This window comes from Flavobacterium sp. GL_143 (assembly GCF_057834355.1).
In genome coordinates this window covers 2,941,250-2,998,920 of record NZ_CM174401.1, presented here as the reverse complement: position 1 = coordinate 2,998,920, position 57,671 = coordinate 2,941,250, and the positions used below count along the sequence as shown (strand labels likewise).

Annotated in this window: 56 protein-coding genes (2 of these 56 running past the window's edge); 23 read left to right on the top strand and 33 right to left on the bottom strand. The window is 32.4% G+C overall.

What is annotated here, in order from left to right; translation table 11 throughout:
• Nucleotide 1 carries a 1-nt sliver of an LETM1-related biofilm-associated protein gene (locus tag AC3IPI_RS13015; RefSeq protein ID WP_489153163.1) on the top strand. The gene continues 1,202 nt to the left of window position 1, outside the view, so just 1 of its 1,203 coding nucleotides falls inside the window; its start codon lies off the left edge, out of view; its stop codon straddles the left edge of the window (only 1 of its three bases is visible, at nucleotide 1).
• A 33-nt stretch (nucleotides 2–34) separates the two neighbouring features.
• On the opposite strand, the gene can is transcribed toward AC3IPI_RS13015, so the two are convergent.
• From can to AC3IPI_RS12995, 4 genes are all read right to left on the bottom strand, one after another.
• Complete coding sequence (can, locus tag AC3IPI_RS13010; protein ID WP_039113994.1) at nucleotides 35–673, bottom strand: carbonate dehydratase; 639 nt, start codon at nucleotides 671–673, stop codon at nucleotides 35–37.
• A 121-nt stretch (nucleotides 674–794) separates the two neighbouring features.
• Entirely contained in the window at nucleotides 795–2,441 is a 1,647-nt protein-coding gene (locus tag AC3IPI_RS13005; protein WP_489153161.1) for a SulP family inorganic anion transporter, read from the bottom strand.
• Nucleotides 2,442–2,521: 80 nt separating this feature from the next.
• On the bottom strand, nucleotides 2,522–2,806 hold the full coding sequence (locus tag AC3IPI_RS13000; RefSeq protein WP_039113931.1) for a hypothetical protein: 285 nt from the start codon (nucleotides 2,804–2,806) through the stop codon (nucleotides 2,522–2,524).
• 125 nt (nucleotides 2,807–2,931) lie between these two features.
• Nucleotides 2,932–3,417 carry a Dps family protein gene (locus AC3IPI_RS12995; protein ID WP_489153159.1) on the bottom strand — a complete coding sequence of 162 codons (486 nt, stop codon included), beginning with the start codon at nucleotides 3,415–3,417 and terminating at the stop codon, nucleotides 2,932–2,934.
• Between the two features lie 111 nt (nucleotides 3,418–3,528).
• Here AC3IPI_RS12995 and AC3IPI_RS12990 point away from each other — a divergent pair, with 111 nt between their 5' ends.
• On the top strand, nucleotides 3,529–4,470 hold the full coding sequence (locus AC3IPI_RS12990) for a LysR substrate-binding domain-containing protein (protein WP_039113929.1): 942 nt from the start codon (nucleotides 3,529–3,531) through the stop codon (nucleotides 4,468–4,470).
• Between the two features lie 32 nt (nucleotides 4,471–4,502).
• Here AC3IPI_RS12990 and AC3IPI_RS12985 read toward each other — a convergent pair whose 3' ends face one another.
• Nucleotides 4,503–4,700, bottom strand: coding sequence for a hypothetical protein (locus AC3IPI_RS12985; RefSeq protein ID WP_039113928.1), 198 nt, complete (start codon nucleotides 4,698–4,700; stop codon nucleotides 4,503–4,505).
• Between the two features lie 167 nt (nucleotides 4,701–4,867).
• Nucleotides 4,868–5,533, bottom strand: a complete 666-nt coding sequence (gene mnmC2 / locus AC3IPI_RS12980) for a tRNA (5-methylaminomethyl-2-thiouridine)(34)-methyltransferase MnmC2 (protein WP_489153156.1) — start codon at nucleotides 5,531–5,533, stop codon at nucleotides 4,868–4,870.
• Nucleotides 5,534–5,838: 305 nt separating this feature from the next.
• Between mnmC2 and AC3IPI_RS12975 the strand changes: the two genes are divergently transcribed.
• The gene (locus AC3IPI_RS12975; RefSeq protein WP_039113926.1) at nucleotides 5,839–6,909 is read left to right on the top strand and encodes a branched-chain amino acid aminotransferase; all 1,071 of its coding nucleotides are present in this window, start codon (nucleotides 5,839–5,841) and stop codon (nucleotides 6,907–6,909) included.
• 77 nt (nucleotides 6,910–6,986) lie between these two features.
• Nucleotides 6,987–8,126, top strand: coding sequence for a lactonase family protein (locus tag AC3IPI_RS12970; protein ID WP_489153154.1), 1,140 nt, complete (start codon nucleotides 6,987–6,989; stop codon nucleotides 8,124–8,126).
• 134 nt (nucleotides 8,127–8,260) lie between these two features.
• On the opposite strand, the gene AC3IPI_RS12965 is transcribed toward AC3IPI_RS12970, so the two are convergent.
• Nucleotides 8,261–8,644, bottom strand: coding sequence for a pyrophosphohydrolase domain-containing protein (locus tag AC3IPI_RS12965; RefSeq protein WP_039113924.1), 384 nt, complete (start codon nucleotides 8,642–8,644; stop codon nucleotides 8,261–8,263).
• A gap of 82 nt (nucleotides 8,645–8,726) precedes the next feature.
• On the opposite strand from AC3IPI_RS12965, the gene AC3IPI_RS12960 reads away from it, so the two are divergent.
• Entirely contained in the window at nucleotides 8,727–8,915 is a 189-nt protein-coding gene (locus AC3IPI_RS12960; RefSeq protein ID WP_035624553.1) for a hypothetical protein, read from the top strand.
• A 63-nt stretch (nucleotides 8,916–8,978) separates the two neighbouring features.
• On the opposite strand, the gene AC3IPI_RS12955 is transcribed toward AC3IPI_RS12960, so the two are convergent.
• The gene (locus AC3IPI_RS12955; RefSeq protein ID WP_489153151.1) at nucleotides 8,979–11,015 is read right to left on the bottom strand and encodes a dipeptidyl-peptidase 3 family protein; all 2,037 of its coding nucleotides are present in this window, start codon (nucleotides 11,013–11,015) and stop codon (nucleotides 8,979–8,981) included.
• Between the two features lie 276 nt (nucleotides 11,016–11,291).
• Here AC3IPI_RS12955 and AC3IPI_RS12950 point away from each other — a divergent pair, with 276 nt between their 5' ends.
• The 4 genes from AC3IPI_RS12950 (at nucleotide 11,292) to AC3IPI_RS12935 (ending at nucleotide 13,959) form a co-directional block, all read left to right on the top strand.
• A complete protein-coding gene (locus AC3IPI_RS12950; protein WP_489153149.1) occupies nucleotides 11,292–12,419 on the top strand; it encodes an SRPBCC family protein in 1,128 nt (375 codons plus the stop codon).
• A gap of 64 nt (nucleotides 12,420–12,483) precedes the next feature.
• Nucleotides 12,484–13,026: an RNA polymerase sigma factor gene (locus tag AC3IPI_RS12945; RefSeq protein ID WP_039118962.1), complete on the top strand. Its 543-nt coding sequence runs from the start codon at nucleotides 12,484–12,486 to the stop codon at nucleotides 13,024–13,026.
• A 33-nt stretch (nucleotides 13,027–13,059) separates the two neighbouring features.
• The gene (locus AC3IPI_RS12940; protein ID WP_489153146.1) at nucleotides 13,060–13,473 is read left to right on the top strand and encodes a hypothetical protein; all 414 of its coding nucleotides are present in this window, start codon (nucleotides 13,060–13,062) and stop codon (nucleotides 13,471–13,473) included.
• Nucleotides 13,474–13,500: 27 nt separating this feature from the next.
• Entirely contained in the window at nucleotides 13,501–13,959 is a 459-nt protein-coding gene (locus AC3IPI_RS12935; protein WP_039113993.1) for a hypothetical protein, read from the top strand.
• A gap of 65 nt (nucleotides 13,960–14,024) precedes the next feature.
• Here AC3IPI_RS12935 and AC3IPI_RS12930 read toward each other — a convergent pair whose 3' ends face one another.
• Nucleotides 14,025–15,080: a WD40/YVTN/BNR-like repeat-containing protein gene (locus AC3IPI_RS12930; RefSeq protein ID WP_489153144.1), complete on the bottom strand. Its 1,056-nt coding sequence runs from the start codon at nucleotides 15,078–15,080 to the stop codon at nucleotides 14,025–14,027.
• A 117-nt stretch (nucleotides 15,081–15,197) separates the two neighbouring features.
• Here AC3IPI_RS12930 and AC3IPI_RS12925 point away from each other — a divergent pair, with 117 nt between their 5' ends.
• From AC3IPI_RS12925 to AC3IPI_RS12915, 3 genes are all read left to right on the top strand, one after another.
• On the top strand, nucleotides 15,198–16,538 hold the full coding sequence (locus tag AC3IPI_RS12925) for a hypothetical protein (protein ID WP_489153142.1): 1,341 nt from the start codon (nucleotides 15,198–15,200) through the stop codon (nucleotides 16,536–16,538).
• Between the two features lie 137 nt (nucleotides 16,539–16,675).
• Complete coding sequence (locus AC3IPI_RS12920) at nucleotides 16,676–18,634, top strand: KUP/HAK/KT family potassium transporter (RefSeq protein WP_323490653.1); 1,959 nt, start codon at nucleotides 16,676–16,678, stop codon at nucleotides 18,632–18,634.
• Between the two features lie 142 nt (nucleotides 18,635–18,776).
• Nucleotides 18,777–20,009, top strand: coding sequence for an RsmB/NOP family class I SAM-dependent RNA methyltransferase (locus tag AC3IPI_RS12915; RefSeq protein ID WP_039113916.1), 1,233 nt, complete (start codon nucleotides 18,777–18,779; stop codon nucleotides 20,007–20,009).
• Between the two features lie 61 nt (nucleotides 20,010–20,070).
• Here the strand turns inward: AC3IPI_RS12915 and AC3IPI_RS12910 are convergent, their stop codons facing one another.
• The 3 genes from AC3IPI_RS12910 to AC3IPI_RS12900 form a co-directional block, all read right to left on the bottom strand.
• Nucleotides 20,071–20,580 carry a hypothetical protein gene (locus AC3IPI_RS12910; protein ID WP_489153139.1) on the bottom strand — a complete coding sequence of 170 codons (510 nt, stop codon included), beginning with the start codon at nucleotides 20,578–20,580 and terminating at the stop codon, nucleotides 20,071–20,073.
• A gap of 48 nt (nucleotides 20,581–20,628) precedes the next feature.
• Nucleotides 20,629–22,164, bottom strand: coding sequence for a YifB family Mg chelatase-like AAA ATPase (locus tag AC3IPI_RS12905; RefSeq protein ID WP_489153137.1), 1,536 nt, complete (start codon nucleotides 22,162–22,164; stop codon nucleotides 20,629–20,631).
• Nucleotides 22,165–22,332: 168 nt separating this feature from the next.
• Nucleotides 22,333–22,551, bottom strand: a complete 219-nt coding sequence (locus tag AC3IPI_RS12900) for a hypothetical protein (protein ID WP_086894831.1) — start codon at nucleotides 22,549–22,551, stop codon at nucleotides 22,333–22,335.
• A gap of 179 nt (nucleotides 22,552–22,730) precedes the next feature.
• Between AC3IPI_RS12900 and AC3IPI_RS12895 the strand changes: the two genes are divergently transcribed.
• The 6 genes from AC3IPI_RS12895 (at nucleotide 22,731) to AC3IPI_RS12870 (ending at nucleotide 28,275) form a co-directional block, all read left to right on the top strand.
• Nucleotides 22,731–24,179 carry a S41 family peptidase gene (locus AC3IPI_RS12895; RefSeq protein WP_489153135.1) on the top strand — a complete coding sequence of 483 codons (1,449 nt, stop codon included), beginning with the start codon at nucleotides 22,731–22,733 and terminating at the stop codon, nucleotides 24,177–24,179.
• A 27-nt stretch (nucleotides 24,180–24,206) separates the two neighbouring features.
• Nucleotides 24,207–24,719, top strand: a complete 513-nt coding sequence (locus AC3IPI_RS12890; protein ID WP_489153133.1) for a nuclear transport factor 2 family protein — start codon at nucleotides 24,207–24,209, stop codon at nucleotides 24,717–24,719.
• Between the two features lie 76 nt (nucleotides 24,720–24,795).
• Complete coding sequence (locus tag AC3IPI_RS12885) at nucleotides 24,796–25,395, top strand: HD domain-containing protein (RefSeq protein ID WP_489153131.1); 600 nt, start codon at nucleotides 24,796–24,798, stop codon at nucleotides 25,393–25,395.
• A gap of 786 nt (nucleotides 25,396–26,181) precedes the next feature.
• The gene (locus AC3IPI_RS12880) at nucleotides 26,182–26,616 is read left to right on the top strand and encodes a GNAT family N-acetyltransferase (protein WP_323490645.1); all 435 of its coding nucleotides are present in this window, start codon (nucleotides 26,182–26,184) and stop codon (nucleotides 26,614–26,616) included.
• A 41-nt stretch (nucleotides 26,617–26,657) separates the two neighbouring features.
• Nucleotides 26,658–27,731: an alanine/ornithine racemase family PLP-dependent enzyme gene (locus AC3IPI_RS12875; RefSeq protein WP_489153129.1), complete on the top strand. Its 1,074-nt coding sequence runs from the start codon at nucleotides 26,658–26,660 to the stop codon at nucleotides 27,729–27,731.
• 169 nt (nucleotides 27,732–27,900) lie between these two features.
• On the top strand, nucleotides 27,901–28,275 hold the full coding sequence (locus tag AC3IPI_RS12870) for a DUF2255 family protein (protein WP_489153127.1): 375 nt from the start codon (nucleotides 27,901–27,903) through the stop codon (nucleotides 28,273–28,275).
• Nucleotides 28,276–28,375: 100 nt separating this feature from the next.
• On the opposite strand, the gene AC3IPI_RS12865 is transcribed toward AC3IPI_RS12870, so the two are convergent.
• The gene (locus tag AC3IPI_RS12865) at nucleotides 28,376–28,783 is read right to left on the bottom strand and encodes a RidA family protein (protein ID WP_489153125.1); all 408 of its coding nucleotides are present in this window, start codon (nucleotides 28,781–28,783) and stop codon (nucleotides 28,376–28,378) included.
• A gap of 326 nt (nucleotides 28,784–29,109) precedes the next feature.
• On the opposite strand from AC3IPI_RS12865, the gene AC3IPI_RS12860 reads away from it, so the two are divergent.
• Complete coding sequence (locus AC3IPI_RS12860) at nucleotides 29,110–30,546, top strand: S41 family peptidase (RefSeq protein ID WP_489153123.1); 1,437 nt, start codon at nucleotides 29,110–29,112, stop codon at nucleotides 30,544–30,546.
• 336 nt (nucleotides 30,547–30,882) lie between these two features.
• Nucleotides 30,883–32,199 carry an ammonium transporter gene (locus tag AC3IPI_RS12855; protein ID WP_039118927.1) on the top strand — a complete coding sequence of 439 codons (1,317 nt, stop codon included), beginning with the start codon at nucleotides 30,883–30,885 and terminating at the stop codon, nucleotides 32,197–32,199.
• Nucleotides 32,200–32,290: 91 nt separating this feature from the next.
• Here the strand turns inward: AC3IPI_RS12855 and AC3IPI_RS12850 are convergent, their stop codons facing one another.
• The 3 genes from AC3IPI_RS12850 to AC3IPI_RS12840 all read right to left on the bottom strand — a co-directional run bounded on the left by AC3IPI_RS12850 (nucleotide 32,291) and on the right by AC3IPI_RS12840 (nucleotide 37,066).
• Nucleotides 32,291–34,396 carry a protein-disulfide reductase DsbD family protein gene (locus AC3IPI_RS12850; RefSeq protein WP_489153120.1) on the bottom strand — a complete coding sequence of 702 codons (2,106 nt, stop codon included), beginning with the start codon at nucleotides 34,394–34,396 and terminating at the stop codon, nucleotides 32,291–32,293.
• Nucleotides 34,396–35,703, bottom strand: a complete 1,308-nt coding sequence (gene tilS, locus AC3IPI_RS12845) for a tRNA lysidine(34) synthetase TilS (RefSeq protein ID WP_489153118.1) — start codon at nucleotides 35,701–35,703, stop codon at nucleotides 34,396–34,398. Before tilS ends, AC3IPI_RS12850 begins: the two co-directional genes overlap by 1 nt.
• Nucleotides 35,704–35,779: 76 nt before the next feature.
• Entirely contained in the window at nucleotides 35,780–37,066 is a 1,287-nt protein-coding gene (locus AC3IPI_RS12840) for an anthranilate synthase component I family protein (protein WP_039119020.1), read from the bottom strand.
• 210 nt (nucleotides 37,067–37,276) lie between these two features.
• Between AC3IPI_RS12840 and AC3IPI_RS12835 the strand changes: the two genes are divergently transcribed.
• Together AC3IPI_RS12835 and AC3IPI_RS12830 are read left to right on the top strand one after the other, a co-directional pair.
• Nucleotides 37,277–38,182, top strand: coding sequence for a DUF4349 domain-containing protein (locus tag AC3IPI_RS12835; protein WP_489153115.1), 906 nt, complete (start codon nucleotides 37,277–37,279; stop codon nucleotides 38,180–38,182).
• Nucleotides 38,183–38,371: 189 nt separating this feature from the next.
• A complete protein-coding gene (locus AC3IPI_RS12830; protein WP_039113901.1) occupies nucleotides 38,372–38,749 on the top strand; it encodes a DoxX family membrane protein in 378 nt (125 codons plus the stop codon).
• A gap of 176 nt (nucleotides 38,750–38,925) precedes the next feature.
• On the opposite strand, the gene lpdA is transcribed toward AC3IPI_RS12830, so the two are convergent.
• The 4 genes from lpdA to AC3IPI_RS12810 all read right to left on the bottom strand — a co-directional run bounded on the left by lpdA (nucleotide 38,926) and on the right by AC3IPI_RS12810 (nucleotide 41,770).
• Nucleotides 38,926–40,329: a dihydrolipoyl dehydrogenase gene (gene lpdA, locus AC3IPI_RS12825; protein WP_489153113.1), complete on the bottom strand. Its 1,404-nt coding sequence runs from the start codon at nucleotides 40,327–40,329 to the stop codon at nucleotides 38,926–38,928.
• Between the two features lie 61 nt (nucleotides 40,330–40,390).
• Entirely contained in the window at nucleotides 40,391–40,687 is a 297-nt protein-coding gene (locus AC3IPI_RS12820; RefSeq protein WP_489153111.1) for a type II toxin-antitoxin system RelE/ParE family toxin, read from the bottom strand.
• Nucleotides 40,677–40,922, bottom strand: coding sequence for a hypothetical protein (locus tag AC3IPI_RS12815; RefSeq protein ID WP_489153109.1), 246 nt, complete (start codon nucleotides 40,920–40,922; stop codon nucleotides 40,677–40,679). The genes AC3IPI_RS12820 and AC3IPI_RS12815 overlap by 11 nt, the downstream gene beginning before the upstream one ends.
• A 389-nt stretch (nucleotides 40,923–41,311) precedes the next feature.
• Nucleotides 41,312–41,770 (bottom strand): Lrp/AsnC family transcriptional regulator, encoded by a 459-nt coding sequence (locus AC3IPI_RS12810; protein WP_039113898.1) that lies wholly within the window; start codon nucleotides 41,768–41,770, stop codon nucleotides 41,312–41,314.
• Nucleotides 41,771–42,253: 483 nt separating this feature from the next.
• On the opposite strand from AC3IPI_RS12810, the gene AC3IPI_RS12805 reads away from it, so the two are divergent.
• A complete protein-coding gene (locus AC3IPI_RS12805) occupies nucleotides 42,254–43,477 on the top strand; it encodes an aminotransferase class I/II-fold pyridoxal phosphate-dependent enzyme (RefSeq protein WP_039118922.1) in 1,224 nt (407 codons plus the stop codon).
• A gap of 271 nt (nucleotides 43,478–43,748) precedes the next feature.
• Here the strand turns inward: AC3IPI_RS12805 and AC3IPI_RS12800 are convergent, their stop codons facing one another.
• The 13 genes from AC3IPI_RS12800 to AC3IPI_RS12740 form a co-directional block, all read right to left on the bottom strand.
• A complete protein-coding gene (locus tag AC3IPI_RS12800) occupies nucleotides 43,749–45,683 on the bottom strand; it encodes an amino acid permease (protein ID WP_409415980.1) in 1,935 nt (644 codons plus the stop codon).
• Between the two features lie 207 nt (nucleotides 45,684–45,890).
• Nucleotides 45,891–46,844, bottom strand: coding sequence for a YARHG domain-containing protein (locus AC3IPI_RS12795; protein ID WP_489153106.1), 954 nt, complete (start codon nucleotides 46,842–46,844; stop codon nucleotides 45,891–45,893).
• Between the two features lie 529 nt (nucleotides 46,845–47,373).
• On the bottom strand, nucleotides 47,374–47,715 hold the full coding sequence (locus AC3IPI_RS12790) for a hypothetical protein (RefSeq protein WP_489153104.1): 342 nt from the start codon (nucleotides 47,713–47,715) through the stop codon (nucleotides 47,374–47,376).
• Nucleotides 47,716–47,730: 15 nt separating this feature from the next.
• Nucleotides 47,731–49,389 carry a hypothetical protein gene (locus AC3IPI_RS12785; RefSeq protein ID WP_489153102.1) on the bottom strand — a complete coding sequence of 553 codons (1,659 nt, stop codon included), beginning with the start codon at nucleotides 49,387–49,389 and terminating at the stop codon, nucleotides 47,731–47,733.
• Between the two features lie 74 nt (nucleotides 49,390–49,463).
• A complete protein-coding gene (locus tag AC3IPI_RS12780; RefSeq protein ID WP_489153100.1) occupies nucleotides 49,464–51,002 on the bottom strand; it encodes a hypothetical protein in 1,539 nt (512 codons plus the stop codon).
• A gap of 216 nt (nucleotides 51,003–51,218) precedes the next feature.
• Nucleotides 51,219–53,105: a hypothetical protein gene (locus tag AC3IPI_RS12775; protein ID WP_489153098.1), complete on the bottom strand. Its 1,887-nt coding sequence runs from the start codon at nucleotides 53,103–53,105 to the stop codon at nucleotides 51,219–51,221.
• 53 nt (nucleotides 53,106–53,158) lie between these two features.
• Nucleotides 53,159–54,445 (bottom strand): hypothetical protein, encoded by a 1,287-nt coding sequence (locus AC3IPI_RS12770; RefSeq protein ID WP_086894360.1) that lies wholly within the window; start codon nucleotides 54,443–54,445, stop codon nucleotides 53,159–53,161.
• An 8-nt stretch (nucleotides 54,446–54,453) separates the two neighbouring features.
• A complete protein-coding gene (locus tag AC3IPI_RS12765) occupies nucleotides 54,454–54,933 on the bottom strand; it encodes a hypothetical protein (protein ID WP_086894361.1) in 480 nt (159 codons plus the stop codon).
• 203 nt (nucleotides 54,934–55,136) lie between these two features.
• The gene (locus AC3IPI_RS12760) at nucleotides 55,137–55,946 is read right to left on the bottom strand and encodes a phage baseplate protein (protein WP_489153095.1); all 810 of its coding nucleotides are present in this window, start codon (nucleotides 55,944–55,946) and stop codon (nucleotides 55,137–55,139) included.
• Entirely contained in the window at nucleotides 55,946–56,428 is a 483-nt protein-coding gene (locus AC3IPI_RS12755) for a hypothetical protein (RefSeq protein WP_086894363.1), read from the bottom strand. Before AC3IPI_RS12755 ends, AC3IPI_RS12760 begins: the two co-directional genes overlap by 1 nt.
• Nucleotides 56,418–57,287 carry a hypothetical protein gene (locus AC3IPI_RS12750; RefSeq protein ID WP_086894364.1) on the bottom strand — a complete coding sequence of 290 codons (870 nt, stop codon included), beginning with the start codon at nucleotides 57,285–57,287 and terminating at the stop codon, nucleotides 56,418–56,420. Before AC3IPI_RS12750 ends, AC3IPI_RS12755 begins: the two co-directional genes overlap by 11 nt.
• Before the next feature lie 4 nt (nucleotides 57,288–57,291).
• On the bottom strand, nucleotides 57,292–57,582 hold the full coding sequence (locus AC3IPI_RS12745) for a hypothetical protein (RefSeq protein ID WP_489153093.1): 291 nt from the start codon (nucleotides 57,580–57,582) through the stop codon (nucleotides 57,292–57,294).
• Nucleotides 57,560–57,671: the final stretch of a hypothetical protein gene (locus tag AC3IPI_RS12740; RefSeq protein ID WP_086894366.1), read on the bottom strand. 275 nt of this gene lie beyond the right edge of the window; only the last 112 of its 387 coding nucleotides appear in the window; its start codon lies beyond the right edge, outside the window; it ends in the stop codon at nucleotides 57,560–57,562. The genes AC3IPI_RS12745 and AC3IPI_RS12740 overlap by 23 nt, the downstream gene beginning before the upstream one ends.

Sequence of the window (57,671 nt, the reverse complement as noted above, 5' to 3'; positions counted from 1 at the left end):
AAAAAAATCGCCCTTTTGAGGCGATTTTTTTATTTTATAGATTACTCAGTTGATAAACTTCATCAAGCTCATCATTTGAACTAATATTAACATTTAGATCTGTTACAAACCCTGAGTTTAAACCGTAAACCCAACCGTGTAACATTAAGTCTTGTCCATTTTTCCAAGCTCCTTGTACAATCGAAGTTTTTGCTAAATTATAAACTTGCTCTTTAGCATTTACCTCAACAAAAGCATTAAAACGCTCGGTTTCATTTTCAATTGAGTTTAAGTATTTGTCATGTAAACGGTACTCATCTTTAATATGACGAATCCAGTTATCAATAATTCCCACAGATTGGTTACCCATCGCAGCTTTTACACCACCACAACCATAATGTCCACAAACAATTACGTGCTTAACTTTTAAAACATTTACTGCATAATCTAAAACACTTAACATGTTCATATCTGAGTGAACAACCATGTTGGCAATGTTTCTGTGTACAAAAACTTCTCCTGGTTTTGCACCAATAATTTCGTTTGCTGGAACACGACTATCAGAACAACCTATCCACAATAATGGTGGAGTTTGTCCTTTCGCTAAATCTGCGAAAAAATTAGGATCTTTAGCTAACGAATCTTCAACCCACTTTTTATTATTATCTAATATTTGTTTATAAAACTCTTTCATTTTTTTTAATTTTTGTTGCTGAGTAATTAAGCGTTTAGAGGACTCCAAAAAGGCTCTCGTAAAGTTACTTATTTTTAATCCTCAATAAACACTTCACTACAGCTTTATTTAACCAACTTATTTAAAACTTTTCTTTTTCTGTTCTTTTAACCATAGCTCTTTTTGCAACATCATAATAATGTTCTATAGATACATGGTTCGGTAAATCTGGAGTATTTTCTAGCTCGTAAGCTTTCTTAAATCCTTTAAGTTTTACCTTAATGTTTTGATCAACTGCTCTGGTTTCTTTAAACTCTTTTATCAGATCTAGAATATCATGAGCAATATACACCGTGTCATGCGCATTGATAATTACTTTTGAATTTTCTGGAACAGAGTTTAAAGTAAGTTTGATAGCCGCTTTATTCAAGAAAGAAACTTCCTGAGCAAGATCGATATGGATTACATCTCCATCTTCATATTCTTCTTTTTTGAAACTGTAAGCTCTTTTTAAGTTTCCTCTTAAAACGAAAATTACACTAATTACAATTCCAATTGCAACACCTTTAAGTAAATCTGTCGCTACAACAAAGACTAAAGTTGCAACAAATGGTACGAATTGATATTTTCCTTTTTCCCAGAAATGAATAAAAGTTGCAGGCTTAGCTAGTTTATAACCTACTAATATTAATATAGTAGCCAAAGTAGCCAATGGAATTTTATTTAATACTACCGGAATTGCCAATACACTTATCAATAATAAAACACCATGGATAATTGCAGACATTTTTGATTTAGCTCCAGCATTATTATTTGCCGAAGATCTTACAACAACAGATGTCATTGGTAAACCTCCTAAAAGAGAACTTACAATGTTTCCAATTCCTTGTGCTTTAAGTTCAACATTGGTATTTGTATATCTTTTTTGTGCATCCATTCTGTCTGCAGCTTCGATACACAATAATGTCTCGATAGAAGCTACAATTGCAATTGTTAAACCTACAACCCAAACCTGAGGATTTGTTATTCCTGCAAAATTAGGAGTTACAATAATTGCTTTAAATTCATCAAATGAAGTTGGGATTGGCAATGACACTAAGTGTTCGCTACCAATAGCCAATGAACTTCCTGTAGAAACAAAAATTTCATTTATAATTATTCCCGAAATTACAGCTATAAGCGCACCAGGAATTAATTTAAGTTTTTTCAAGAAAGGAACTTTATCCCAAGCAATTAATATAACAAAAGAGATTAGTGTAATAATAACTGCACCCATATGAATATGGTTGAAGATTTCAAACAAAGATGAAATTGAGTTATTTCCATCACTTTGAACAAACGCCTGATCTCCTTCAAAATCAGCATCATATCCAAATGCATGCGGCAATTGTTTCAGAATAATAATAATTCCGATACCTGCTAGCATACCTTCAATAACATTGGTAGGAAAGTAATTAGATATACTTCCTGCTTTTAAGAAACCTAACCCCAACTGGATTAATCCAGCAATAAAAACTGCGGTTAAGAAGACATCAAAAGCTCCCAAATCGGTAATTGCTGTAAGGATAATTGCTGTTAAACCAGCAGCTGGTCCGGATACACTAATGTGTGACTGACTCAAATATCCTACAACTATTCCTCCAATAATTCCAGAAATAATTCCAGAAAACAATGGTGCTCCTGAAGCCATTGCAATACCTAAACACAACGGGAGAGCCACCAAAAAAACTACTAAACCTGAAGCAAAATCTGACTTAAGGTTAGCAAAAAGATTTACTTTTCTTTTCATAATACAATAGTAAAAAGTTCATAAAAGGCCTACTGTATTACTTAAAACACAGCAAACGTTTAAAAAATTAACCGGATGTACTATACGAAGTTAGGTGGAGGGGCAAAAATGCTTGCAGAAATCTTATCATGTTTAGATAATTTTTCTGACAATATAGGATTTGACTTATCAAACATTGGTAAAACAAACTCACCTTGAAATACAGGATGATATACATAAACCTTAATTTCTTTATGTGAATGCTCTTCTTCTGATAAGCTATAAAATGCAGACACATCGCTCTTTTTCTCGATCATCGTCACGATAGGTGGCGTCGATAAGAAAGCGATAAATACAATTAATAATATGTATGCAATTTTTTTCATTAGTGCAAAAATAGAGCTAAACTGATAAAATCAAAACTGTAAGTCCAAAATTTTAAACAAATTTAACATTAACCAAAAAAAAACCAGACTAGCTATTTAATGCTACTCTGGTTTTTATAGTTATACTATTTTTCTAAATCCTCTTCTAACCACGCTTTCATCATCCAAATCGTTTTTTCTTGTTCTGAGATAAAATCACTCATCATAGAATTTGTTCCTTCATCATTGATTTCATCCGATTGTTTTAAAATTTCTCTTTCAATCTTCAGTAAATCAGTTAATGAACTTACAATTAAATGAACCGCTTTCTCATCATTCGAGATATTTTTTCCAACTACAATTTTATTATTTTTAATATAATCTTCGAAAGTGTGTAGTGGTGTACCTCCTATTGTAAGAACTCTTTCGGCGATTAAATCTATTTTTAATTGAGCGTCTGTATATAATTCTTCAAATTTTACATGCAAATCAAAAAAACGTTTTCCACGAATGTTCCAGTGAATTCCTCGCAAGTTTTGGTAATAAACCTGAAAATTTGATAGTAAGACATTCAATTCTTTTACAATTAATTCTGACTCTTTTACTGGTAATCCTAAAATATTAGTTTTCATACTTATTAATTTTTAATTCTATTAATTGTAAATTTAAAATAAGTTTTTCGAAAAAGCCATAAAAAAAAATTATATTTTATTATTTTTGTATCAGAAAATACTATTAAAAAAATGACGATAACTCAACTCCAATATGTTCTTGCTGTAGCTGAACACAAAAATTTTACCCTTGCTGCCGAAAAATGTTTTGTTACGCAGCCTACTCTTAGTATGCAAATACAAAAGATAGAAGAAGAACTTAGCATCTTGATATTCGACAGAAGCAAGAAACCAATACAACTAACAGAAATTGGTCAGAAAATTGTAAATCAGGCAAAGAATATTGTAAACGAAGCAGATAGAATAAAAGACATTGTAGAACAACAAAAAGGTTTTATTGGTGGCGAATTCAAACTAGGAATCATCCCAACAGTTATGCCAACTCTTTTGCCTATGTTCTTAAATAACTTCATCAAGAAATACCCAAAGGTTAAACTATTAATCGAGGAGCTTAATACTGATGAAATTATTACCAAATTAAAAAACGGACATCTTGATGCTGCAATTGCCGTAACACCATTAGAAGACGAAAAAATAAAAGAAATCGTTTTATACTTTGAGCCTTTTGTAGCTTATATACCAGAACAACATTCTATTTTCCAGAAAGAAGAAATCGAAGTATCAGATTTAAACATTAATGAAATCTTGCTTTTGCAAGACGGACATTGTTTTAGAGATGGTATTTTAAATCTTTGTAAAAATGGTAGTGATATAGAAAATAATGCTTTCCAGATACAAAGCGGAAGTTTTGAAACACTTATAAAATTAGCCGACGAAGGCTTGGGCACAACTTTGTTGCCTTATTTACATACATTAGATTTAAAAGAAACAGACAAATTAAAGCTTCGTCACTTTAAGGAACCTAAACCTGCCAGAGAGGTAAGTTTAATTTACCCAAAAAGCGAATTAAAAATTCAAATCATCGATGCCTTACGAAACACAATTGCTGGTGTTGTAAAAGGAGCTATTGTTTTTCAAAACGTTCAGATAATAAGTCCAATTCAAAAGAAATAAAAAAGGAACCAATTGGTTCCTTTTTTGTTTATCTATACTTTAGCTATTAGTAGACATTCTTTTAATTCGGGTTTTCCGATTGTAAAATTCAATAACCACTCTTGCAATTGTTCCATTTCGTATGGTAATAGTGTTTTGATAGCTTTCTCTAATTCTTTTAAGAAAAGTACCGGGTCGAAACTTACTCTTTCAAGTATTGATTTCGTGTAATCAAACATCATTTTTGACATAATAAATTAAGATTATGGGGTTATCTCATTATTTTTTAACTCGATGTAAAAATAGGCATTTTACATACAACTACTCAGCTTTTAACTTATTTTTTTGTTTTATTTAGCACGAAAACGTTTTTTTAAATACAGATATAGCAATTTAAAATTAATCTAAATAGCGTGATTTACATCACTTTACGCGCTCTAAACATCTCTCTTTTTCCTGGAGGTCCAGCAAGTTTTTCAACAGTAAATCCTACCTCAATCATACTCCTTTTAACGACTCCTCTAGCGGCATAAGTTACAAGAACTCCATTAGGTTTTAAAGAATCATACATTCTTTTGAATATTTCGGTACTCCAAAGCTCTGGTTGCACCCGATATCCAAAAGCATCAAAATAAATCAAATCAAAAGTTTCGACATCATCAATTTCCTGAAAGAACTGTTTTCTCTTAGTTAATGTAAACGCATCACTAAGCTCGATTATTTCATCCCAATTGCTTTCATGCATTTTTTTGAATACCTCTTTATAATTATCCGCTCCCAATTCGGCAACATAATTCATCATAAGCACTTCATTTGCAGCAACAGGATAAGCTTCTACTCCAACATAATTTATGCTCTGCTTTTTTTCATTGGATTCTAAAAAAGTAATAAAAGCATTCAGCCCAGTTCCAAAACCTATTTCTAATATCGAAATAGGTTTATCCTCAAATAAAGAAAACCCATTTTGTATAAATACATGTTTAGTTTCCTGGATTGCTCCATGTTTAGAATGATAACACTCGTCCCATTCTTCCAAATGAATTGTAGTTGAGCCATCTAGGGTTTGAATTATTTCTCTTTTCACAATTTATAAATCAGATTAATGCTGTTTTTGTCTTATTTAGAAGTCAAATTTAATCAAAACAAATGCGTAAAGCCTTAAAAAACCATAGTTTTTTCATAAATTCTATATAAAAAGAAGCTCTTTATTTAACTTTTTTATAAAATAAATAAATCACAGCAAAACCCTATAATTAATATCTTTTTAGCATCCAAATTATATATTTTTACTTAATTTTGCAATTGTTAAAATTTATTTCACATCTATTCAGGGTTTTAGATTACAGTCTTAAAACAATGAATTTTAGTTCATAAAAACCATACTTTATCATGAGTACAACTCAAACAAACAAAATTGAAATCATCAAAGCAACTTCGTCAAAAATAAACGATGTAGACTTTGATAACTTAAGCTTTGGTGCTGTATTTACAGACCATTTATTCGAATGCGATTTTAAAAATGGAGAATGGCAAACACCGGTCATTAAGCCTTACGCTCCAATTTTAATGGATCCATCTTCAAAAGTCTTCCATTACGGACAAGCTATTTTTGAAGGAATGAAAGCTTACAAAGATGATAAAGACGCTATTTGGCTTTTTAGACCTGAAGAAAACCACAAACGTTTTAATGCTTCTGCAGTAAGAATGGCAATGCCAGAAATACCTGAAGCTATTTTTCTAGATGGCTTAAATGAGTTATTAAAATTAGACGCAGAATGGGTTAAAAGAGGAAACGGAAGCAGTATGTATATCCGTCCTTTTATGATTGCAACTGGCGCTGGAGTTGTTGCAAATCCTTCTGATGAATATAAATTCATGATTTTACTTTCACCTGCAAAATCATACTATGCCGGAGAAGTAAAAGTTATTATTGCTGAGCACTATAGTAGAGCTGCAAATGGTGGTATCGGAGCTGCAAAAGCTGCTGGTAACTACGGAGCACAGTTTTACCCAACAAATTTGGCAAATAAAGACGGATTCCAACAAGTAATCTGGACTGATGATGCAACACATACCAAACTTGAAGAAGCAGGTACAATGAACGTATTTTTCAGAATAAACGATACTTTATTAACTGCACCAACAAGTGAAAGAATCCTAGACGGAATTACTCGTAAAAGTTTATTAGCAATTGCAGAAAAAGAAGGCTTAAAAATTGAAGTTCGTTCTGTATTAGCTTCTGAATTAGTTGAAGCTGCTAAAGACGGATCATTAAAAGAAATTTTTGGTGCTGGTACTGCTGCAGTAATAAGCGTTATTAAAGGATTCTCATATAAAGATGAATATTTCGAATTACCTAAAGCAGATGATTCTTATGCTTCTCTTTTAAAAGAAAAATTAACTGGTATACAAAACAAACTAGCTGAAGATACTTTTGGCTGGACTGTTCAAGTAAAATAATTCCTTACATTATATAATTAAAGGCGATTTTCTTAACGAAAATCGCCTTTTTTATTAAACCAAACTAACCCAAACCAATGATAACCTATACGTTTAAAAAGAAAACAATACTTCTTTTAACTACAATTCTTGCCTGTATCAATCTGTATTCTCAAGATAATTATGCCTTCTTTGGATCGTATAATTGGGATAAAACCACCAATGGAATTTATGTATACCAACTAGACACCATAACTGGAAGATTAAAAAAAATTACTACTGTAAAAAACATTGCAAATCCTTCTTTTCTCACTGTATCTCCAAACGGGAAGTATGTATATGCTTGCACCGAAAGTAAAACACCAAATGCCGGAAGCGTAAGTAGTTTTGAATTTAATCCTGAAAAGAAAACGCTGTCTTTTATGAATAGTCAAAAAAGCGGAGGCGAAAACCCAGTTTATGTAACCGTGCATAAAAACGGGAAATGGCTTATTAATGGTAATTATACTGAAGGAAGTGTTTCAGTTTACCCAATTGCCGAAGATGGAAAAATAGAACCATTTGTACAGAACTTTCAATATATAGAAGGAAGCGTAGATCCCAAAAGACAAGATCGCTCGCACATTCATTCTACAGTATTCTCTCCTAATTATGATTATATCTTTTTACCAGATTTAGGCGCTGATAAAATACGCTGTTATCAATTTGACTCTAGTCAAAGTCAATCTTTACAAACTGCCGAAAACCCTTTTGCGAAAGCACCTCTAGAAAGTGGCCCAAGACATTTTACTTTTCATCCCAACGGAAAATTTGGATATTGTATCGAAGAACTTTCAGGAACTATTAGCGTGTATAAATACGAAAACGGAAAATTAGATTCTATCCAAAGAATAAACACACATCCTGAAACATTAAAAACTGGATTCGAAAGTTCAGATATTCATATTTCTCCTGACGGAAAATTTCTGTATGCGTCTAACAGAGGACAAGAAAACAATATTGCCATTTTCTCTATTGCCGAAGATGGAACATTGAAAACTATTGGTTATCAATCGACTTTAGGAGAACATCCCAGAATATTTGCATTGAATCCATCTGGAAGTTTTTTAATCGCAACAAATACTGGCAACGGAAATGTTATTGTATTTAAAAGAGATAAAGAAACTGGATTATTAAAAGAAACTGGCAAAAAGATTAAAATTAAAAATGTCTCCTGCGTACAAATAAAACAATACTAAAAAGCAGAATGTATTTAATATAAAACACGAATTTTACTAATTTACACCAATTAAAAGAGGTTTATTTAAACAGCTCAAGTTAGTGCTAATTCGTAAAATTCGTGTTAACCTTATTCACCACAAAATGGTAGTTATTATTTTAAAATCTTAGAGAAATCTGGTTTAAAATAATTTGGACCTTTCATTACTTTTCCATCTTCACGATAAATCGGTTGTCCATCTTCCCCAAGTTTACTCATATTACTTTGCTGGATTTCATCAAAAACTGCTTCAATTTTATCCTGCAAACCGTGCTCGATAATTGTCCCGCATAAAATATACATCATATCTCCCAGCGCATCAGCAATCTCTACTAAATCATTATTTTTTACTGCTTCAAGATATTCTTCATTTTCTTCTTTCATCAAGTTGTAACGAAGTACATTTTTTATTTCTCCCAAATCGGCAATTGGCGATTCGCTATGTCCAATTTTAAAAGCAGTATGAAATTCTTTCACTGCATCAATTTGTTTTTGCATAATTATATTTGATTAAATGATATACCAAATTAACAACTATTCTTAAACTATTGCCTAAATTTGCCACAAAAAATTTAAACATATGTTTAGTCAGGGACAATTAATATTTGCATTGTGTTTTTTTATCGCTTTTGTTATCGCAATGATATTTGCCTACAGAAAAGATGTAGGTCTTCACAAAATATTCTACAAAGGAAATTATAAGGTTTTGCTAGTTTTTATAGCTTTTATAATCATTTTATTTCTGATAAAAATATTCTTCAAACGATAATTTATTTCATAAAAAATGCCCGCTAAACTAGCGGGCATTTTCATTATTAGTATCTATTACTTATTAGTTTTCTAAAGGTAAAAAACCAAAGTTTTTAGAATAATCCAGCATTTGTTCTGCAAATGTTTTAGGTTGTTTTACTTCTATCGAAATAATTTTTCCTTTAGCATCTACTTTTGGCTCAAGAATAGGATTTACAAATCCGCTGTAAGGCGCAGATGGAAATTGTTTATTACGCTCTAAAACCTCAGCATGTAATTTCTGATCTACTTTTACACCATAATTTTCTACCAAAGCTTTTCCTGCGTTGTAATCTCCTTCAGATTTTATACGTTGTACTTCACGTAATAACTGTCCGAATAAATCATGTAATTTATCATAATCAGTAATATTAAAATACGTTTTACCGTTACGAGTAATTTTCTCGATTACATTATCTTTCTTTCCTTTTTCAAAAACCCAAGCACTCACCCACTGACGGTTTCTCATGTGAGCTTCTTCGATATTAGCCCCTAAGTCTAAACGAACCAATTGCGTCATTAATCCGTTACGGATATAACTATCGTATGATTCCATTCCCACTTTTTTCCAATCATCAACCAATCCAAGTTCTTGTAATTTAGGATTGTATAAATAGTATAAACCAACTAAATCAGCTCTACCTTCTTCCAGAGTTGAAGCATAGCTTTTTAGCGTTTCTTTTGGAGTACCAACACCTTCATTAATTTGTCCTGAAGCGTGACCCACAACTTCGTGTAAAGCTGTATGTAACTTATCTCCTAGTTCACCATATTTTTTAGCCAAAGCAATTTCCTCTTCGTCATTAGCAAATTCTTGTAATTTACCACTTCCTGATGATTTAGAATAAGCATCGATAATATTGCCTAATGAAACTGATTTAGAACCGTGTTCTGCACGAATCCAGTCCGCATTAGGAAGATTCACTCCAATTGGTGTGCTTGGTGAAGCATCTCCAGACTCTCCTGCTACGATAACTGTTTTGTATGAAACCCCAACAACATTTTTCTTTTTATGTTCTGGCATTAACGGAGAATTATCTTCAAACCATTGTGCACTTTTTGATACTACTTCCATTTTGGCCGACATATCAAAATCTTTAATTTGCACAACACCTTCATAAGAACCTCTGTATCCTAATGGATCATTATATACTTCGATAAAACCACTTATGTAGTCAATATTTCCTTCGGTAGCATGCAACCAGGCAATATTATAATCATCCCAGGTTTTTAAACTTCCTGTTCTATAATACTCAATCAATAATCCTATTGCATCACCTTGTTTTTTATTTTCGGCAACCGTTTTGGCTTTTTCTAACCAAAAGATAATTTTGTCAATTGCAGCTCCATACATTCCACCGCTTTTCCAAACTTTTTCTTCTAATTGTCCTTTGGCATTTTTAACCAACTTAGAATTTAAACCATAAGAAACAGGTTTCTTAGGATCTGGGCTTGTTTGTTTTTTATAGAAATCTTCTGCTTCTTGTAATGTAATCCCCTTGTCATAAAAATTGATTGCAGAACCTGCTAACAATCCTTTAGACTCATCAAGGTTTACTTTTTTACTATCTTCATTATTAAATAAAATAGCAGTAACCTCAGGAGATAATTTAGTTTTTGTAGCTTTTAGCAAACCTGCAAAATATTCTTTTGAGAAATCAGGTTTAATTTTTTCGTTAGAATAATGATGATGAATACCATTAGAGAACCAAACACGTTTAAGGTAAATTTCGAAATTTTTCCAATCTGTGCTTTTTTTATCTCCTTTATAACTTACATAAATCTGCTCAAGAGCTTTTCTGATTTTTAAATTATTCTTGTAGTTCTGGTCCCACATTATATCACGACCAGCAGTTCCTGCCTGTGTAAGATAATATACTAATTCTTGTTCTTTGAGCGTTAAATTCTCCCAACCAGGTATTTGATAGCGCAATACTTTAATGTCGGCAAATTGCTCTACTGTAAAATCAAAAGTTTTCTCATTATTTGTTTTCGATACAGTTGTGTTAGCAACCTGAGCGTTGCAAAGAACTGAAACTCCAACAGTCATAAAAAATCCTGCAGCTTTGAGTAATTTCATTATTAATGATATTTAGTTTATAAAAAAATTATTATCTACCAAAGATACGTTTTCTTTAAAAAAAACATAAAAAACAACGTTAATATTACCTCAGGGCTATTTTTAAAAGCCAAATTTCTTTATCTTGCTCTTACCTTTTTTCTTGCAAAACTTTTTTTATAAAACTACACGAAAAGTGGAAAAATTAACAAAAAAGGCCTAGTTTTGACTTTTTATTATCTCCTGTCGGATATTAATAAAATTTATAACTTTACATCAGAAAACAACCGAGATACTATGAGAATTTTAAAATATATATTCCTTTTATTACTATTAAGTTTTGTCTCATTAACTGTATTTGTTGCCACTCAAAAAGGTGATTTTACGGTAGAGAGAAGCAAGGTTATAAAGACACAACGTGTTTCTTTGTTCAACTTTGTAAACGATTATAGAAACTGGGAAGATTTTAGTTCTTGGGTTACTGAAGATCCTAGTATTCATGTTGTTTTCCCTGCAAAAACCTCTGGTGTAAACGCTTCTTTTTCCTGGACAGGAAATGATGGCAATGGAGATGTGAGAACTACTGCTGTAACTGATGCACAAAATATTACTCAGAAAATGAATTTTGATGGAACTCTGACTGATGTTTCATGGGTTTTTAAAGATACTCTTGGAGGAACAAAAGTTACCTGGAAATCTAAAGGAACAATGAGTTTTCTTTTCAAAATATATTCGGCACTTAATGGTGGAGCCGACAAAGTTATCGGTACTATGTACGAGAAAAGTTTGGCTAACTTAGATAAGATATTAGTTTATGAAACTAACACATTTGACGTAAAAGTAGATGGTGTTGTAAAAAAATTAGAGACATTTTATATCAACCAATCGTTTACTAGCGAAATTGGAAAAATTGCCAAAAATGTTAGAGTTGTTGTCCCTCAGTTAACTTCTTTTTGTGAAGCCAACGGCATAGAGACCAACGGAAAGCCTTTTGTAATATACCATAGTTATGACACCACAAGCGGATTAGCAAAAATATCTATTTGTGTTCCTATCAAAAAAGAAATCTTTACAAGCTCAGGAAGTGACATCTTAACTGGTAAATTAGAACCATTTGAAGCTGTAAAAACAACTTTAAAAGGAGACTACTCACATACTAAACAAGCGATAGAAAAATCGACAGCTTATATTAATAGCCAAAAAATATTCCCTGATCTTACTTGGTCACATCTTGAAATTTATACGATAAGTAAAGCTGAAATTGCAAATCCATCTAAGTGGGTAACAGAGCTTTATTACCCTATAAAACCAAAGGTAGTTCCTGTAGAGAGAACTGTTATTCGTACTCCGAAAGCAGAAGTAACTCCAACACATACTCCTGTACATACCCCTCCTCCTGCAAAAGAAGAGGAATCAGAATTTTAAAAAATCTGAAATGCAGATTAAACCTTTTCGGATAATGCTATTCTAACTTATATAAAAAGTAAAGTTGACAGACGAAAAGGTATTTATACAAGAGTTATTAAACCCGAAGACGCAAAATATTGCGTTTCAAAAACTTGTATCTACTTACCAAAAACCGTTGTACAATCATATTCGGAACATTGTTTTGAATCATGATGATGCACACGATGTTTTGCAAAATACATTTGTGAAAGTATTTCGATATCTCAATAAATTTAAAGGAGATAGCAAACTATTTTCATGGGTATATCGCATTGCAACCAATGAAGCTTTGACTTTTTTAAGTCAGAAAGCAAAACTAAGCGGAATAACCTCTGAAGCTTTACAAAATAAAACCATTGAGAATCTTGAAGCCGATGCTTTTTTTGACGGAAACGAAATTCAGTTGAAACTACAAAAAGCTATTGTTACGCTCCCAGAGAAACAACAGTTGGTTTTTAAAATGAAATATTTTGAAGAATTAAAATATGAAGAAATAGCCGAGATATTAGGCACTTCTGTTGGTGCATTAAAAGCATCGTATCATCATGCCGTAAAAAAAATCGAAGCTCATGTTACATCCAATTAAACCTTTTACAACTAATAAAGTCTTACATACATCATGAAAGCATTTAAATTAGATAACGAACCGAAAATTGAAACTGGATTTAAAACTCCAGAAGATTATTTTGAAAATTTCTCTGTAAGTTTACAGGAGAAGTTGCTACAAAATGAGCCTAAAACAATTTCTTTATTTGCAAGAAACAGAAAAACATTCATGGCTGTTGCTGCCGTACTTGTAATTGCATTAACGGTTCCTATAGTATATAAGTACACAACAAAATCTAAGGAACTTGACGAAGCTACTCTAGAAACGTACTTATCTTATCAATCAAATTTAAATCAGTACGATTTAATTCATGAGTTAGATACAAACGACATTAACAATTTAGATAAAAATATTGCTTTAGGTGATGATGCTATAGAAGATGTTCTGGCTTCGAATCCTAATATCGAACATCTTATTTTAGAATAAAAGAACAATTACATAAAAATGATGCAGATGAAAATCAAAAACATACTTCCGATATTACTATTCCTGATTACATTTCCTTTTTACGCTCAAAGCGAGAAAATGGACGAAAAAAGGGAGAAAATAAAAGCATATAAAGTTTCTTTCCTAACAACCGAATTAGAATTAACTTCGGCTGAGTCAGAAAAATTCTGGCCTATATATAACACTTATGATGATAAGCAATATGAATTAAGACATCAGAAGATGAAATCATATACCAGAAAATTAAGCGAAGAAACCTTAAAGAATATGTCTGAAAAGGAAGCTGCAGCTCTTCTTTCTCAAATGGAAAGTACCGATGAAGAATTATACCTTTTGCGCAAAAAATACATTGCAAGTTTAAAGAAAATACTTCCTGCGAAAAAAATCATAATCCTTCGAAAATCCGAAGATGATTTTAATCGCAAACTATTACACCAATATCGAGACAAAGCAGGTAAAAACTAAATCCTATTTAAAAATAACAACAGCCGAGAGCCCTTATAATAATTACTTTATTATCTAGGGCTCTTTTATTTTTTAAAGCGAATCTGAACCATTTTATTATGACCTGCAGCAATTGCTGTAGTTGAATTTATGAAACGAATGGTAAAAAAGCTTGAATCTGTCGATAATTGTTTCCATGTAGCGCCACCATCTGCCGAATAATGCAATCCTAAAGTCCCAACTACAACTATTTCTTTCCCTCCGCTTTTAGGTACATATTGCACACAAGATGCATAACCAAAACCTGAATTCTGAGCTATTAAATTCCAGGTTTTCCCACCATCTGTAGTAATTGCTTTATTATCTGAATTTTGTTCTGGAAATTCGTAATCACCACCAGCAATAATTCCGTTTTTAGAATCATAAAAGTCAGCCGTAAAAATTCCAGTCATTGTTTTTCCTTGTACAATAGGCGTTTCATAAACTTTCCATGTTTTCCCTTTATCAGATGAATGAAAAACCCTTGCCCTTTTCCCGCCAGAAACCAACCAGGCATCTTTACCTTTTATAACAATATTAGTATTGCTTGCTGCAAATGCTGCCTCTCCTTTTCCCATTGTTGGCAATTGATCCGAAAGTAATTTTACCCACGTATTACCTCCATCACGAGTTATTAATATCGAAAAACTATCTTCGGTAGGATCACCTACCGCAATTCCCTCGCTATCATTCCAGAATTGCATGCTATCATAAAACACTTTATCATTAATTTCTTTATAAACCAATTTTGTTTTTTTGGTTGCTTTAGAAACCTGATAAAGCAAAGCTGGATTTGCTACACTTAATAAATAAATATTTTTTGAAGTTTCAGCAATACTTCTAAACTCTAACTTTAAGGTATCCTTATAAATATGCTCTACATATTTTTCTTTATCCTTTAAATCGTAATATCCAAATCGCGAATTATCAGCTCCAAACCATATCTTATTTTTATCAATTACTAGCGCTCTAATACTTATTTTATCTTTAAACAGTGTATCGATTTCAATAGACTGAAAACCTTTGCTATTTGTTTTGTAATCTACTGTTTGACAATACATAGCGAAACTAAAAAAACTTAAAAAGAGTGCTAATTTTTTCATGGTATTTTAAATTATTTTATGCTAAAATACAATTATTTACATAAAATCAAAACGCAATATATTTTTTATGGCACAGTAATTGGATAATTCAAAATAACAATCTTAATACGATACGTCATGAAAACGAAAATACTTTTAATAAGCCTACTATCTTTAGGGTTTGCTACAATGCAAGCTCAAGCTGGAGCTACTGTATATGCTAAAAACTCTGATATTAGTGATAATTTAGATTTAAGAGCCGTAGCTTCTATTTTTGGGGAATCTGCAAATCTTCAGGATTTTGAAAGAAGATTAAATGAACCAAAATATCAAATATCAAATCTAGATTTAAACGATGATAATCAAGTTGATTATTTACGTGTAATCGAAAGTGTAGAAAACAGAACTCACGTAGTTATCATACAAGCTGTACTAGATCGTGATGTTTACCAAGATGTTGCAACAATTGATTTAGAGAGAGATTCTTTTAACAAAGTTCACATACAAGTTGTTGGAAACGATTTTATTTACGGTCCAAATTATATCTATGAGCCAGTTTATACTATTGCTCCTGTAATATATACATCATTTTGGGTAACTAACTATCGTCCTTATTATTCAAGCTGGACATGGAACTACTATCCAACTTATTATACTGCATGGAGACCTTACCCAGTTTATAGATATAGAAACAATGTTAATATTTGCATTAATGTAAACAATCATTACAACTATGTAAGTTCTAGAAGAAGTAATACAGCTGTTGTAATATATAACTCTAATCGTTCTTACGGATACGAAAGACGTAATCCTAACAATGGGTTTGCTCAACGTAATAGTAATGTAAGCAACAGATACGAGTTAGATCAAAGACGTGTTGCTAGTAGAGAAACAAACAGAAGAGGAAACACCTATTCTAACACTAACAGAACTACTGATAGAACTGCAACATCTAATAGAGATTATTCTCAAAACAGAACAAGTAGTACATCTAGAGATAACAGCTCTACAGCAAGACCAAGTCGTGATTATTCTCAAAACAGAACAAACTCAACAGGAACAACTGTAGATAGAACAAATACTACTAGAGATTACAATAGAGGAAATACCACTACTCCAAGAACAGAGACTACAAGAGATTATTCTCAAAACAGAACGAGTTCTACCGCAGTAACGCCTACCCCAAGAACACAAACTACTAGAGATTATACTCAAAACAGACCAAGTTCTACTACGGTAACGCCTACACAAAGAACAGAAACTGCAAGAGATTATACTCAAAATAGAGGAAGTGCTACAAGAGATTACTCCTCTCAAAGAACGGAATCATCAAGAGGGAATTCTGAAAGCAGAACTAGTTCAGCTAGGCAATCAAGTCCTCAAAGCTCTGGAAACGAAAGATCAAGTTCCGTTTCCAGAGGTGATTCAAGCCCAAGACAAAGTGGCTCTTCTGAAAGAAGTGGCAATAGAAGAGGCTAATTTTAATACACTTATCAGACGAAAATAAAAACACGATTTAACGATCGTGTTTTTTTTATCTTTATTCTTCATAATTTGATGTTAATTTGTTTTAAAACAGTAAATTTGACGCGACTTTTATAAAATTAAAAAATTAAATGAGCGCATCACACAAGAACTTACATAGTAAGTTAACGTTAGGAGGTTTGTTAATCACATTAGGTATTATTTATGGTGATATAGGAACCTCTCCTTTATATGTAATGAAAGCCATTCTTGGCAAACATATAATCGAAGCTGATATTGTTTTGGGTGGTATTTCATGTGTTTTCTGGACATTAACGCTCCAAACAACCATCAAATATGTGCTTATTACACTCAGTGCCGATAATCATGGCGAAGGAGGAATTTTTGCCTTATACGCACTGGTTAAAAAAACAAAGATTAAATGGTTGATTGTTCCCGCCATTATAGGGGGAAGTGCCTTACTCGCAGATGGTATTATTACACCGCCAATATCCGTTTCTTCGGCAATTGAAGGTATTAAAACCTATTATCCTAGTATAAATACTGTTCCTATTGTTATTGCAATCTTATTTGTTTTATTTGCGATTCAGCAATTCGGGACAAAATTAGTAGGTAAGTTTTTTGCTCCAATGATGCTTATCTGGTTTACCATGTTAGGTACTTTGGGTGTCATACAAATTGCACATCATCCAGAAGTTTTTAAAGCGATAAACCCTTACTACGCTTATCATTTATTATCAATCCATCCTGATGGCTTCTTCGTTTTAGGCTTTGTATTTTTATGTACAACCGGAGCCGAAGCTTTATACTCGGACATGGGACACTGCGGAAGAAAAAACATTCGCATAAGCTGGATATTTGTTAAGTCAACATTAGTATTAAACTATTTTGGACAAGCAGCTTATCTTATTCATCATGAAGGACGTACTTTACAAGAATTAGGAGGTAACGGAAATCCTTTTTACTTAATCATGGCAAGTTGGTTCCAACCAATTGGTATTGTTATCGCAACACTTGCTGCAGTAATTGCATCGCAAGCCCTTATTAGTGGTTCATTTACATTGATAAATGAAGCCATGCGATTAAATTTTTGGCCAAAAGTAAAAATAAAATATCCTACTGAATTAAAAGGTCAACTATACATCCCATCGATAAACTGGTTATTGTTTTTTGGTTGTGTGGGTATCGTATTGCACTTTGAAGAATCAGGAAAAATGGAACATGCTTATGGTCTTGCAATTATTTTGTGTATGATTATGACCACTATTTTACTTAATTTCTACTTGATTATGAAACGAGTAAAATTATATTTCATGGTTCCATTAATAACTATCTATCTAGCAATCGAGATTAGTTTCCTGATTGCCAATGTAACTAAGTTTGCCGAAGGTGGTTATGTAACATTAATTATTGCTGCAGTTCTTATCTCTATTATGACGATTTGGTTCCTGGCTAAGAAAATTAATAAAAACTATACTAAGGTTATCAAGATTGAAGATTATAAAAAGGTTTTGATGGAATTGAGCGAGGATTTATCTATTCCTAAATATGCAACACATTTGGTTTATATGACCAATGCTAGCCGTGTAGATGAATTGGAGGAAAAAGTAATTTATTCCATTTTGCAAAAGCGTCCAAAAAGAGCCGATATATATTGGTTTGTACACGTAAATATTTTAACTGAACCTTATAAAACTCAATATAAAGTAACCGAAATTGCAAAAGACGATATTTATAGAGTCGATTTTAATTTAGGATTTAGAGAACCTACCAAAATCAACTTAATGTTTAGAGAAGTTATTCGTGATATGGTAAAAAAAGGAGAAGTTGATATTACAAGCCGATACGAATCATTGAATAAGAATAATATTATTGGAGATTTCAAATTTGTGTTATCTGAGAAATTCCTTTCTAACGATAATGACTTAAGATGGCATGAAAATATTATCATGAATTCTTATTTCTTTATCAAGAAACTAAGTTTATCCGAAGAACGCGCTTTTGGTTTAGACAGCAGTTCTGTGAAAATAGAAAAATTCCCAATGGTGCTTCATGCTCCAGAAAACATAGGTTTAACAAGAGTTCATTAAGCCTTGATAAACATTTACAAAACACTCTTTTAATTCTTAAAAGAGTGTTTTTTTTTTGGTCGAAAAATATAAAAAGAACATTCAAAATTAAAAATTTAACTTTCAACCAATTAATAGTACCTTTGCAGCTCAATTATTTAAAATGAGATTACACAGAAATTTAGTTTATACGACCATCGATTCTTTAAACGCCATATTCAATGAAGGTGAATATGCTGATAAAGTGGTTGCAAGAGCATTAAAAAAAGACAAACGTTGGGGAAGTTCTGACAGGAAATTTGTCGCAGAAACGATATACGAAATAGTTCGTTGGAAAAGATTATACAGTGAAATTGCTGAAGTTAAAGAACCGTTTGACAGAGATAACCTTTGGAGAATGTTCTCAGTATGGGCAGTTTTAAGAGGTTACCCAATCCCTGATTGGCGCCAGTTGGAAGGAGTTCCTGAAAGAAAAATAAAAGGTCGTTTTGACGAGCTTTCTAAAACTAGAGCTATTAAAGAATCTATTCCAGACTGGATGGATGAATTAGGAGTTAAAGAATTAGGCGAGAAACTTTGGGCTACAGAAATTGCTGCTCAAAACCAACCGGCTAAAGTTATACTTAGAGTAAATACGCTAAAAACTACCAAAGAGCAGTTAAGAGCAATCTTAATGGATTTGAATATCGAAACCGAATTCTTAAAAAACCAACCAGATGCTTTGGTTTTAAAAGAAAGAGCAAATGTATTCTTAACAGATGCGTTTAAGCAAGGTTTCTTTGAAGTTCAAGATGCTAACTCGCAACTTGTTGCTGCGTTTCTTGATGTAAAACCAGGAATGCGTGTAGTTGATACTTGTGCTGGTGCTGGAGGAAAAACATTGCATATTGCTTCTTTGATGGAAAACAAAGGACAATTAATTGCAATGGATTTATACGAAAGTAAATTAAAGCAATTAAAATTAAGAGCGAAACGTAATGGTGCTTTTAATATCGAATACCGTATTATCGACACGACTAAGGTAATTAAGAAATTACACGAAAAAGCCGATAGAGTTTTAATCGATGCTCCATGTAGTGGCTTAGGTGTTTTAAAAAGAAACCCTGATGCTAAATGGAAATTAAAGCCTGAATTTATTGATAACATTCGTAAAGTTCAAGCCGAAGTTTTAGAGAACTACTCTAAGATTGTAAAACCAGGAGGAAAACTAGTTTATGCTACGTGTTCTATATTACCTTCTGAAAATCAAGAACAAGTAGAGAAATTCTTAAAAACAGAAATCGGTAAACAGTTTACTTTTGTAAAAGACCAAAAAATATTGGCTTCGGAGTCTGGATTTGATGGTTTTTATATGGCATTATTAGAGCGTAAAGATGCTCCAGTAGTAGCTTCATAAAACTACATTATACTTATAATTAAAAAAGGTTTAACATTGAATTCAATGTTAAACCTTTTTTTTATTCTGGTTTTAGAGAATCCAAAATATTACTTCCTCTAATAAGTATTTTAGGTTCAGTATTCTCTTTGATTTTTGTTAGAATACTAATAATATCTAAATCTGTGCCTTTCAAATTTTCAATTGTATCAGAACTAACTACATCAGTTTTAAATATATATTTTTCGTCAATTTTATAAGTTCCTACATCTTTAAGAATAACTTCTCCATTTAATACAAACAGAAACTTTTTACTTTTACTTTTCGTGAATTTATTTTTAATATCATTCAGAGTCATCAAATTAACATCTTTTGGATTTTTTGAAGTAATCATTATTCTCCCAATATAATTAACTGTTTCAATCGTGATTGTATCTTTTATAACATTAATATCTTTAATTTCGTTTACATCAAAATTTGCAATGGCGTTTTTGTGTACAAAATTTCCATCCAGAAAAAAGGCAAGTTCATTCGTTTGTGAATGCACTCCTGTAAACATAAATAGTGAGAACAAAACAAATAGTAATTTCATAATTATAATAGGTCGAGAATTAATTATTTAAATATACTATTATTTCTCTTACCCCAACCAACCATCGCGATCTAAACTGCGATATTGAATTGCTTCGGCAATATGAGAAGAAATAATATCTGGAGCTGCTTCTAAATCAGCAATAGTTCTGGCTACTTTCAAGATTCTATCGTAAGCCCTAGCCGAAAGATTAAGTCGTTCCATTGCCGTTTTTAATAATAACTTTGATTGTTCGTCAAGCGCACAAAACTCACGGATTTGTTTTGTATTCATTTGAGCATTATAATTTATATTCTCGAATGTTTCAAATCTTTTAGCTTGAATTTCGCACCCAGCCGTAACACGTTCGCGAATATGCACACTACTTTCGGCTTTATTATCATCCGCTAATTTTTCAAAAGGAACTGGCGTAACTTCTATATGAATATCTATTCTGTCTAATAAAGGCCCAGAAATCTTACTTAAATAACGTTGCATCTCGTGTGGAGATGATTTTTGTGGTGCATCAGGATCATTAAAAAATCCGCTTGGACTTGGGTTCATACTCGCCACAAGCATAAAAGAAGACGGGTATGTTACGGTAAACTTAGCTCGCGAAATTGTTACTTCTCTATCTTCCAAAGGTTGGCGCATCACTTCGAGTACATCTCTTTTAAACTCAGGTAATTCATCTAAGAATAATACCCCATTATGTGCCATCGAAATTTCTCCTGGTTGCGGATAACTCCCTCCTCCTACTAATGCCACGTTCGAAATTGTGTGATGCGGACTCCTGAAAGGCCTTTGATTCATTAACCCAACTTCTTTTAATTTTCCTGCAACACTATGAATTTTGGTCGTTTCTAATGCTTCTTTTAATGTCATTGGTGGCAAAATACTTGGTAATCGTTTGGCAAGCATTGTTTTTCCTGCTCCCGGAGGTCCAACCAGAATTATATTGTGTCCACCCGCAGCAGCAATTTCCATACAACGCTTGATACTCTCCTGCCCTCTTACATCCGAGAAATCAAATTCAGGAAAATCCAACGTTTTATAAAACTCAGCTCTAGTATCTATAACAGTAGTTTCTAACGTTCCTTTTCCTTCCAGAAAATCAATTACTTCTTGTACATTCTCAACTCCATATACATCTAAACCTGCTACAATTGCAGCTTCTTTTACATTTTGCTTTGGCAGAAAAAATCCTTTATATCCTTCTTCCTTTGCTTTTATAGCAATAGGCAAAGCGCCACGAATGGGCTGTAAGCTTCCATCAAGCGAAAGTTCTCCCATAATAATATACTTATCTAGTTCGGGAGCTTTTATTTGATCTGAAGCCACTAAAATACCAATTGCCAAAGTTAAGTCGTATGCCGAACCTTCCTTACGCAAATCGGCTGGCGCCATATTTATAGTTATTTTTTTTCCAGGCATTTTATAGCCGTTATTTTTTAGTGCTGCTGCAATCCTGAAACAACTTTCTTTGATGGCACTATCAGGTAAACCTACCAAATGATACCCAATTCCTGTATCCATATTTACCTCAACAGTAATAGTTGTAGCTTCTACACCAAAAACTGCACTTCCGTATACTTTAACTAACATATCTGCTTTTATTTATGAAAGTAAAAGTATTTAAATATAAATTGAAAAAGCGATATTTTGTAGTAAAAAAATTACTTTTTATTTAATTGCATAAATAGATGAATTAATTCAAAATAATTTGAACTTTTTGAAAAAGCTACTTAGATTTTAATTCTATGAATTCTAATTCTACCATATCATCTCAATAGAATTAATCCTATTTTCTAATGCATCATAAAGGTTTTCTTGAATTACCATTAACTCTTGGTAACCTGCATTACTATTATAATCTACCGTACGGCTACTAGCTTTAAGTAATTTCCTCAAAGCTTTTCTTTCCATCGCATTAAAATCATAAGCAGCTTTTAAATCTGCGATGCTTAAATCTTCCATTTTTACTATATTCATCTTGATTTTTTATTTATGGTTACGTAAATGTAAAATGAAATTATTCTTGTAGCATTCAACTTATTTTTTTTAACAGTATAATTTGTTGAATAATCCGTTCATAAAAAACTTTAACTTGTGAAAATTAAACCCATCAAAAATTATAATAGCGACTTCTTTGTAACATAAACAACTTTAGTATGACTACTATAAAAAGACAAAAGATGAATCGGTTATATAAAATACTTTTACTACTACTTGTTTCCATAAATATATGTTCTGCTCAAACAATTGAAAAAGCTTCTGATAATACTCCAAAAGTTATTGAATGTCCGCTTTTAAAACAAGATTTTGTGATTTTCAGGACTCAACTACAAAAATCATATCCTTCATTATATCGCTTTAACAGCAAAAAAAATATAGATCGATTATTTGATAATTATTTTTTATCTATAAATAAAAACACCACTCAAATTGATTTTTTAGCAGAGATAAAACTCGTATTGAGTTATTTACAAGACGGTCACTTTTATGCAGGAGCATCGCCAGAGTTGAAACAATATTTTGATGAAAACGCAAAAGTCTTTCCGCTACAAATCAGGTTTATAAACGATAATGCTTATGTTGTTTGTAGCAAAAAAGGAAGTCTATTACCCGAAACTGAAATTTTAAGCATAAACGGTATTAAAATAAACGAAATCAAGGAAAAGCTTTTTCAATATATTGTATCTGATGGTAAAATCGAAACCAAAAAATATGTGATACTAAATAATAATTTCTGGTTTTATTATCGATTAGTTTATGGCGAACAATCCGATTTTAAAATTGAATATAAGTCTAAGGATAACAAAATTAAAACGATTAATCTCAGTTCTGAACTATATAAAAATACCGAATGCAAAAATCAGAAACCTGATCCAGATAAATATTTATCAATCGATTATAAAAAAGATGGTATTGCTCTTCTCACTATCAAAACTTTTAATGGAGAAATATTCGACCAGACAAAAGAAAACTATATTCCGTTTTTAGAGCAAACATTCAAAGAAATAAAAGATAAGAAAATAGACAACCTAATAATCGATTTAAGAGGAAACGGTGGAGGAAGAGATACTTATGGTTCTTTATTATATTCTTACCTTACAAATACTCCATTTGAATATTATACTTCTCTAGAAAGTGCTTCGCAAAAATTAACCAAAAACGCCCTAAGTAGTTATAAACCGAAGGAAAACCCATCTGAAGATTACTTTAGAGGTAGAAATAATTTGGCCACCCAAAAACCAAGTCTGAATAATTTCGCAGGTAAAGTTTATATTTTGATTGATGGAATGAGTTTCTCGACAACAGCTGAGTTCTGTGCTATTGCAAAGAGTAACAATAGGGCCTTATTTATCGGGGAAGAAACTGGCGGTGGTTATTTCGGAAATACTTCAGGCAATGCTGTAGAATTGGTTTTGCCAAACACTCAAATTTATGTTTCGATACCTACAACCAAATATGTTTTATCAGTCAAAAAAGACAAATATAGTAACCGAGGCATTTTACCCGATTATAAAATAACTCCAACTATAAATGAGTACATTCAGGACAAAGATGTTCAGCTAGAATTTGCATTAAAACTTGCAAACCAAAAAACAAAAAAATAATTCAATCTAATTCCAAAACAAAAAAAGATGTCGAATAAAATCCTTGTTCTTTTACTACTTTCCATTCTTTCTATAAGTTCAACTTTTGCTCAGAAAGTCAAAAAATTAAAAAAGAATACTCCTGAATTGAAAAGTGAATTATATTACGAAATTAAAAAAGCCGATAGCACTTTATTTGCTGCCTTTAATAGATGCGATACTGTAGCTTACAAAAAGTTTTTTGTTGATGATTTAGAATTTTACCATGATCTTGGAGGTTTAACAACTTCTTTTAAAAGCGAATTAGCATCAATTAAGGAAATGTGTGCAAGAGGAAGCAACATTAGAAGAGAACTTATAGAAAGTAGCTTAGAAGTATATCCAATTAAAAATTATGGTGCAGTTGAAATAGCCGTTCATAATTTTTATCATACCAATAAAGGTGAAAAGGAAAAACCAAGCGGAACTTATAAATTTATTCATGTTTGGCAACATAAAGATGGAGAATGGAGAATCTCAAGGATCATTAGTTACGGACATGATAGCATGAAAAATGACTAGACCTAAATAGTTAACACGGTCCTATCGCTGATTTTAATAACTTTGTTATCATTACACAACTTAAAAAAAAACCGAGATGCAAACTGATAATTTATTAAAACAAATAGATTTCATTAAAGAGATTGATAAGGTAAAATACATTCAGCGCAAAACTAAATTATTCAATAGCGACAGAAATGAAAATGATGCTGAGCATAGCTGGCATTTGGCAATGATGACAATTGTACTAGCTGAGCATTCGAACGTACCTATAAATGTACTTAAAGTCCTTAAAATGGTTTTAATACACGACATTGTAGAGATTGATGCTGGTGATACTTTTATTTATGACACCACAAAAAGTCACGATAATACCGATGAGGAACGTATTGCTGCTGAACGAATTTTTGGGCTTTTGCCAAAAGAACAAGCTCAGGAGTTTATTGCAATTTGGGAAGAATTTGAGGCTGGTTTAACCAATGAAGCAAAATTTGCAAAATCGATGGACAGACTTGAACCTCTTTTGCAAAACACGTCTAATAATGGAGGAACCTGGAGAGAATTTAATGTAGATTACGAGAAAGTTCACGAAAAGAAAAAAGTTATTAAAGAAGGTTCTGATACAATCTGGAATTATGCCGAAAATTTAATTAACGAAAGTGTCCAAAAAGGAATTCTCACGAAGAAAAATAACTAAATAAACTTTATTTTATTTCTCGAATTTAAAAAAATTAAAAGGATTTCTTTACCATTAAGAGATTAAGAAAAATTAAGTATTGTTTTGATAAAGTTTAATGTTTTTTTAGCCACATATTAAAAAGATTAAAAGGATTCAAACTTTGCGACCTTTGCGAAAATCTTTGCGAACTCTGCGGTTAATTTACTGCCACAGATTAAAAGGATTAAAAAGATTTCAAAAATTTTGCGGTTATTTTACCACAACCCGAGCGAGACCGAACTGGCGAAGCAATTGCACAAATTTACACAAATAAAAAATCTCCTGAATCTGCGAGCTACTTTTTTTTGCCACAGATAAAAAGAATTCTTAAACTTTGCGGTCTTTGCGCAATCCTTTACCAACTCTGCGGTTAATTTAATGCCACAGATTAAAAGGATTCTAAACTTTGCGACCTTTGCGTAAATCTTTGCTTGCTTTGCGGTTAATTTTTCACGAACTCTGCGGTTAATTCCCTCTTACAGATTATATTTTTCACCCTCCAAAAACAACAAAATCGACCCGCTTACTATTTGTCCAAAACAAAATAAGCGGGTTCTTTTTGCCCATTTTCGGTTATTTTTCCTTAAATTGCGAAAATATCTATCACGTTTTCAGTCAAAAAAACGCATTTGCACATTTTATCAAATGCGATTTTACCAATCAGGGATCTGACTAAAAAACATACCAATTTGCAATTTATATTGCATCTTTTGCCTATCGAAAAAATTTCATAATCGGGCACAATAATCTAAAAAGAATAACAAAATGGAATTCAAAATAATTACTCCTGAACAAGGAGAGGATAAAACATTTACTAATGAAATAATCGCTAAATTTCTTCATACTCATCTGGAACAATATGGCGATACAATCGAAGATATATTAAAAGCTATCGCATATGTAATGAACCCTGCAAAAGGCGGAAAAATTGTTCTTGCAATAGAAGAAGAAAACATTGTAGGTGCTTGTGTCCTAAACCATACAGGAATGAAAGATTATATTCCCGAAAATATATTGGTATATATAGCAGTCGACAAAAGCCAAAGAGGAAAAGGCTACGGAAAGAAATTAATGCAAAAAGTAATTGATACTGCCGAAGGAAATATTGCATTGCATGTTGAGCCAGATAATCCAGCTAAAATTTTATACGAGAAACTAGGCTTTACAAATAAATACCTAGAAATGCGTTTAATTAAATAAACCTCAACTAGTATTTCAATTTAAAAAAAGAAAAGAACGCAATGGCATTCATCAAATTATACCGCAAAAAACTAGAAGAGAATTATACTTTTCTGAACAACATTTTTATTTCCAAAAATATTAAGTGGGGTGTTGTATCTAAGCTTTTATGCGGTAATAAAATATATCTTAAAGAAATAATTGCTTTGGGTGTTACCGAAATTCATGATTCGAGAGTTAGTAATCTAAGAAAAATTAAATCATTAGACCCAAATATTCAAACCGTATATATTAAACCTCCTGCAAAGCGAAGTATTGCAAGCATTGTAAAATATGCCGATGTTAGTTTTAACACTGAGATTTATACGATACAAATGCTTTCTAACGAAGCGCAGAAACAAAATAAAACCCATAAAATCATTATTATGATTGAAATGGGTGATTTACGCGAGGGCGTAATGGGCGAAGATTTAGTTGAATTTTATGGGCAAGTTTTTAGCCTGCCTAATATTGAAGTTCTTGGTATTGGTACAAACCTTAATTGCTTGAGTGGCGTAATGCCTACTCAGGATAAACTAATTCAGTTAAGTTTATACAAACAACTTATCGAAGCAAAATTTAATATTAGTATTCCGTGGGTTTCTGGCGGAACTTCAGTTGCCTTGCCTTTAATCATAAAGAATGCAAGACCTATGGAGGTTAACCATTTTAGGATTGGTGAAGCATTATTCTTTGGGAAAGATTTATTTACTGGAGAAACTATTGAAGGAATGCACAACGATGTATTCAAACTTTATACGGAAATTATCGAAATAACCGAAAAACCAGATATCCCAACGGGGGAATTAGGCGAAAATGTAGCCGGAAATACTTTTTCTATGAATGATACCGAAGATTTTGGTGGCACTTCTTTACGTGCAATTCTGGATATTGGTTTACTCGATATGCAACCTCAATATTTAGAATCTGATGATGCCGAAATAAGCATTGTCGATGCCAGCTCGGATATGTTGGTAATTGATATTTCTAAGTCAAAAAAGAAATATAAAGTAGGCGACTTAGTATCGTTTAACATTAGGTACATGGGCGCTCTGTATCTTTTAAACTCCGATTATATCGAAAAAACTATAGAGTAGATAATTCTTTGTAAAATAATTATCTATAAAATTATATAATAGCAATCGCAATTTAATAATATTATAATGCTATCTGTAAATAACTCGATTCTATCAAATGGTGCAAAATATTCGTTAGTAAATACTTTTATTTACAATCTTATATAAAATATAATTTTAGCACAACAATATGAAAAACTTTGATACTGAAACAATCGATTTTATTGAGAACAACAATCTTATTGGAATAAAAGCGGGAAATGAAAGACCAAACTTTCTTAATATTTGGATGGTTACCATTGATAATAGAATATTTGCAAGATCATGGGGTTTTGCTGAAAGAAGTTGGTACAATACATTCCTAAAAGATGCTGATGGAGAAATAAAATGTGGAGAAAGAGTTATTAAAATATCTGCTATTATACCAAAAGATATCGCCTTACTCAACAAAAAAATAAACGAAGCCTACTTAAAAAAGTACGATTCAGGTGATAATTCTTTTTACGCTCACGGAATAATTAAAGAGGAACATATTGCAAAAACTATGGAATTTATAGTTTTGTAAATATCAATTATGAGTATAATAATGAATACTATCTAATTAAAATAAATAAAAAACGAGATGATTACCATCTCGTTTTTTATTTATTTCTGCCCCAGTATCCCTATTTTGCAGCCCAGATTTCGATTTCTAATTTAATCTCTGGTAATCCCAAAGCTGTAATATATCCAACAGTCATTGACGGATATACTTCTCCAAAAAATGCATTCCATACAGCATAAAAAGCATCCCAATCTATTTCTTGAGTTGCCCAGATATTTACCTTGATAACATCATTGGCTACCAATTCCTGACTTTCCAAAACAGCTTTTATATTCTGAAAAGTATTAACTACTTGTTCGTTAAAATTATCTGGCAAATCTCCTTCTTTACTTGTACCTATCTGACCAGAAAAAGTATAAATATCTGCATTACCTGATATTTTCGTAACATGAGAATAATTACCAACTGGAGCTGATAATGTACTTGGATTTGACCTTGTTACTGCTTTTATCTTATTGTTTTCACTCATTTTTGTTTCTAATAATGATTAAATTTTGACAATTTTGTTTCTCAAATAATTTCGAGCTTAACAAATTTAAAAGATGCAATTATAAATCTACTTCCCATTTTGAAATATTTAACTAGTTACATTGCCATAAAAATCAATACTTCGCATTGATTCATCACTAATAAAAAAGTCCTATTCTTTATTATAACTTCAATTATGTTTAAAAAAACAGAGTAACTTATTATTTATAAATGATTTACAATAAAATTATATATTAGCATGTATATTTCCGTAACCATTTATTATTTAAGCATCAAAGCATTTCAATCAATCAAACCTAACTAATCATGAAAAACAAATTCCCCCCTTCAAAAAGCAAGATTTCTTATTTTAATCACAGACATATTTCTCTTCTAATACTGTTCTTTGTTTTCACAATAAATGCAAGCGCTCAACAAAAAACAATTACGGAGAAATTCAAGAAAGAAACTGTTTTAAAAATCGATTCTTTATTACAAGTAAATTATATATTTCCTGATAAAGCCAAATTAATTGGGAATCATTTAAAAGCCGCATATAAAGAAGGTAAATTTAAAAAATATGACTTATTAGACTCTTTTGCAGTAGCATTAACAAAAGAAGTACGATTTATTAATAATGATAAGCATCTTGGAATTTGGCCTAAATTTATTCCTCCTGTTGATGAGAAAAAAGATTTAAATAAAGATTCTTATGAAATTTACCTGCACAATTACACCGACAATCGCAAACTAGCAAATGGCTTTAGAGAAGCCAAAGTAATTGATAGCAATGTAGGATATATTAAATATAATAATTTCATACACGAAACCGATCAAACAATCGATTCTTATATGCGCTTACTAGAAAATGCCGATGCTATTATTATTGATTTAAGAAATAATGGAGGTGGTAGCCCAAAAACTGTTCAGTATTTATGTAGTTATTTTTTCAAAGATCCTATATTACTAAACACCTTATATTTTAGAAAAGATAATTTTACTGAGGAATTTTGGGTAAAAGAAGTCAACGGAAAAAAATTGATTGATGTTCCTTTGTTCATTATTACTAGTCCAAAAACTTTTTCGGGAGCCGAAGAATTCAGCTATAATATGCAAACCCAAAAAAGAGCAACACTAGTTGGAGAAACAACTGGTGGAGGAGCTAATCCTGGCGAACCCTATGAAATTAACAGTCGATTAGAAATATTCGTTCCTACCGGAACTGGAATAAACCCAATTACAAAAACAAACTGGGAAGGTATTGGTGTAATTCCAGAATATAAAACTACTCCAGATATGGCTTATGATAAAGCTGTAGAATTGGCACAAAAAACTGCTTTTGATTACAGAAATAAAAAGGCTGCTGAATCTAAAAATCTTTATCTGGAACTACAAAAAACTGTGGATCAACAAACTAAACCTCTTAACGAAGGTGACTCTGCTAAAATGGATCAGCAAATATTTAATGCTGTAAAAAAATTAACTGAATCGAACTTATACAAAGAAGATGATATTGATGCATTAGCTTCACAATACACAAAGACAAAGCCTTTTATTACCGAATCCATCTTAAAAAGCAATACCGAGTTGTATCCAAAATCGCCTATTGCCTTTTTAAAATACGGTGATCTTCTGGAACAAAACGGAAAGAAAAGTAACGCCATAATAGCTTTAAAAAAATCTGTAGAAATTGCTACAGAAATTAAAGCTCCTTATCTGGAAGGATTGACAAAACGCTATGAAAGTGTTTTAAAAGGAAAATAGTTTTTATACCGTAATACAAAGGGACTAAATGTACACTGCATTTAGTCCCTTTTTTATTTAGAATACTATACATAAAATAATAAACTCTTAGAATCAGATAATGTTTTTTGATGTCATAAAACAAAACTGACAATTTTAATTAAATCTTAATCTTCAAACTCAGCATTCATAAATTTCGCCATTCATAAAACTCAATTTTAGCATAGTTTTTAATTATTACCATCAAAATTAAGGGGATCAAAATGAAAATTTAACAAAAATCAAACAGTAAACACTATTTTTTAATGGGGTATTAAATCATTTTATACTTTTATCGAAATTTAAAACTAACCAACTATGCGAAAAATTATTTTAACTGTGATTCTAATCACGATTTTGGTATTAACCTTTCTCTCTAATTTTATCCTGTCCGATAGCCCTACCCCAACCGAAGCTGTAAAGTTTGATACTGGTGATACTGCCTGGATGATTGTTGCAACGGCATTTGTATTACTAATGACTCCAGGATTAGGTTTCTTTTACGGAGGTATGGTTGGCAAGAAAAACGTAATTAGCACCATGCTGCAAAGTTTTATGGCAATGGTAATTGTAACCATTTTATGGGTTGTTGTTGCCTTCGGGTTAGCCTTTGGTCCAACAATAGGGGGAATTATAGGCGATCCAACTTCTAATTTATTTTTTCAAGGTGTAGGCACCAATACCGCATGGAGTCTTGCCCCTACTATTCCGTTTATGCTATTTGCATTATTTCAGGCAAAATTTGCCATTATAACTCCTGCATTAATAACAGGTGCATTTGCAGAACGTGTTCGTTTTTGGGCATATTTATTATTCATGGTTTTATTTATACTAGTTATATACTCTCCTTTGGCGCATATGACATGGCATCCTGAAGGTATTTTCTTTAAGATGGGTGTACTTGATTTTGCAGGAGGAACAGTTGTACATATGAGCGCTGGTTGGGCTGCATTAGCCGGAGCTATATTTTTAGGAAAAAGAAAAGTACAAAAAGTAAATCCTGCTCGTATTACATATGTGTTACTAGGAACTGCATTATTATGGTTTGGATGGTTTGGCTTTAATGCAGGTTCAGCCTTAGGAGCAAATGGTCTAGCTGTTCAGGCATTAGGTACAACTACAGTTGCAGCCGCAGCCGCAGCAATGGCTTGGGTATTTCTTGATAAAATTTTAGGACATAAACTATCAGCACTTGGAGCTTGTATCGGGGCAGTTGTAGGTCTTGTAGCTATTACGCCTGCTGCTGGTTTCGTAAGTATTCCTCACGCAATCTTTATCGGAGCATTTGCTGCCATTGTAAGTAATCTTGTAGTAGCTAAATTTCCTAAAGGAGAAATTGATGATGCGCTAGATGTTTTTGCTTGTCACGGTGTTGGTGGTATGGTAGGAATGTTATTAACTGGTGTTTTTGCTTCTAAAGCCATAAACCCACTTGTTGGAGATAATCAAGGTCTTATTTTTGGAACCTCAACATTATTCACAAACCAATTAATAGCAATGGTAATTGTATCCATTTTTGCTTTTGTAGGTTCTTATATCCTTTTCTTTATTGTAAATAAAATTACGCCTCTAAGAGTTACTGAAGAAAAAGAAGAACTAGGATTAGACATTTCTCAACATGGAGAATTTTTATAAAAAAATGCCTTAAAATTATTTTAAAGCATCTTTATATACTGAGTAACATAAAAAACAAAAAGACCAATCTTAGATTGGTCTTTTTTATTATTTACTTAAATTTTGAAATTCCTTCTTTTAGCCATTTCAAATATTCATCTGCTCCAACGTAACTAATTGTTGGTTTAGAAGTATTTAAATTCTTACCCTCTAAATCGGTTATGATATATAAAGGCTGTGTATTGGTTTTATATTTAGAAATCATAAAATCAGTCCATTTATCACCAACTGTAATAATCTTATCTCCTGTAGCTGTTACGTATTGTTCTTCTGCAGGCAATTCACGTTTATCATCAACATATAAAGAAATAAGCACCACATCATTTTTTAAGATTGGCAATATTCTTTCGTCAGACCAAACATTGTTTTCCATCTTTCTACAATTCACACAAGCATAACCTGTAAAATCGAGCATAATTGGTTTATTGATTGATTTAGCAAAAGCTACTCCATCTTCATAATCATGAAAAACCATGATTCCGTGTGGGCCTAATTCTGCTCCATCAGGTAATCCTTTATCCGAACCAAGACTTGAATTACTTGACCCTCCTACTCCAAACGGACTTTCGCTATATTGTGGTGGTGGTGGGAAAGCACTAATTAATTTTAATGGCGCTCCCCAAAGTCCAGGAATTAAATACACCGTAAATACAAGTGTAAGTAATCCTAAATATAAACGTCCAACTGATATATGTGGCAAAGGACTATCGTGTGGCAATGTAATTTTACCGAATAAGTATAATGTTAAAGCTCCAAAAATCGCAATCCATATTGCTATAAAAACTTCTCTTTCAAGAAAATGCAATTGTAAAACTAAATCGGCATTTGATAAAAATTTGAATGCTAAAGCTAATTCCAGGAATCCTAAAACAACTTTTACAGTGTTTAACCATCCACCCGATTTTGGCAATGAATTTAACCATCCCGGGAACATTGCAAATAACATAAATGGTAAGGCTAAAGCCAATGAGAAACCAAACATTCCAATAACCGGAGCAATTCCACCGTTTGAAGCAGCTTCAACTAATAAAGTTCCAACGATTGGTCCTGTACAAGAAAATGATACAATTGCCAAAGCCAAAGCCATGAATAATATTCCGATTAATCCACCTCTATCTGCTTGTTGATCTGCTTTATTTGCCCATGAATTTGGCAACATAATTTCGAAAGCTCCCAAAAATGAAGTTGCAAAAACAACTAATATAACAAAGAAGATTAAATTAAACCAAACATCTGTAGACAAAGCATTGAGCGCATCTGCTCCAAAAATCCAAGTTACTAACCAACCTAGTGCAACATAAATTACAATAATAGAAATTCCATAAATAATAGCATTTCTAATTCCTTTTGCTCTACTCTTGCTTTGTTTTGTAAAGAAACTAACCGTCATAGGAATCATTGGGAATACACATGGCGTAAGCAATGCTGCAAAACCAGATAAAAATGCAATAAAGAATATAGACCACAAACTTCTTTGCGGAGCTGGTGCAGATGTGTCTGAAGTAGAAGAATCTACATCAATATTATCTTTTGTTGTTTCTAAAGCCTTAGTTCCCACAATATTTTTTGTAGTATCAACCGCCAAAGCATCTACAGGATCTACTACAACCTCATCTGCTTTTACAATAGCAGTTGCTGCAGCATCAGCATTCATTTTAAAACTAGCTGGAATTGCAATAGAAAACTTCTTGTTTAAATTGATACAAACTTCTTTACAAACCTGAAAATCAAATTCAATATCGATTGTTTTTACGCTAGGATTTGTAATTGTTATCTCTTGCTCGATATGCGCTTTTCCTTCAAAGAAAGTTTCATTAACACCAAAAACATCATTAAATGCTGTTCTGGTTTTTCCTTCTTTGGCTTTACCAACTAAGTTATAGTTTCCTTTTTGGTTTTTAAATGAAATCTCTAATGGAAGCGGCCCTCCATCTGGAGTAAATTGCGAATACAAATGCCAGTCTTTTTCAATAACTCCATCAAAAATCAATACAAAATTGTTTCCAGATTTCTTTTCAATTTTAGATGTCCACTTTACTGGTTCTAGGATTTGTGCATTTCCTTTTGCAAAAGCAAAAAAGAAAAGCAACAAAAACACAATCGAATTATTCCAGATTTTTTTTGATAGTAAAGCTTGCGGGTAATAGTTTGATTTCATTATTGTAATTCTATTTTAAGTATCTTATTTGTAGTATTTTCTATTTTAAAACGCTCATCTTGTCTGATTCCTACAACCCAAACAATTTGATTATCCGAACACAAAATCCATGTGTTTTCTTTTTCAATCAGGGATAATTTTTCATCTTTAAAAAGTTTACTCACTTTTTTAGATTTTCCATTCATTCCAAATGGATGAAAAACATCACCTTCATTCCACTTTCGTAAAAGCAAAGGAAACTTTATTTTATCGGCGTCCACAAATATAGCTTTATTTGAATCTATAGTTATGTGACCTACGTTACAAAGCCTCAATTTTAAGGGAAAATTAACTTCTTTATCCTTGATTTCTATGTAAAATTCCTCTTGTTGAATTTCAGGAATTGGGCTTAAAATTAATGTTGTTCTGTCTTTCAGTAATCGATATTCTGAAGAAAAAATTTGCTTTCCCGACTGGCTTTCAACTAATTCATAAATATCTTCCCAAGCCGAAAATTCATATTCTTTAAGCCATTGGTATAAATACGATTTATAATTTGTTAATCGTTTTAACTGTTCTAAATCGAAATGAATTTCATCACCAATTTCTTTTGCAACTTGCTGATAAATCATAATCGAAGCATCTTCGACCATAATTTGTGCTTCTTGCAAGAACTCTTGTGTTTTCTGGAAAACTGCTAAGAAATTAGGATTTATTTCTTTTAAAACGGGAACTAAATCGTGACGAATTTTATTTCGTAAATATTTATTAGATGCATTGCTACTATCCTCTCGCCATTCGATAGCATTATCCTCGGCATATTGTTTTATTTCTTCTCTCGAAAATGGTAAAAGCGGACGAATAAGGGATTCATTTTGCTCTGGAATTCCAATTAATCCATCTAATCCTGTTCCTCTACTTAAATTAATTATAAAGGTTTCCAGATTATCATCAGCATGATGTGCCGTTAAAATATAATCATAACCTTCGGTATCTAAAAGTTCATAAAACCAATTATACCGTAGTTCCCGTGCTGCAACCTGAGTCGAAAGTTTATAATCCTTGGCAAAAGCTTCGGTGTCAAATTGTGTAATAAAAAATGGGCATTTTAAATTATCCGCAGCATTGCTCACAAATTCCTGATCGCCAAAACTTTCTAATCCTCGTAACTGAAAATTACAATGCGCAATTGCAAAATCATAATCTAGCTGAGCAAATAAATGTGCCATAACCATACTATCCAAACCTCCGCTTGTAGCTAGTAGTAATTTCTTTTTCTCCAGAAAAGGAAATGTTTGTGTAATATGATTTTTAAATTTTTGAAGCATATTTTAATTTACGTCTTTTATTATGATTTGGTTTTGCAAATCAACTGGTTAAAAATACAAAAAATAGATTTGTTTATTATTGTAATACTTGCTGCATGGCTTTTGCCTTGAGCAAACATTCTTCGTATTCTTTTTCGGGAACTGATTGTGATGTAATTGCACTACCTACTGAAAAGGAAACATATTCTTTTTCCTGATTGTATAAAATGCTTCGGATAACGACATTAAAATCAAAATCTCCCTCTGGCGTAAAATAACCTACTGCCCCACTATACAATCCTCGTTTGGTTTCTTCTAGTTTATCGATGATATTCATTACCGAAATCTTTGGTGCTCCAGTCATACTTCCCATGGGGAAAGTTGTTTTTAAAACATCGATTGGAGAATATTGAGAATCTAGTTTTGAAGTAATCGTCGAAATCATTTGATGCACTTGCAAAAAAGAATAAATCTTGCACAACTCTACCACTTCTACCGAGCCTTTTTGAGCGGTATGCGATAAATCATTTCGAACCAAATCGGTAATCATGATATTTTCGGCACGTTCTTTTGGATCAGCTTCTAACTGCTTTTTAGAATTTTCGTCTTCTATCTTATCTTCAAAACGTTTTGAAGTTCCTTTTATAGGTTGCGAAATTATCGTATCTCCTATTTTACGAATATATCTTTCTGGCGAAGCCGATAGTAAAAACTGTTTATTATTTTTAAAAAAAACAGTTAATGGTGCTTGTGATATTTCATTAAGTTTTTCGAACTTTTCTAATGGATTTATCGTTGCTTTTTCTGCGTAAAACTCCATGCAAAAATTAGCTTCATAAATATCTCCGCGATGAATATGCTCTAGAACCGAATTGACTTTAGCAATATAATCTTGTTTAGAAATTCGTTGATTGATCAGAAGATTCGTTTGGCTTTTTATATCCAACCTTTCACTTTTTACAATTTCATCATAATCTTCTTCGACCTCATCATCACACATCGATAAATATTGAATTTCGAGTTGATCTCCTTTTATTAGAAATATTTTTTTAGGCTGAAAGAAAAATAAATCAGGAAATTCTAATCCATCAAAATTTGTCGATTGTAATTCTTCGATATCATTTTTTAGATCGTAGGTAAGATAACCAAAAAGCCAATCTCTGGTCGTTTGTTGGTATTGTTTTAAATCTTCGAATGCGTTATGGAAATCGGTTTTTATTGATGTAAAAGCATCGACAGCCAGCAAACAATCGAAACTTGAATATTCTTGTGGATACAAATTACTATCCATAAAAACAACTTCTCGGTGTTGTTGTGCCCAAACTAAAAGTTGCTGTTTAAAGGCCGCAGGATTCGAAATATGCTTGTGAATTGAAACTCTCAAAAAATTATTTTTTTTATCCGTCAAAATTACGACAAAAAAATTCCTTCGATAAAGTAATCTCAAAAAATATTGGCACGCTTTTTATTACACCACTTTATATTCATTTTATAAAATTGATACGAATATTGAGACAAAACTAATTTTATCCTTTTATAAAAAACACTCTATTAAGTAACCTAATTTATTAATCTATAATTATATCATTTACCCATGAAAACAATTGCAAAATTTGGCATGACTACAGTAGTAATCATCGCACTATTATTTTCCTGCAAAAAAGCAGATACATCTCTCGAAGACTCTGCTGCAGAATCAGCTGATAGTACAGCTGATACAATTTCGTCATCAGCAGCTGTCGAAAAAAAAGATAGCGATCGTAAATTTATTCGAACCGCCGACATAAAATTTAAGGTCAAAAATGTAGCAAAATCAACTTATGCAATTGAAAACGCAACAACAAAATTTGGAGGTTTTGTTACTTATACTAATTTACAAAGTACAATACAAGACGAAATACAAACCAAAATAAGTCAAGACAGTACTTTGCAAACCACTAAATATTCGGTAATAAACGATATTACTATTCGTGTTCCCAACACTCAACTCGATACGGTTATAAAAATCATTGCCAAGCAAATAGATTTTCTGGATTACCGCGTTATCAAAGCCGATGATGTTTCTTTAAAATTGCTTTCGAACCAGCTTGCTCAAAACAGAAGTGCTGAAAACAGCAAAAGAATCGAGAATGCTATTAATACTAAAGGCAAGAAAATAAACGATGTTATGGAAGCAGAGAATACGCTTGCTGCACAAAAAGAACAAAATGATTCTAGCAAAATCGAAAAACTATCTTTAAAAGATCAGATAAATTTTAGCACCATTACTTTGCAATTGTACCAAAATCAATCTTTAAAACAAGAAGTAGTTGCTAGCATCAAAGACAATAACTCTTATAAACCAAATATTGGTATCGAAATTATTGATGCTTTAAAAAGTGGTTGGTACTTACTACAAGGTATAATTGTCTTTTTTATAAATATTTGGCCATTTATTTTAATTGGTACTGGTGGGTTTTTCGTTTATAGAAAATATGTTAAAAAACAGTCTAAAATATAAGAATTCATGTGTTTATTTATAGCGTAAAAATCATTATATTTGATATAACATTAAACAAATCCCAAAACATCATTAAATAGTTTATACAATTCATAATAATTTAATAATTAAACCCGTTTTTTAATTATTAAAATGAGATTATTTTATATCAAAAATTTTATTTTTTAACCTATAAAAATCATCTATATCATGAAAATCGCCACTATTATTATCCGAACTTTAATTGGTCTTTTATTGCTTTTTGCATCAATCAGCTTTTTCTTCCACCTTATGCCGGCAGAACCTGCAGCAAACGATAATTTTAAAGCTTTTAATTCGGGACTGGTTGCATCAACGTATTTAATGCCATTAGCAAAATCAATAGAATTAATTTGCGGGATTGCTTTTGTAACTGGTCGTTTTGTAACGCTTGCTAACATTTTAATCCTGCCTATTACCATAAACATCTTATTTATTAATTATTTTATGTCTCCAGAAAACTTACCTATTGCAGCTTTGTTATTTCTAGGTAATATATTTTTGATTTATAGATATTGGGATAATTATAAAACTGTTTTTACAGCGTAATAAAAACGTACTTTATTAGACGCACTGCGTGTGTCTCTACAGAACGGTGTGTTTCTACAGAACGACTGTGCGTTACCGAAAATTCATAAAAAAACCCGACAATTAATTGTCGGGTTTTTATTTTTGGTATAATTTGTTATGTTAAAAACGCATTGTAGTGCGTCTCTACAACGTTTTTATACGTGTAATGCTCTATTATCTGTTGCTGCTAATGCTGCTTCTTTTATTGCTTCTGCAAATGTTGGATGTGCATGACTCATTCTTGAAATATCTTCAGCAGATGCTTTAAATTCCATTGCTGTTACAGCTTCTGCGATTAAATCGGCAGTACGTGCTCCAATCATGTGTACTCCAAGAACCTCATCAGTTTTAGCATCGGCAAGAATTTTAACGAATCCGTCTAAATCTCCACTTGCTCTTGCACGTCCTAATGCTTTAAAAGGAAAACTTCCTACTTTGTACTCTACTCCCGAAGCTTTTAATTGCTCTTCTGTTTGTCCAACAGCTGCAACTTCTGGCCAAGTATAAACTACTCCTGGGATTAGGTTATAATCGATATGTGGTTTTTGTCCTGCTAAGATTTCAGCAACCATTGTTCCTTCTTCTTCCGCTTTGTGAGCTAACATTGCTCCACGAACTACATCTCCAATTGCATAGATATTTGGAACGTTTGTTTGTAAATGATCATTTACTTCAACTTGTCCTCTGTCTGAAATTTTTACTCCAGCTTTATCAGCATTCAATCCGTCTGTGTATGGACGACGCCCTACAGAAACTAATGAATAATCTCCTTCTAGAGTGATTGTTTCTCCTTTTGCATTTTCAGCCTGAACTACAACAGCATCGCCGTTTCTTTCTACTGATTTTACTTTGTGAGAAACGTAGAATTTCATTCCTTGTTTTTTCAATACTTTAGTTAATTCTTTAGATAATGAACCATCCATTCCTGGAATAATTCTGTCCATGAATTCCACTACTGAAACTTGTGCTCCTAAACGTAGGTAAACTTGCCCAAGCTCGATTCCGATAACTCCACCACCAATAATAACAAGGTGTTTAGGAACTTCTTTTAATGCTAATGCTTCTGTAGAAGTAATAATTCTTTCTTTATCGATTTTGATAAATGGTAAAGATGAAGGTTTAGAACCTGTTGCAATAACAGTATATTTAGCTTCGATTGTTTCTGATGTTCCATCTTCTTTTGCAACTGCAATATGTGTAGTATCTACAAATGAACCTAAACCATTAAAAACGGTAATTTTATTTTTATCCATTAAATAATTAATCCCACCAACAGTTTGGTCTACAACCGCTTGTTTGCGAGCAATCATTTTCTCTAAATTGATTTTTACATCACCAGAAACTTCAATTCCGTGATCTGCAAAATGTTTAATTTCAGCATAATGATGTGAAGATGACAATAATGCTTTTGAAGGGATACATCCTACATTTAAGCATGTTCCTCCAAGCGAATTGTACTTTTCGATTATAGCTGTTTTGAAACCTAATTGTGCGCAACGAATTGCCGAAACATATCCGCCGGGACCTGAACCTATAATGACTACGTCAAATGAACTCATAGTATTTTGATTTTTTATTTTTTAGCGATACAAAATTAAGGAATTAAGTTTTGTTTGAAGTTTAAAGTTTGAGTTTTTTCTCAGGATTTCTCGAAGTATGGAAAACCGAGTAAATTATAACTTCTTTTCCTATGATTTCATAAATGATAACAAATGGAAACTTTGATAAAGTCAATTCACGAAAACTAGGTTCTTTCTTAATTTCAAATAATTGCGGGTTTATTTTAAGGATTTTCAAATATCCTTTTAAGTAAATTAAAAAATGCTTTCCTAAGCCTTTGCTTCTACTTTCGTAAAATTTAATAGACTCATCAATTTCATTTTCTGCTAATGGTAAAATTACAAGATTAAAAGCCATATTTAGTATTCAGTCTCTTTTCAACTTCTTCCCAACTACTACCTATACTTTTTTCAGAAAGATATTTTTCGCGTTCTTCTGACACTCTATTATAATGTTCGTCGGGTATTACCGAATTAACATCTTCTTGATTAATCGCATCAAAAACCCCTTCCAAAACTTCTAATTTTGAATCGTCTTCTATAAATTTTCCAAAATCAAGTATAAGCTTGTGTCTTAATTCTTTAATTTCCATTTTCAAATTATTTAATTCAAATTTAAGCTTTTTATACGTGATTAGTATTGTGATAGTTTCCTATTTAACATTTTTAATTAACTATTATTAATTTTCAATTTCATACAAAAATGTGTAAGTGCAAAACATGGAGTAAATACTCTATAATTTTCTTTTTTTCCTCAATTTTGTTATTCTGAGTAGTCGAAGGGCAATGCGGGGTTTCGACTCCGCTCAACCTGACAAGATTAGGATATTTCTCGCGAAGATGCTAAGTCGCAAAGCTAAACCTTTGATTCTTTGCGCCTCTGAACCTATGTAACTTCAAAAAACCTTTGAACCTTTGTTGCTCTGAACCTCTGTAACTTCAAAAAAAACTTAGAATCTCAGCATCTCAGAACCTTAGCTTCTTAGAACGAAATCACCGTTGTGTTTTTTACTTCGCTAATCATAAAGGTGCTTTGTGTACTGCCTATATGTTGTAGGTTTGTGAGTTTGGTTACTAGAAATTCCCGGTAGGCTTCCATGTCTTTTACGAGTACTTTTAGAATGTAATCATAATCTCCACTTACGTGATGGCATTCGAGTACTTCTTTTAGCTGTATTACTTCGTTTTCAAATTTGGTTAAGAATTCTTTGGTATGCTGAATGAGTTTGAGGTGACAGAAAACTACAAATCCTTTTTCTATTTTGGATTTATCGACTAGCGCTACATATTTATGAATGATTCCTTCTCGTTCTAGTTTCTTGATTCGCTCATAAACTGCTGTTACAGATAGATCTAGTTTTAAGGATAACTCTTTGGTTGTTTTTTTACTATCGGTTTGGAGTAATAATAGTAGTTTTTTATCGGTGGAATCTAATATCATAGTTGGTTGGTTTTTTAGTCTGAAAAATAATCTGTTTTGATCTTATTTCAAAAGTAAATTTAGATAATAAATCTAACTAAACATATATTTATAGTTTAATAATCTAAATATAACAACTATGATTGATTATTATTCTGATATACTTTTATTTTGAATAAGATTTATGGTGTACTCGGGTTTCATAGCCCCGATAGTAGCGACATCCTTTTTCATGATATCCTGACGGAGGAAGGGTTTCATGAAAAAGATATAGCGGATAGCGGGAATAGCTTCTTAAATACAGGTAAAAACTAAAGCTCTTGTTTTTTTTTTAATTTATTGATTTTTAATTAATTATATGTTTTTAAACAGATTAAATGTATCTTTATATATGTTTAAACCTACACAAAACATACTAATTATCAATTACAAAGAAAAACTGCTCACAAGTTTTTATTATTTCAATTCCCTAAATCTATTATTTAAAACTTAAAACAAAAACCTATGGAAAATTTCAGCCCAGCAAACTGTATTCAGGATTTACAATATTTCGGAGAATTCGGAGGTGTAAACCCGTCTATTTCGGATTCTTCTACCTATACTTTTCTTTCGGCCAAAACAATGTCTGATACTTTTGAAGGAAATATAGAAGGATGTTATTTATATTCCCGCCATTCATCGCCTAGTAATTTATACTTAGACCAAGCTCTTGCTGCTATGGAGGGGACTGAAACTGCAAATGTTTCGGCTTCGGGAATGGGTGCAATTACACCTACATTAATGCAATTGTGCAGCGCGGGAGATCATATTGTTTCGAGTCGTACTATATACGGTGGAACGTATGCTTTCTTAAAAAATTTAATTCCGAGATTTGGAGTAAAAACGACTTTTGTAGATATAACAAAGTTAGACGTTGTAGAAGCTGCAATTACTCCTGAAACTAAGGTTATTTACTGCGAAACGGTAAGTAATCCTTTATTAGAAGTAGCGGATATTAGAGGTTTGTCTCGCCTTGCAAAAAAATACAACCTGAAATTAGTTGTCGATAATACGTTTTCGCCTTTGTCGGTTTCGCCTGCCAAACTAGGTGCCGATATTGTGATTCATAGTTTGACAAAATATATAAATGGTAGCAGTGATACTGTTGGTGGGGTAACTTGTGCCTCTAAAGAATTTATTAACAGTTTGAAAAATGTAAATAGTGGGGCAAGCATGCTTTTAGGCCCTACGATGGACAGTTTACGTTCGGCTAGTGTGATGAAAAACCTAAGAACTTTGCACATTCGAATCAAACAACACAGTCATAACGCGCATGTTCTAGCCGACAAATTTGAACAAGACGGTCTTAAAACGGTTTACCCTGGTTTAAGAAGTCACCCTAGCCACGAATTATACAAAACGATGATTAATCCTGAATATGGTTACGGTGGTATGCTTACAATAGATGTTGGTTCTCTGGCTAAAGCCAATGAATTAATGGAATTGATGCAGCAACGTAATCTTGGATATTTGGCGGTAAGTTTAGGTTTTTACAAAACTTTATTTAGCGCTCCAGGAACCTCAACTTCTAGTGAAATTCCGCTAGATGAACAAGCTACGATGGGTTTAACTGATGGTTTAATTCGTTTCTCGATTGGATTGGATAACGACATCGAGAGAACTTACCAAATGATGAAAGCCTGTATGATAGAGCTTGAGGTTTTAGAAACACAAAACATTTCTTTATAAATAAATTTGCTTAATTTTTAAATTTTGTTTGGATCCGCTGGAGAAATTCTCTTAGCGGATTTTTTTATTTTATAATTAGACTTGCTTAGATTGTTAGACTGCTTAGATTATTGGACTTACTTAGACATCTTGGATTATTGGATTGTTGTTACTTTTTACTGGTACTGCAAATAAAAATCCGTTCTGAATTATACTCAGAACGGATTTTTATTTTAGACTTCTTAGATTGTATTGACTTTATTTACATTTAACTTTTTACTAAAAGTAGAACTTACTGTTTCTCAACAAAATTCAGTTTACTATTTTTTCGGCTAAAGCCAAAGTATATGCAAAGTCCTATTAGCAACCAAACTGTAAAATAAATCCAGTTCCAAACGCTTAATTCGGCCATCATGTATAAGCAGCAAATTAATCCTAATAACGGAATTAAAGATAAATTTTGTTTAAAAGCCCAAACGGTTAATCCAACCAAAACAATTAAGAAAATCCACATTGGAATTTTATGTTTGAATAAACTTAAACCACTTTCATATTTTATAGAATCTGCAACTGGCAATCCTGCAATTACACTTGCATACTTAGCTTCATCTTTTTGATATTGATTTAATATTTGCTCTAAATCTGGTTTTCCAGTTGTAGCATTTTTAGCATCAACGGTCACTAAATAATCATATACTTGTTTTGTATGGCTTTTATCTAATGATGTGATAATATCTGCCGATTCATTAATTTGAGTTTCATTGGTAATAAAACTCATTGTTGCTTTTTTGTTGTATCCAAAAGAAAAAACCAATCCGATTATTAATAAAACTGGCATTATGAATTTTGAATTTACATAAGGTGTTTTAAATTTTCCTCTTGGAATATTTGGCTTGTTTTGTAACACCAAAACTCCTGCGCAAACTAATACAAAGGCAAATAATGTTCCGATACTACATAAATCGGTTACCATAGTAAGGTTTAGGAATAAAGCTGGAACTGCTACAACAAAACCTGTTACTATAGTTGCGTAAGATGGTGTTTTAAATTTAGGATGCACTTTAGAGAATCGTTTTGGCAATAATCCGTCACGGCTCATGCTCATCCAGATACGAGGTTGTCCCATCTGAAAAACCAATAAAACACTTGCCATAGCTACTACTGCACTTACAGCAATAATTCCTGACATCCATTTTAAATCTAATTTATCGAATACAAAAGCAAGTGGATCTCCTACATTAAGTTGGTTATAACTTACCATTCCGGTAAGTACCAATGCAATTGCTATATACAAAATGGTACATATTATAATTGCCCACATCATTCCTCGTGGTAAATCACGTTGTGGATCTTTACATTCTTCGGCAGTTGTTGAGATGGCATCAAAACCAATATAAGCAAAGAATACTGCTGAAACTCCTTTAAGAACTCCTGTTACTCCATTTGGTGCAAACGGATCCCAATTGGCAGTATCTACGTAAAAAACTCCTACTGCAATTACTAAAAGTACAACGCATAATTTTACAACAACCATGATATTACTCGCATTACGAGATTCTTTCATTCCGCGATAAATTAAAGCGGTAATCAAGATAATAATCAATAAGGCTGGAAGATCGGCAACAAAATGGAATGAACCTATTAAAGGTGATGTTGTCCATGCTGTATATGCTGATTGTAAGGCTGGTTCTAGATTCTCGAATGATTTCCCACCGTGCATTAACGCTGTGGCATCTTTAAATCCGTTAGAAGCTGTTAGATAATCCATTTGAACCCATTGGGGCAAATGTATTCCTCCGCTGGCGAGTAATCCTGTAAAATAATCACTCCACGATATGGCGACGGTTATGTTCCCGACCGAATATTCCATTATCAATGCCCAACCAATAACCCAGGCTATAATCTCGCCAAAGGCAACGTATGAATAGGTATAAGCACTTCCTGAAACTGGAACCATCGAAGCAAATTCGGCATACGCAAAAGCAGCAAAACTACAAGCAATGGCTGTAAAAAGAAACAGAAAAATAACGGCAGGACCTCCATCGGCACTGGCTTTACCTATTGTACTAAAAATACCTGCTCCTACAATTGCAGCAATTCCAAAAGCAGTTAAATCACGCGCCGTCAAATGCTTGCCCAATGTATTATGACCATCGGCATTATTTTTTTCGACTTGACTTAAAATATCTTGTACAGTTTTTTTTCGAAATAGACTTGAAAACGACATAGGTGTATTTGCTATTAATAATTAATTTCTTTCTGGCTTTTTGCTTTTATTTTACAAATAATGCAAAAATTATCGTGATTTCAAATATATAAAACGATTTTGTTTTGCAACACTTTTGATTGACTTTTATTATTAACTATATAGTTAAAAAAATACATTGTAGTAAAAATCTACTTTTTCAATTTTATAGATTAAGATATGCTTTTTTTATTCTTGAATAAAAGTCATTTTTTTTGCCATCTTTTTTTGCCATCCATAAGGCAAAATCGAATGTCCATTTTCGACCATTGAATTCATTTGTCCTACGATTTTATCTTGTATTTTCTTTGGAATCGTATAAAATTCAGCATCTAAACTAAAATTCCTTTCATCATCCAAAATCCCATTCTGGATTCGAATCCCAATCTTTTTACCTTTATAATACAATAAGATTTTTATTCTCCCATCATCATATCCATTATATCCGTTTGTGCCATAAATTAGTATTGGTTCGATAATTCCATCATTATCAAAATCTTCTACATAGACATACTTTGTCCAAAACCAAATACTCTCTTCTTCTTTCTGTTTGAAATCGTTAGTCTCGAAAGTTTTTATCCAACGGTTGTTTTCAATTTTAAAATTGAACGCTTTAACAGCATTATTAAAATTATCTCCATCAACTGGTTCTTTAAATTTATCTTCTGTCAGGACTAAATAATATTCACCGGTTTTATCTTTATAGTTGTATACTTTCCAAATATTGAAGTTTATTCCTAATTCTTTTCTTTTTTCTTTTGTAAAAATTTCATTTATTTTTTCTTGTGAAAGGGTTTTGTATTTACTGTTTTGCTCATTCATAAGAAATTCTGAAATCTCCCCAATTCGTTGTGTCAGAATTGCGATATTTTTTATTTCGGTATCCGAATAAACAATACTGCTATTATTGGTCACTGGTTTATACCAACTATACTTTTTGAAAATATTGGCATATTCTGGACTGGAAAACACATATCCTTTTCGCGCATAAATTTCATTCTTTAATAATTTTAAAGAATAAATATCTTCATTTTTTAGTTTACTTTCATCAATAAGCTCTGATGAACATTTGGAGCAATCTATCTTATTTTGTGCTTTTACAGAAATAGTAATTAGTAAAATTATAAAGAGGTAAAACTTCATTTATATATGGTTTGGTTGGTTATTGCTTTTAGCCCGCAATTACACAAACTTACACGAATTATTATAAGGTTACAAATTTCATGAAAATGGTTTTTAAGTTACTAACTTAAATTGTCTATAATAAGTACACGGATGATACGGATTTACTAAAGTAAAGACGCGGATTAAAAACGGATTTTTAAAAACAATAAATCGAAAATCCGTCCCGACTCTTCGGGATGGTGTATTCGCCTTAGCGAATCTGTATCATCCGCATATCATTTTCGCAAAGAGTTAGCCACAGATTTAAAGGAATAAAATGATTTTAATATATAAACAAAAAATAAGTCTTGGATTTAAAAATATTGCGTACCCCTTTGCGGTTAATCCCACATATAAACGCAAAATCAAAATTTCCTTATTCTTAAATCAAAATTTCCATTTTAAAATAAAAATCAAGGTTGTTATAACAAAAAAACACCCAAGACTATCGAAAGCAATTAAGCCTTCAATGGTCTTGGGTATGTCAATTTAAAATTATTGTAGAAGTTTATTCTCGCGCTTTATCCTGGATTTTATACATAAAAGCAATTACTTTGGGTAATGTCCAACCAATTCCGAGCGCATAAAACATCGTAATATCTACACCGAAATATTCTACTGAAAAACGTAGTGTTAAAAAAATAGCCAGGATTGAGAATACAAGTTCAACTAAATTATCCTGCGTAAAAAATGATAATGAAAAATAATACGGTGTATTACCCGAAGCTTTATCACGTTTGGCAATTTTACCTTTGTAATAAAATGCTAATCCAATTAAAGCAAAAAATAATCCTGCTAAATAGGTCGGTACATCGGTTGTACCGAGAATGAGGTTTAAAAATTTGTTCATGGTTTTTGATTAAAATTATTGCAAAATCGAATATTGAAAGGTAACTGCTCCAAGATATCCTTCTGTTGATGTTGGTATAAAAAAGAATCTAATCGAAGACTTTTCATCAGATTGACCCAAGGTAGGGAATGTTGAAGCCGATGAAGCACTCATACATGAACCTTGACCTATTGTTAAAGGTGAATTAGTTGCTCTAGTAAAAGGCAATGAAATAGTGTATCTAGTAACAGTATTTGCAGCATTCATCGACAACTCAAATCCTACATTTACATTAACAACATCACCAATTTTCGTATATGTTGCCGAATGAAATGTAATTGCTTTTACATTTGTTATTCCAGTTAATGTAGGAGTAAAAGTACCTGATGTAGCATTTCCTTCTATTACTATATCTCCTGTGCCTACTATATTATTCCCATTGATTGTTTTAAAATCATCTGTTGTTGCTAATGTATAAGCTCTTGTACTAGGTTTGTTAGGTAAGTAATATTGTCCATTTGACCCTTGTCCATATAGAGTTCCCATGTTACCTGTCCCGTCTATAAAGCTTAAAGTTCTCTCATCTAATTGTGAAAACCCCTTAGTATTATTATAGAATTGCAATCTTTGATGGCCTAAAATACTTGAGTAATCTAAATACCCATTTATTATATCAGCTCCATTTGTTATTTTATTGCCTGAATTAATTACTTGTTGTAAAGATTGAGAGCCTCCTCCTCCAATAGTTATATCTCCAGTACCTACAATACTTTGACCATTAATACTTTTGAAATCCTCAGTAGTTGCTAATGTATAATCTCCTGTAAGTTTAGCCGGAATTTTAAAGTTAGCTGCTCCTCCAGTTGCAATAGGTTCAGCAAAACTTAATGAAGTTTCCCCTCCACTATAATGTTGAGTAAAATTAACCTCTCCGTTATACACGCCTAAACTACCAGATTTGCTACTTAGCGCTACCGCCCCATCAATTCTTGCTTCCTGAAAACCTCCATCGTCTACACCGATTACAAATTGAGTCTTTGATCCTCCATCATTTGCGCTATATGCGCCGTAAGTTGAGTTTGGTGTTTTTGCAAAAACTTCTTGCAATGTTGGAATCTCTCCACCTCCTCCAATAGTTATATCTCCTACTCCGATTATAGAATTCCCATTGATAGTCTTGAAATCATCTGTTGCTGTTAAAGTCTTTACACTTGAGTCATTTGTAATAGGTAATAATACTTTACCAGTTGATGAAAGCTCAGAATCTGGATTTGCCATTAGAGTACTACTCTTTGATGAATTCTGAAATTTAATCCCATCATTTAATATCGTTGTCCTTTCAGTATCTTCTTTGTTTGAAATAAACAGTTGATTATTTTGTAGAGATGCCTTATCTCCTGTAAAATTATTGATAAGTGATACAAAACGTCCATGTAAAATAGACACCGTTGGCTGTCCTACATAGCTATTAATAGTAAGCCATTTATCTACTGCTGTATTCCCTGCTTCTAATACTCTGTCAATTGTTTGAGAACCTCCACTAAACTCACTCCTAGGAATAAATTTTACTTCATTATCTACGCTATGAACTAAAACATTATCTATTGGTTCACCTTTGTTTACTGTGTTTAACTTTAAAGGTTTATTTATTTTATATGCATCTACTAATGATTCTGTTTTTGCAATCTCTTTCATTTATTCAAATTGTTTAGAGTTAAGTCTTTTTTCTTAGCTCTTAATTAATGGTACTTGTAATTTTTAATTATTAACTATGAATACACTCTTATTTCAACCATAGAATTTACTAATTGTCCATCTGTAGATACTAATGTATCTGCTTTTTGAGTGCTTATAGCCGCTATATTAAGTGTAGTTCCTGATGCTACCGAAGAACCCGATGTTGTGACTGAAGCACTCATAGTCGTCTTGCCCACAATAAAAGTTCCAGCGAGAGTTCCATGATATACCCCTGCGCTGCTTCTAGACCAAAGAATTGTATTACCTAAAGTATTTTCTAATACTGTCGCTACAGGAGCATTTGTTCCTGTTTGTGTCAAAAGTGCCACATATAACTTATAGGCCGCTTTGGTCTGAAATTTATTGTCTACATATTCTTTATCAACTAACCATCTTGGATTAGAAGCATTTAACAAACTAAAGTCAGACTTGTATTCTAGCCCTAATGAATTCACATTAAATATCTCAATGTCATTTACTCCGAATATAATTGGTTTTTCATTTAAACTTGTAATAATTGGTTGAGCATTGCCTCCCCATCTGATGATTCCTGTATTTACTTTATCATAACCTAATATAGTCCCACCGTGCGAATATTTTACTCCATAATAACTAAATCCTAAAGAACTAGGATATGTTTCCCAATCACTTCCTTCTAAATCGATATTTGCCTGATCGGCAATTTCAGAACCCCTGGCATCTATATTGGCGCCACTATGTCCACCATATACATATAGCTGGGCTTCGACAGGAATACTTCCTGTAAAATTACCAATAGCCAATTTAGGTTGTGTTACTGAAGTTGGACTATCTGGATTTTCTATAAGTAACATACGTTTGCCTTCCTTACTTCTTATAAGCAAAGTACCACTGCCTAAACTACCATTAGTAATATCCCATCCATACTTATTTAAAGGTTCTCTAAATGACAAAGTAGGTCTGTACCCATTTATCTCTAGTTTGCTCGAAGCATCATCCCATAATAGTTTCGAACTATCAGACAACGTATTAGACGAAGAAGTAAAAGGTATCCTGCCAGGAGTTAATGATGTTATATTAGCCTTTGCATCTAAATCTGATGTAGCTGCTAAAACATAAGCTCCTTTTTCTTTTGCTGGTAAACTCCAAACTGCTGTTCCATTGGCTGTAGGATCAGCAAATTCTAGTCGGGTCTCAGCGCCTGTAGATTTATTCAGTTTTGAAAGATAAATTTCTCCGTTAACCGATCCATTTTTTGTATTATAAATTCCCGTCGTAGTACCTAACAAAGCTTCATTAGTACTATTAAATGCCGTTAATAACAACCCTGAACTTCTAGACAATGTTGAGTCTATCAATTCTGCCTTAGCATAATTTGCTCCATTTGCAATTGTACTCTGAGTTACTACTTCTTGCAAAGTATCCGGTTTTCCTCCTCCAAACTCACTTCGGGGAATAGATTTCACTTCATTATCCACTCCATGAACCAAAACATTATCTGTTGGTTCTCCTTCGTTTAATGTGTTTAACTTTAAAGCCTTATTTATTTTATAAGTATCAGCTAATGATTCTGTTTTTGCAATCTCTTTCATTTATTCAAATTGTTTAGAGTTAATTCTGTAATTATTTTTAAGAATATTATTTTATCATTACTACTAATACTTATATCAAAACATTCTACCAAAAAGGAATACTGAATGTTAGTGTATCTTTTAATTTATTACTAATCTTTCTTATAAGGATCAAAATTTATTAAGGAAAAACGACACCACTATAGTTCAGCATTCTTTTTGGTTTTAAAATCATTTTTATAAAACTGAAACTACTGTTTTAATCCAACCGTTAGCAATTTTCTCATAAATTACTTTTTCCGATGGTATATTTAGTGCCATAACTCTAAATCCTGCTGTTGCTGTTGGGTAAGTCGTATTTAAATCTGCCGATGTTAACAAAGTCGTAGTTGGACTTATAACAGTTCTTGAAGCCACATACGCTGCAATATCATTTGTTGTTGCAAGAGTTTGCGTTCCTCCTACTTCTATGTTTCCTGGTAATTGAAATGTATAGTTACTAGTTAAATTATCTGATTTAATTGTAGCCATTCCACCTATAGGATTCGTTTTAAAACTTATTCCACCACTTGTGAGAGCAAATCCTCCATACCCAAATGATGAAGCTAAATTTCTAACCGGATATATTCCTTCCTCATCAAAAACATATCCTCCGCCGCCAAATTCTAATCTTATGGAGTTTCTTTTAAAAGTCATATCGTGATATGGTCCTCCATCATAAAACTGACTTCTGAGCTGAAAGTGATGGTCTTGACCTGAAGTTGTACTGACTTTTCCTGCGTTTAATACATCTTGAAAAGTCGATGCTACTGGAGTACCAGTAACAGTAATATTCCCAGTACCTACAATGCTTTGACCATTGATTGTTTTAAAATCACCGGTTGCAGACACTGCAATATTCCCAGTACCAATAATGCTTTGACCGTTGATTGTTTTAAATTCACCAGTTGCAGACAATACAATATCTCCACTACCTACAATGCTTTTTCCATTGATTGTTTTAAAAGAATCTTCGTAAGTAACAGCACCTCCTAATGGATTAAATCTTACTTGAGTAGTTTGATTTATAGGGCCATCCAACATGAATGATACATTATGTCTTCCTTCTGAAAAAGCAAAACGAAAAGGATTTGCATTAAAACCTCTATCACCTTGATAAGTATAAAGATTCCATTCATCTGCATCTAATCCAATTTCATTAATTTCGCTTTCCGTAGGATTTATTCGGGAAAGACTAACATTGTTTTTATTAATTAAAACCTTAGTCTCTCCATCATCTCTTAAAAAACCTTTTTCTGTAATTGTAATACTTTTTTTATCTATTAAAGTTTCAGTTTCAGTAGGTTTTATAACAGTATTACTAGAGAAATTAGCATCGTTTTTTCTTGCCAAAGTAACCCCTCCCTCAGATCCTCCTCCTTCTTCACGAAAACCTTTTTCTGTAATTGTAATACTACTTTTACCAATTAAAGTTTTTAATTCGGTAGGACCTAAATCATTAACTCCATTTTCTAAAATAAGAACTCCTTCTTTAGTAATTGAGGTTTTAATATCAGTTGCAGTAGTATTAAATGTAACTTCTTTATCAGTTATAGTAGAGCCAATCGCTGCCGCTTTATCTAAACTAATATCTTGTGTTGTTGCTAAAATATAATCACCAGCCACATCTGGAGCAGGCACATATATATTTGATGCAACCTTAGGCTCATTTATTTTCAATTCGGTTTTTATAGTTCCATCTGGGTTAGATTGAATCATTCTTATCTTTCCCATTTCTGTAATATAACTTCCTACAGAAGTTGGAGTAGATGATGCTACAATTGCCCCCATATTTACTCCGTCAGTTTTTCCTACTATAAGAGCTCCTCTTTTTGAAGCATCTATAGGATCTTCTACAGAAGCTACTGCCGTACCTCCCATATCTACAGTACTCTTAGTAACTACATCCTGAAAATTCTGTGAACTTCCACCAAACTCACTTCTGGGAACAGATTTTATTTCGTTGTTCACATCGTGAACCAATACGTTATCTACTGTTTCTCCTTTATTTATGGTATTTAGCTTTAATGCTTTATTTATTTTATAAGTATCTGTTGATGATTCTTTTTTTGTAATCTCTTTCATTTATTTTAATTGTTTGGAGTTAAGCTGTTGCAATGACGTTTAAAACAAAGCAATTAGTTAACCTGTATAGAAAACACTATAGAGGAATAGTATGTATTTGCAGAAACATTCCCATTAAAGGCAATCGTTTGATTAACCGTATTGTTATAAGTGCCCTCAAACACCTTACATACAGAGCCTGGAGAGCCAGAATTTGAAGATAAAGTTATATTTGATATACCTATTAATCTACCATCTACAGGAGAATTAATTCTAAAAGAATTAGGTAGAGCAACATCAAAACTTAGTCCCTGAACTAGAGATGTAACAGCCAAAGAATAATTAAGTGTAATTGTAACTATATTCCCCACCTTAACCCAATAAGATTTAGAATAAGTTAGAGTATGAACTCCAAGATTTGGACTTTCTGGAATAAAAGTTCCTGACGATCCGGATAATGCCTCTAATGTTGATACACTACCATCTGCCATTAAATATTGAGTAGGTAATCCGCCAAACTTTATAAACTTCCCTCCCATGACATCACCATTTTGAAGTACAGAAAACCTCTCCGTTAAATTATCTTGATATGAAACGAATTTGGCGCCTGTAACACCTATTGGGTTTACAGATAAATGACCTATTCCGTTGGTAGGAACTGACGTATATATACCTACTTTACCATTGGCAGATGATATCTCCATGGAATTATTACCTGTTACAGGCAGAATATCTACTTGTTTACCAAGCCCATTATTAAACAACTTTCGACCTTGGATAGATTGAAATCCTGATATCTTTACATTTTGTGCATCAGCAATATTTACTGCATCTACAGTTGCATATTTAGTTCCTGTTCCATCATAATTCAATGTATTCTGTTTATTAGCTACATTTTCAGGAACAAATCCTATTACAGATTGCTTTCCGTCCAAAGCAGTTTGTAATCCTGTTACTGTAGCTATAGCTTGTGAGCCCGTTTGATTTGCTCTATTTAGCAAATAAGCGTCAGTTTGATTTGCTGTTGCTCCAGTTGCTATACCATCGAGTTTAGTTTTTTCGGTTGGAGAAAATAAACCAGCGTTTGCTGTAGTTGCCAATGGAACTGTTGCAGGAGTTCCTGAACTTGGTAAAACGGTTCCATTAGTTGGTGAAGGTAAATAGCTCAAATCGACAATACCGCCAAACTCACTTCTTGGAACATACTTTACAATCTTATCAGTACCTCTTACTAATACACTATCAGATTTAGCGCCTTCATTGACAGTATTTAGTTGTAATGGTTTCTCTATAGAATATGTTTTTTGAGCAGTAACTGTAAATGATACCACTAACAATAAAAACAAAAATATTTTTTTCATCTTTTAAATTAAATTATTGTGTACACATCAAAACTTTCTATTTGAGTAATATCTCCACCCAAATAATTTCCTGTTATCCAACTCGCATCAACATATCCTATAACCATATCTTTTGCCTCTAGCACATAAGCATTTGCAGGATTAGAATTATCAGGATGTTTAAATACAAAAAGTTTACCTGTTGGGACAAAACCCATTTTTCCAAATAGTTCAGCGTGTGCATTTGGATCCGTTGTATGTTCCTCAAATAAAGTTTTATCTAATTTTGCTTTGAACAAATTTTCGTGTGCCAGGGCATCTCCAATATGCGCATCAAACTGTGATTTCTCCGCTTTAGCATTTAACGTTGTCGACAAGTTTGCAATACTACTTTGTGGTATTTGCTCGTCTTTATGCCAAAACGATTGCCATGATGCCCAAAATTGGGCTTGTGTAGGTTTTAAACCTGTTTTAAACCAACTTAAAATGGTATTTATATCTGTTGCCATATTTTTTTATTCTATTTAATAAATATTTTGGATGTTATGATGAGATAAAATGCTCTGCTCTTTATGATAAAAAACAGAGCATTTATTCTAGATTATTTGATTATGGAATTTGTTTGTTTTTTACATCAAACTCATTCCTATGATGCCCGAAACAGGGCTTGTATAAGTTTTAAACCAACTTAAAATAGTATTTATGTCTACCATTATCCAACGTATTCAATAAACATGACTACTCTGTATGGATTCATGATTGAGAAAGCAACTCCATATCCTGCAGAGTCTGTAGTTCTCGCCATTTGCCAACCTGCATTATCATTATCTGAACGATTTGAACCATATTTACCTGAAATAGGAACAGTACCTCCAGCTTCTGAGTAATAAATATCATAATAACCGTGAGTATGTGCTGGCATTTCGCTTTCATAAAGCTGCTTGGTTTTAGCACCACCAATTTTACCCATCGTGTTAAATTCAGCTTGAGAAGCATCAAACCCAACAGGCATACGTCCACGCCAATTAACTACTTCTGCCCAGCCAGCAGGTATTTGGTTTGCGGGTTTATTCCACAATACCATCCCTCCTCCTGATTGAAAAACTGCATTTTTTCTTTCTAAAGCTTCAAGTCTAGAAACTAAATCGCTAGGAATTGCTTTGGTCTCAATTGGTTTTTTAAAACTTGCCCACGGCCATGATGTAGCTGCTGTACCAAAAGTGGCATAACGAACGCTGTACACATTTTTTGCACTACCATTTTCAAATTCTTTACTAATAGGTTCCTCAATTATGATAACATTTGCTGCAACATAACCTCCTCTAAAGGGTATAACTTCATTGTTTATTACAACAACTCCATCTGCTACACTAGATCCTGTAATGCCACAACCGGAAAGAATAGATAGATCTCCCGCTATATTACCTAAATGATTGAAGATTTCGTAAGCCGTTTGTAACTCCTGAAGTCTTTCTGTTTTTAGTGGAAAACCACCTGCCTGGTTATAATTTATTTTATTCATTACTTGCTTATTACTTTACTGCGTATACCGCCTGCTTTATAAAATTTCACATGAGCTTCTATGCCCTCTAATCTTGTTTTGTAGATTTGTTCTGGTACCGAGACTATAAAGTCTAATCCTGTATCAGCTGTTTCTACTTCGGTTCTTAACCAAATTGTTTCGGGCTCCGTTTCCAGATTTACATATTTATCAAATCCTTCTCCTTCTGTATATATATAAGTTGTGGTATACAGATTTCCCTTCTTTATCTCAATACGTTTTTGTTCTTCATCAAATTTCAAATTCAATGATTTTCGTAAATGACAAACTTGTCCTGTGTGATAAAGTCTAAAAATGTTTTCATTTCGAGCTATAATCCAATCATCATAGATTGCTGTTATAGGTTTCATTAGTATCTGAACAAAAGCCATAAAAGCCGGTTTTCGCAAAAAAGTGGGCAATAACTGTATTGCCAGCATATTAAAATTTACTTTATACCACATACTCTATACCTTTAAAATCAGTAATTTTAAAATAACCACTATAAGGTATTGTCGAAATAAAAATATTCTGTGGTTTACCGTAATCACCCGTTTCAGGATTAATCCAGGCACTTGTAGCACCTACAACTGTTGCATCCAGAACTCCTTCAACCGATTGTAATTTATCAACCAAAGCCGATAAACGTAAATCCCCATCAAACGGAAGTTCTTTCATAAATTCCTGAATTGCATTTATTACGGGGTATTCCCCATCTTTAATTCTCATCCCAGTGCTATTCAACAACATCGCGTCACGCTTAATTTGAATAGATAAATTCAAAAGATCTGGTTTATAATTTAGCACTGTAACCCTAACTCCCGCAACTTTTATTTCGTTTATATAAGCATCGAAAGCTTCTTTTTGCAGGTCATTTATAGGAGCTAAAACTTTGTCACTATCTTCACCTGCAATTTTTATAATCACACGACTACTTTCGGGAGCTTCATTTACTGCTGCATACTTCACAATCTTCGAAGCTTCTATTTTTGAGACTTCAGCTTCGTTTCCATCCTTATCTTTATTATTGAAATAATCTTCGTCTTTTACTAAATCAAATCCATATTGAAAACGTAATGCCATAGTACGATACCAAGGCAGCGTTCCTGATTTTTGATTTGCAAGTTTTTCATCAACCTCTTTTTTATGTTGATCAAAGAAAACTTCCAACATCCATATAGCCGTAGCTACAATAAAAGTGAATAATCTTGCTATAGATGTTTTACTTGTGGATGTTATTGATGTGAGTTGTCCCGAAAGAATTTGATTTGCACCAACGGCCTCAATCATTTTTGCTTGTATTTCTGATATACTTCTTGCCATTTTTTTATCTTACTATAAATGTTTCTTCTATTATCATTTCGCCAATACCTTCGTCGTTTGCAGAGATTGGTCCCGAATAATTAAATGCCGGAACATGTTTCTTACTTGTATAAAACCCTACAATGTCCGAGTCTTTTATAACATCGGCAGGTACTTCTAAAATTCTTTTAGGCTGTAATTCTTCGGTTATACTCCAATCGTTTGCAACAGCCATTGCTACAACACTTTCGATTGTACCGCAATGATGTATGGTAAAATCTATTAACGATTGGTTATGTAATACTGTTTCTTGCATTGGTACGTAATGTTCTGTTTTCTTTTTTTAATTCGGTAATCTCCTGTTGCTGTAATTTGATTTTTCTATCCTTCAGCTTGAGTTCTTCT

Coding starts and splice junctions, on each gene's coding strand:
- lpdA (WP_489153113.1), bottom strand. CDS start 40,329: ATGAGTTCATTTGACGTAGTCATTATAGGTTCAGGTCCCGGCGGATAT.
- AC3IPI_RS12860 (WP_489153123.1), top strand. CDS start 29,110: ATGAAAAACAAATTCCCCCCTTCAAAAAGCAAGATTTCTTATTTTAAT.
- AC3IPI_RS12815 (WP_489153109.1), bottom strand. CDS start 40,922: ATGGAAATTAAAGAATTAAGACACAAGCTTATACTTGATTTTGGAAAA.
- AC3IPI_RS12875 (WP_489153129.1), top strand. CDS start 26,658: ATGGCATTCATCAAATTATACCGCAAAAAACTAGAAGAGAATTATACT.
- AC3IPI_RS12985 (WP_039113928.1), bottom strand. CDS start 4,700: ATGTCAAAAATGATGTTTGATTACACGAAATCAATACTTGAAAGAGTA.
- AC3IPI_RS12750 (WP_086894364.1), bottom strand. CDS start 57,287: ATGGCAAGAAGTATATCAGAAATACAAGCAAAAATGATTGAGGCCGTT.
- AC3IPI_RS12950 (WP_489153149.1), top strand. CDS start 11,292: ATGAGAATTTTAAAATATATATTCCTTTTATTACTATTAAGTTTTGTC.
- AC3IPI_RS12940 (WP_489153146.1), top strand. CDS start 13,060: ATGAAAGCATTTAAATTAGATAACGAACCGAAAATTGAAACTGGATTT.
- AC3IPI_RS12925 (WP_489153142.1), top strand. CDS start 15,198: ATGAAAACGAAAATACTTTTAATAAGCCTACTATCTTTAGGGTTTGCT.
- AC3IPI_RS12755 (WP_086894363.1), bottom strand. CDS start 56,428: ATGTGGTATAAAGTAAATTTTAATATGCTGGCAATACAGTTATTGCCC.
- AC3IPI_RS12850 (WP_489153120.1), bottom strand. CDS start 34,396: ATGAAATCAAACTATTACCCGCAAGCTTTACTATCAAAAAAAATCTGG.
- AC3IPI_RS12830 (WP_039113901.1), top strand. CDS start 38,372: ATGAAAATCGCCACTATTATTATCCGAACTTTAATTGGTCTTTTATTG.
- AC3IPI_RS13000 (WP_039113931.1), bottom strand. CDS start 2,806: ATGAAAAAAATTGCATACATATTATTAATTGTATTTATCGCTTTCTTA.
- AC3IPI_RS12810 (WP_039113898.1), bottom strand. CDS start 41,770: ATGATATTAGATTCCACCGATAAAAAACTACTATTATTACTCCAAACC.
- AC3IPI_RS12970 (WP_489153154.1), top strand. CDS start 6,987: ATGATAACCTATACGTTTAAAAAGAAAACAATACTTCTTTTAACTACA.
- AC3IPI_RS12785 (WP_489153102.1), bottom strand. CDS start 49,389: ATGAAAGAGATTGCAAAAACAGAATCATTAGTAGATGCATATAAAATA.
- AC3IPI_RS12790 (WP_489153104.1), bottom strand. CDS start 47,715: ATGAACAAATTTTTAAACCTCATTCTCGGTACAACCGATGTACCGACC.
- AC3IPI_RS12745 (WP_489153093.1), bottom strand. CDS start 57,582: ATGCAAGAAACAGTATTACATAACCAATCGTTAATAGATTTTACCATA.
- AC3IPI_RS12865 (WP_489153125.1), bottom strand. CDS start 28,783: ATGAGTGAAAACAATAAGATAAAAGCAGTAACAAGGTCAAATCCAAGT.
- AC3IPI_RS12805 (WP_039118922.1), top strand. CDS start 42,254: ATGGAAAATTTCAGCCCAGCAAACTGTATTCAGGATTTACAATATTTC.
- AC3IPI_RS12780 (WP_489153100.1), bottom strand. CDS start 51,002: ATGAAAGAGATTGCAAAAACAGAATCATTAGCTGATACTTATAAAATA.
- AC3IPI_RS12975 (WP_039113926.1), top strand. CDS start 5,839: ATGAGTACAACTCAAACAAACAAAATTGAAATCATCAAAGCAACTTCG.
- AC3IPI_RS13005 (WP_489153161.1), bottom strand. CDS start 2,441: ATGAAAAGAAAAGTAAATCTTTTTGCTAACCTTAAGTCAGATTTTGCT.
- AC3IPI_RS12915 (WP_039113916.1), top strand. CDS start 18,777: ATGAGATTACACAGAAATTTAGTTTATACGACCATCGATTCTTTAAAC.
- AC3IPI_RS12820 (WP_489153111.1), bottom strand. CDS start 40,687: ATGGCTTTTAATCTTGTAATTTTACCATTAGCAGAAAATGAAATTGAT.
- AC3IPI_RS12960 (WP_035624553.1), top strand. CDS start 8,727: ATGTTTAGTCAGGGACAATTAATATTTGCATTGTGTTTTTTTATCGCT.
- AC3IPI_RS12995 (WP_489153159.1), bottom strand. CDS start 3,417: ATGAAAACTAATATTTTAGGATTACCAGTAAAAGAGTCAGAATTAATT.
- AC3IPI_RS12770 (WP_086894360.1), bottom strand. CDS start 54,445: ATGAAAAAAATATTTTTGTTTTTATTGTTAGTGGTATCATTTACAGTT.
- AC3IPI_RS12800 (WP_409415980.1), bottom strand. CDS start 45,683: ATGTCGTTTTCAAGTCTATTTCGAAAAAAAACTGTACAAGATATTTTA.
- AC3IPI_RS12760 (WP_489153095.1), bottom strand. CDS start 55,946: ATGAATAAAATAAATTATAACCAGGCAGGTGGTTTTCCACTAAAAACA.
- tilS (WP_489153118.1), bottom strand. CDS start 35,703: ATGCTTCAAAAATTTAAAAATCATATTACACAAACATTTCCTTTTCTG.
- AC3IPI_RS12905 (WP_489153137.1), bottom strand. CDS start 22,164: ATGTTAGTTAAAGTATACGGAAGTGCAGTTTTTGGTGTAGAAGCTACA.
- AC3IPI_RS12900 (WP_086894831.1), bottom strand. CDS start 22,551: ATGAATATAGTAAAAATGGAAGATTTAAGCATCGCAGATTTAAAAGCT.
- AC3IPI_RS12775 (WP_489153098.1), bottom strand. CDS start 53,105: ATGAAAGAGATTACAAAAAAAGAATCATCAACAGATACTTATAAAATA.
- AC3IPI_RS12920 (WP_323490653.1), top strand. CDS start 16,676: ATGAGCGCATCACACAAGAACTTACATAGTAAGTTAACGTTAGGAGGT.
- AC3IPI_RS12990 (WP_039113929.1), top strand. CDS start 3,529: ATGACGATAACTCAACTCCAATATGTTCTTGCTGTAGCTGAACACAAA.
- AC3IPI_RS12765 (WP_086894361.1), bottom strand. CDS start 54,933: ATGGCAACAGATATAAATACCATTTTAAGTTGGTTTAAAACAGGTTTA.
- AC3IPI_RS12965 (WP_039113924.1), bottom strand. CDS start 8,644: ATGCAAAAACAAATTGATGCAGTGAAAGAATTTCATACTGCTTTTAAA.
- AC3IPI_RS12885 (WP_489153131.1), top strand. CDS start 24,796: ATGCAAACTGATAATTTATTAAAACAAATAGATTTCATTAAAGAGATT.
- AC3IPI_RS12870 (WP_489153127.1), top strand. CDS start 27,901: ATGAAAAACTTTGATACTGAAACAATCGATTTTATTGAGAACAACAAT.
- AC3IPI_RS12895 (WP_489153135.1), top strand. CDS start 22,731: ATGACTACTATAAAAAGACAAAAGATGAATCGGTTATATAAAATACTT.
- AC3IPI_RS12935 (WP_039113993.1), top strand. CDS start 13,501: ATGAAAATCAAAAACATACTTCCGATATTACTATTCCTGATTACATTT.
- AC3IPI_RS12795 (WP_489153106.1), bottom strand. CDS start 46,844: ATGAAGTTTTACCTCTTTATAATTTTACTAATTACTATTTCTGTAAAA.
- AC3IPI_RS12930 (WP_489153144.1), bottom strand. CDS start 15,080: ATGAAAAAATTAGCACTCTTTTTAAGTTTTTTTAGTTTCGCTATGTAT.
- AC3IPI_RS12855 (WP_039118927.1), top strand. CDS start 30,883: ATGCGAAAAATTATTTTAACTGTGATTCTAATCACGATTTTGGTATTA.
- AC3IPI_RS12835 (WP_489153115.1), top strand. CDS start 37,277: ATGAAAACAATTGCAAAATTTGGCATGACTACAGTAGTAATCATCGCA.
- AC3IPI_RS12910 (WP_489153139.1), bottom strand. CDS start 20,580: ATGAAATTACTATTTGTTTTGTTCTCACTATTTATGTTTACAGGAGTG.
- AC3IPI_RS12890 (WP_489153133.1), top strand. CDS start 24,207: ATGTCGAATAAAATCCTTGTTCTTTTACTACTTTCCATTCTTTCTATA.
- AC3IPI_RS12880 (WP_323490645.1), top strand. CDS start 26,182: ATGGAATTCAAAATAATTACTCCTGAACAAGGAGAGGATAAAACATTT.
- AC3IPI_RS12955 (WP_489153151.1), bottom strand. CDS start 11,015: ATGAAATTACTCAAAGCTGCAGGATTTTTTATGACTGTTGGAGTTTCA.
- can (WP_039113994.1), bottom strand. CDS start 673: ATGAAAGAGTTTTATAAACAAATATTAGATAATAATAAAAAGTGGGTT.